This is a genomic window from Chryseobacterium sp. SORGH_AS_0447 (assembly GCF_030818695.1).
Taxonomy (GTDB): Bacteria; Bacteroidota; Bacteroidia; order Flavobacteriales; family Weeksellaceae; genus Chryseobacterium.
Window position 1 is genome coordinate 2,938,675 of record NZ_JAUTAR010000001.1, and the last position, 57,671, is coordinate 2,996,345.

General features: G+C 40.4%; 51 protein-coding genes and 1 tRNA gene (2 of these 52 only partly in view). 29 read left to right on the forward strand and 23 right to left on the reverse strand.

The features are described from left to right. Positions 1-273 carry the 5' portion of a hypothetical protein gene (locus tag QE422_RS13585; protein ID WP_307459332.1) on the reverse strand. The gene continues 213 nt to the left of window position 1, outside the view, so 273 of the gene's 486 nt are visible here — the first part of the coding sequence; its start codon is at positions 271-273; the stop codon falls past the left edge of the window. A 281-nt stretch (positions 274-554) separates the two neighbouring features. On the opposite strand from QE422_RS13585, the gene QE422_RS13590 reads away from it, so the two are divergent. The 5 genes from QE422_RS13590 (at position 555) to QE422_RS13610 (ending at position 6,509) form a co-directional block, all read left to right on the forward strand. After that, positions 555-2,495 (forward strand): sensor histidine kinase, encoded by a 1,941-nt coding sequence (locus tag QE422_RS13590; protein ID WP_307459335.1) that lies wholly within the window; start codon positions 555-557, stop codon positions 2,493-2,495. Positions 2,496-2,498: 3 nt separating this feature from the next. Next, positions 2,499-3,242 (forward strand): LytTR family DNA-binding domain-containing protein, encoded by a 744-nt coding sequence (locus tag QE422_RS13595; RefSeq protein ID WP_307459337.1) that lies wholly within the window; start codon positions 2,499-2,501, stop codon positions 3,240-3,242. 114 nt (positions 3,243-3,356) lie between these two features. After that, positions 3,357-3,689: a DUF4870 domain-containing protein gene (locus QE422_RS13600; RefSeq protein WP_307459340.1), complete on the forward strand. Its 333-nt coding sequence runs from the start codon at positions 3,357-3,359 to the stop codon at positions 3,687-3,689. A gap of 45 nt (positions 3,690-3,734) precedes the next feature. Further along, entirely contained in the window at positions 3,735-5,042 is a 1,308-nt protein-coding gene (locus tag QE422_RS13605; protein ID WP_307459343.1) for a hypothetical protein, read from the forward strand. A 15-nt stretch (positions 5,043-5,057) separates the two neighbouring features. Then, positions 5,058-6,509 carry a hypothetical protein gene (locus tag QE422_RS13610; RefSeq protein ID WP_307459345.1) on the forward strand — a complete coding sequence of 484 codons (1,452 nt, stop codon included), beginning with the start codon at positions 5,058-5,060 and terminating at the stop codon, positions 6,507-6,509. Between the two features lie 109 nt (positions 6,510-6,618). Here the strand turns inward: QE422_RS13610 and QE422_RS13615 are convergent, their stop codons facing one another. Then, complete coding sequence (locus QE422_RS13615) at positions 6,619-7,308, reverse strand: LytTR family DNA-binding domain-containing protein (RefSeq protein WP_307459347.1); 690 nt, start codon at positions 7,306-7,308, stop codon at positions 6,619-6,621. Further along, the gene (locus tag QE422_RS13620) at positions 7,301-8,365 is read right to left on the reverse strand and encodes a sensor histidine kinase (protein ID WP_307459350.1); all 1,065 of its coding nucleotides are present in this window, start codon (positions 8,363-8,365) and stop codon (positions 7,301-7,303) included. The genes QE422_RS13615 and QE422_RS13620 overlap by 8 nt, the downstream gene beginning before the upstream one ends. 183 nt (positions 8,366-8,548) lie before the next feature. Here QE422_RS13620 and QE422_RS13625 point away from each other — a divergent pair, with 183 nt between their 5' ends. Both QE422_RS13625 and QE422_RS13630 read left to right on the forward strand, forming a co-directional pair. Then, positions 8,549-9,688 (forward strand): acyltransferase, encoded by a 1,140-nt coding sequence (locus QE422_RS13625; RefSeq protein WP_307459353.1) that lies wholly within the window; start codon positions 8,549-8,551, stop codon positions 9,686-9,688. Positions 9,689-9,816: 128 nt separating this feature from the next. Beyond that, positions 9,817-10,320, forward strand: coding sequence for a nuclear transport factor 2 family protein (locus QE422_RS13630; protein WP_307459354.1), 504 nt, complete (start codon positions 9,817-9,819; stop codon positions 10,318-10,320). 16 nt (positions 10,321-10,336) lie between these two features. Here QE422_RS13630 and QE422_RS13635 read toward each other — a convergent pair whose 3' ends face one another. Genes QE422_RS13635 through QE422_RS13645 form a run of 3 tightly spaced genes read right to left on the reverse strand, consistent with a single transcriptional unit; the run spans position 10,337 to position 15,250 of the window. Next, complete coding sequence (locus QE422_RS13635) at positions 10,337-12,493, reverse strand: DEAD/DEAH box helicase (RefSeq protein ID WP_307459357.1); 2,157 nt, start codon at positions 12,491-12,493, stop codon at positions 10,337-10,339. Then, positions 12,490-13,806, reverse strand: coding sequence for an ATP-binding protein (locus QE422_RS13640; protein WP_307459360.1), 1,317 nt, complete (start codon positions 13,804-13,806; stop codon positions 12,490-12,492). The genes QE422_RS13635 and QE422_RS13640 overlap by 4 nt, the downstream gene beginning before the upstream one ends. Continuing rightward, complete coding sequence (locus QE422_RS13645) at positions 13,796-15,250, reverse strand: tellurite resistance TerB C-terminal domain-containing protein (RefSeq protein WP_307459363.1); 1,455 nt, start codon at positions 15,248-15,250, stop codon at positions 13,796-13,798. Before QE422_RS13645 ends, QE422_RS13640 begins: the two co-directional genes overlap by 11 nt. A gap of 299 nt (positions 15,251-15,549) precedes the next feature. On the opposite strand from QE422_RS13645, the gene QE422_RS13650 reads away from it, so the two are divergent. Further along, positions 15,550-16,299, forward strand: a complete 750-nt coding sequence (locus QE422_RS13650; RefSeq protein ID WP_307459366.1) for an AraC family transcriptional regulator — start codon at positions 15,550-15,552, stop codon at positions 16,297-16,299. 22 nt (positions 16,300-16,321) lie between these two features. Continuing rightward, the gene (locus tag QE422_RS13655) at positions 16,322-17,482 is read left to right on the forward strand and encodes an NAD(P)/FAD-dependent oxidoreductase (RefSeq protein WP_307459369.1); all 1,161 of its coding nucleotides are present in this window, start codon (positions 16,322-16,324) and stop codon (positions 17,480-17,482) included. A 120-nt stretch (positions 17,483-17,602) separates the two neighbouring features. Here QE422_RS13655 and QE422_RS13660 read toward each other — a convergent pair whose 3' ends face one another. Continuing rightward, entirely contained in the window at positions 17,603-18,931 is a 1,329-nt protein-coding gene (locus QE422_RS13660) for a Gfo/Idh/MocA family protein (protein ID WP_307459372.1), read from the reverse strand. A gap of 451 nt (positions 18,932-19,382) precedes the next feature. Between QE422_RS13660 and QE422_RS13665 the strand changes: the two genes are divergently transcribed. Both QE422_RS13665 and QE422_RS13670 read left to right on the forward strand, forming a co-directional pair. Further along, positions 19,383-19,970: a Crp/Fnr family transcriptional regulator gene (locus QE422_RS13665; protein WP_307459374.1), complete on the forward strand. Its 588-nt coding sequence runs from the start codon at positions 19,383-19,385 to the stop codon at positions 19,968-19,970. A 64-nt stretch (positions 19,971-20,034) separates the two neighbouring features. Further along, positions 20,035-20,706: a hypothetical protein gene (locus QE422_RS13670; RefSeq protein WP_307459377.1), complete on the forward strand. Its 672-nt coding sequence runs from the start codon at positions 20,035-20,037 to the stop codon at positions 20,704-20,706. Between the two features lie 29 nt (positions 20,707-20,735). On the opposite strand, the gene QE422_RS13675 is transcribed toward QE422_RS13670, so the two are convergent. Both QE422_RS13675 and QE422_RS13680 read right to left on the reverse strand, forming a co-directional pair. Beyond that, entirely contained in the window at positions 20,736-21,107 is a 372-nt protein-coding gene (locus QE422_RS13675; protein ID WP_307459378.1) for a VOC family protein, read from the reverse strand. A 228-nt stretch (positions 21,108-21,335) separates the two neighbouring features. Further along, entirely contained in the window at positions 21,336-22,277 is a 942-nt protein-coding gene (locus QE422_RS13680; protein ID WP_307459381.1) for an alpha/beta fold hydrolase, read from the reverse strand. 107 nt (positions 22,278-22,384) lie between these two features. Here QE422_RS13680 and QE422_RS13685 point away from each other — a divergent pair, with 107 nt between their 5' ends. The 3 genes from QE422_RS13685 to QE422_RS13695 all read left to right on the forward strand — a co-directional run bounded on the left by QE422_RS13685 (position 22,385) and on the right by QE422_RS13695 (position 25,036). Continuing rightward, a complete protein-coding gene (locus QE422_RS13685) occupies positions 22,385-22,762 on the forward strand; it encodes a helix-turn-helix domain-containing protein (protein ID WP_307459384.1) in 378 nt (125 codons plus the stop codon). A 222-nt stretch (positions 22,763-22,984) separates the two neighbouring features. Beyond that, positions 22,985-23,758: an SDR family NAD(P)-dependent oxidoreductase gene (locus QE422_RS13690; RefSeq protein ID WP_307459385.1), complete on the forward strand. Its 774-nt coding sequence runs from the start codon at positions 22,985-22,987 to the stop codon at positions 23,756-23,758. A gap of 357 nt (positions 23,759-24,115) precedes the next feature. Continuing rightward, on the forward strand, positions 24,116-25,036 hold the full coding sequence (locus tag QE422_RS13695; RefSeq protein ID WP_307459387.1) for an AraC family transcriptional regulator: 921 nt from the start codon (positions 24,116-24,118) through the stop codon (positions 25,034-25,036). A 174-nt stretch (positions 25,037-25,210) separates the two neighbouring features. On the opposite strand, the gene QE422_RS13700 is transcribed toward QE422_RS13695, so the two are convergent. Both QE422_RS13700 and QE422_RS13705 read right to left on the reverse strand, forming a co-directional pair. After that, positions 25,211-26,173 (reverse strand): hypothetical protein, encoded by a 963-nt coding sequence (locus QE422_RS13700; protein ID WP_307459389.1) that lies wholly within the window; start codon positions 26,171-26,173, stop codon positions 25,211-25,213. A 17-nt stretch (positions 26,174-26,190) separates the two neighbouring features. Continuing rightward, positions 26,191-27,144 carry a C-type lectin domain-containing protein gene (locus tag QE422_RS13705; RefSeq protein ID WP_307459393.1) on the reverse strand — a complete coding sequence of 318 codons (954 nt, stop codon included), beginning with the start codon at positions 27,142-27,144 and terminating at the stop codon, positions 26,191-26,193. Positions 27,145-27,812: 668 nt separating this feature from the next. Between QE422_RS13705 and QE422_RS13710 the strand changes: the two genes are divergently transcribed. Next, positions 27,813-28,766: a YihY/virulence factor BrkB family protein gene (locus QE422_RS13710; protein WP_307459396.1), complete on the forward strand. Its 954-nt coding sequence runs from the start codon at positions 27,813-27,815 to the stop codon at positions 28,764-28,766. A 668-nt stretch (positions 28,767-29,434) separates the two neighbouring features. Here the strand turns inward: QE422_RS13710 and QE422_RS13715 are convergent. The 4 genes from QE422_RS13715 to QE422_RS13730 form a co-directional block, all read right to left on the reverse strand. Continuing rightward, positions 29,435-29,869: a transposase gene (locus tag QE422_RS13715; protein ID WP_307459399.1), complete on the reverse strand. Its 435-nt coding sequence runs from the start codon at positions 29,867-29,869 to the stop codon at positions 29,435-29,437. Positions 29,870-29,886: 17 nt separating this feature from the next. Continuing rightward, positions 29,887-31,692, reverse strand: a complete 1,806-nt coding sequence (locus QE422_RS13720; RefSeq protein WP_307459401.1) for a hypothetical protein — start codon at positions 31,690-31,692, stop codon at positions 29,887-29,889. 572 nt (positions 31,693-32,264) lie between these two features. Then, the gene (locus QE422_RS13725; RefSeq protein WP_307459404.1) at positions 32,265-33,254 is read right to left on the reverse strand and encodes a hypothetical protein; all 990 of its coding nucleotides are present in this window, start codon (positions 33,252-33,254) and stop codon (positions 32,265-32,267) included. Between the two features lie 555 nt (positions 33,255-33,809). Then, positions 33,810-34,463 (reverse strand): nitroreductase family protein, encoded by a 654-nt coding sequence (locus QE422_RS13730; RefSeq protein WP_307459407.1) that lies wholly within the window; start codon positions 34,461-34,463, stop codon positions 33,810-33,812. A 152-nt stretch (positions 34,464-34,615) separates the two neighbouring features. Between QE422_RS13730 and QE422_RS13735 the strand changes: the two genes are divergently transcribed. The 14 genes from QE422_RS13735 to QE422_RS13800 all read left to right on the forward strand — a co-directional run bounded on the left by QE422_RS13735 (position 34,616) and on the right by QE422_RS13800 (position 48,724). After that, on the forward strand, positions 34,616-34,999 hold the full coding sequence (locus QE422_RS13735) for a helix-turn-helix domain-containing protein (protein WP_307459408.1): 384 nt from the start codon (positions 34,616-34,618) through the stop codon (positions 34,997-34,999). Positions 35,000-35,155: 156 nt separating this feature from the next. After that, the gene (locus tag QE422_RS13740; RefSeq protein WP_307459411.1) at positions 35,156-36,049 is read left to right on the forward strand and encodes a cation diffusion facilitator family transporter; all 894 of its coding nucleotides are present in this window, start codon (positions 35,156-35,158) and stop codon (positions 36,047-36,049) included. Between the two features lie 275 nt (positions 36,050-36,324). After that, a tRNA-Ser gene (locus QE422_RS13745) sits at positions 36,325-36,412 on the forward strand. 313 nt (positions 36,413-36,725) lie between these two features. After that, positions 36,726-37,268, forward strand: a complete 543-nt coding sequence (locus QE422_RS13750) for a peptidoglycan-binding protein LysM (protein ID WP_307459413.1) — start codon at positions 36,726-36,728, stop codon at positions 37,266-37,268. A gap of 197 nt (positions 37,269-37,465) precedes the next feature. Then, on the forward strand, positions 37,466-38,011 hold the full coding sequence (locus tag QE422_RS13755; RefSeq protein ID WP_307459416.1) for a peptidoglycan-binding protein LysM: 546 nt from the start codon (positions 37,466-37,468) through the stop codon (positions 38,009-38,011). A 201-nt stretch (positions 38,012-38,212) separates the two neighbouring features. Continuing rightward, positions 38,213-38,758 carry a peptidoglycan-binding protein LysM gene (locus tag QE422_RS13760; protein ID WP_307459419.1) on the forward strand — a complete coding sequence of 182 codons (546 nt, stop codon included), beginning with the start codon at positions 38,213-38,215 and terminating at the stop codon, positions 38,756-38,758. A gap of 143 nt (positions 38,759-38,901) precedes the next feature. Beyond that, positions 38,902-39,210 carry a hypothetical protein gene (locus tag QE422_RS13765; RefSeq protein ID WP_307459421.1) on the forward strand — a complete coding sequence of 103 codons (309 nt, stop codon included), beginning with the start codon at positions 38,902-38,904 and terminating at the stop codon, positions 39,208-39,210. A 368-nt stretch (positions 39,211-39,578) separates the two neighbouring features. Continuing rightward, a complete protein-coding gene (locus QE422_RS13770) occupies positions 39,579-40,124 on the forward strand; it encodes a peptidoglycan-binding protein LysM (RefSeq protein WP_307459428.1) in 546 nt (181 codons plus the stop codon). Positions 40,125-40,199: 75 nt separating this feature from the next. Further along, positions 40,200-41,000: a WxL protein peptidoglycan domain-containing protein gene (locus QE422_RS13775; protein WP_307459431.1), complete on the forward strand. Its 801-nt coding sequence runs from the start codon at positions 40,200-40,202 to the stop codon at positions 40,998-41,000. 11 nt (positions 41,001-41,011) lie between these two features. Next, on the forward strand, positions 41,012-43,816 hold the full coding sequence (locus QE422_RS13780; RefSeq protein WP_307459433.1) for a hypothetical protein: 2,805 nt from the start codon (positions 41,012-41,014) through the stop codon (positions 43,814-43,816). 10 nt (positions 43,817-43,826) lie between these two features. Beyond that, a complete protein-coding gene (locus tag QE422_RS13785) occupies positions 43,827-45,263 on the forward strand; it encodes a hypothetical protein (protein ID WP_307459436.1) in 1,437 nt (478 codons plus the stop codon). A 27-nt stretch (positions 45,264-45,290) separates the two neighbouring features. Then, on the forward strand, positions 45,291-47,273 hold the full coding sequence (locus tag QE422_RS13790) for a response regulator (protein ID WP_307459439.1): 1,983 nt from the start codon (positions 45,291-45,293) through the stop codon (positions 47,271-47,273). Between the two features lie 72 nt (positions 47,274-47,345). After that, entirely contained in the window at positions 47,346-48,080 is a 735-nt protein-coding gene (locus tag QE422_RS13795) for a sensor histidine kinase KdpD (RefSeq protein WP_307459442.1), read from the forward strand. Further along, positions 48,077-48,724 (forward strand): response regulator transcription factor, encoded by a 648-nt coding sequence (locus tag QE422_RS13800; protein WP_307459443.1) that lies wholly within the window; start codon positions 48,077-48,079, stop codon positions 48,722-48,724. Before QE422_RS13795 ends, QE422_RS13800 begins: the two co-directional genes overlap by 4 nt. A gap of 396 nt (positions 48,725-49,120) precedes the next feature. Here QE422_RS13800 and QE422_RS13805 read toward each other — a convergent pair whose 3' ends face one another. The 8 genes from QE422_RS13805 to QE422_RS13840 all read right to left on the reverse strand — a co-directional run. Beyond that, the gene (locus QE422_RS13805) at positions 49,121-50,164 is read right to left on the reverse strand and encodes a nitronate monooxygenase family protein (RefSeq protein ID WP_307459445.1); all 1,044 of its coding nucleotides are present in this window, start codon (positions 50,162-50,164) and stop codon (positions 49,121-49,123) included. Between the two features lie 131 nt (positions 50,165-50,295). Next, a complete protein-coding gene (locus tag QE422_RS13810; protein WP_307459446.1) occupies positions 50,296-50,865 on the reverse strand; it encodes a hypothetical protein in 570 nt (189 codons plus the stop codon). Positions 50,866-51,588: 723 nt separating this feature from the next. Continuing rightward, positions 51,589-52,119, reverse strand: a complete 531-nt coding sequence (locus tag QE422_RS13815) for a hypothetical protein (RefSeq protein WP_307459448.1) — start codon at positions 52,117-52,119, stop codon at positions 51,589-51,591. Positions 52,120-52,142: 23 nt separating this feature from the next. Further along, positions 52,143-54,686, reverse strand: coding sequence for a hypothetical protein (locus QE422_RS13820; RefSeq protein WP_307459450.1), 2,544 nt, complete (start codon positions 54,684-54,686; stop codon positions 52,143-52,145). A 569-nt stretch (positions 54,687-55,255) separates the two neighbouring features. Then, positions 55,256-55,801: a peptidoglycan-binding protein LysM gene (locus QE422_RS13825; RefSeq protein WP_307459452.1), complete on the reverse strand. Its 546-nt coding sequence runs from the start codon at positions 55,799-55,801 to the stop codon at positions 55,256-55,258. A 251-nt stretch (positions 55,802-56,052) separates the two neighbouring features. Then, positions 56,053-56,235 (reverse strand): helix-turn-helix domain-containing protein, encoded by a 183-nt coding sequence (locus QE422_RS13830; protein WP_307459453.1) that lies wholly within the window; start codon positions 56,233-56,235, stop codon positions 56,053-56,055. Positions 56,236-56,517: 282 nt separating this feature from the next. Further along, entirely contained in the window at positions 56,518-57,063 is a 546-nt protein-coding gene (locus QE422_RS13835; protein ID WP_307459455.1) for a peptidoglycan-binding protein LysM, read from the reverse strand. A gap of 476 nt (positions 57,064-57,539) precedes the next feature. Continuing rightward, on the reverse strand, positions 57,540-57,671 hold the 3' portion of the coding sequence (locus QE422_RS13840) for a peptidoglycan-binding protein LysM (RefSeq protein WP_307459457.1). 414 nt of this gene lie beyond the right edge of the window; only the last 132 of its 546 coding nucleotides appear in the window; its start codon lies beyond the right edge, outside the window — the gene reads right to left on this strand; it ends in the stop codon at positions 57,540-57,542.

Consider the following 57,671-nt stretch of genomic DNA (forward strand, 5'->3'; position numbering starts at 1 on the left):
CATGGTATCAAAATCGATGGCTATGAAATATTTTTTGGCTGCGGAAGGATCATCCGAAGGCGGAAAACCTGCCGACATCCCTTTTGACGGATTACTGAATGCCAATGAAACAGAACGTGGCTGATAACGGGAAATTCCTTTCGTGGTTTTTACAGACAATTCAATTTTATTCTCCGGTTTCGTTTCGGTCTGTGCATAGCAGCATACAGAAAACAGTAAGAATGAAAAGAATACAATCTGGCGAATGCTTTTGATAGATCCGTGAAAACTCATAATAGGTAATTTGGTAGAAACTTTTGACATCAATATTAGTACTATAATTTATTTTGACGTGGTCATAATTGGTATTCTGCAAAAAATGCTTTTTATTGAGTTGCTATTATTTTGAATATGGTATGATTGCTTATTTGGAATGCTATTAATTAAGAAAAACAAAATATGCGAAAGATACCTCATTTTACTACATTTGCATCTATACCCGGATGATTATGAAAAACATTCATTTTCTAAAATTTTTTTTTTCGATATCTACAATTATTTTGTTGACCTGCCCCATGCTATCCGTAAAAGCGCAGGCTTCCTTTTCCCGATCGGAAAAGATGGCGAACCTGGGCTATTTTTATCGGTTTACGGATACGGTGAAAAGCAAAAAGCTTCTGGCAGATGCCCTTTCCCTGGCAAGAGCTACGGGATCCAAACGAGATCAAGTGATCTGTCTTACTTTATCGTCCTTCACCTACCGCAAACTGCGTGATATTAAAAAATTCAGTTTATGTGCAGAACAGGCGTATGATATTTCCACTACGACTGATGATGAATATGCAAAAGCTTACGGATATATGGCGATGGGTACCTTTAAGGCTTATTTTGATGAAAAAGCAGAAGCGCTGAATTATAGACTGAAAGGGTACGCTTTATTCAAAAAACTTCGTTTATATTCACAGTGTGCTCAGATTAGTTCCGATATTTCTTACCTTTTTTCACCAGGCTCGGATGCGAAAATAAAAAAATATGCCCGTGAGGCTTTGTACTACGCAAAAAAGTCGCGGGATTTGGAAAGTATTCTCTATGCCCGCCTTGCCTATGGTTCTTATCTTATCCAAATGACCGAAAAACAAAGAAAAAATGATAAACTTTGGAAAAATGCGGTGAAGTTTCAGGAACAGACGACCACCTTTGCCTCATCAAACTATACGAAAATTTCAAGTAAAACCAATATTGCGATATCTCATATCAATTTGGCTGCTCTCTATGTGCAAAGGGTAAGACAGATGAACGAAAAACTGTTTCTAAAAGAACTCGAAACAGCTGAGAGTATCAGTAAAAAATATTACATAAAAAGTATTTATGGAAACAGTCTAGGAATGCGTGGGCAATATTTTATGCTGAATGGCGAATATGAAAAAGCAAAACGTATGTTCAACGAAGGGATTGCTTACCAGCACAGTCTTCCCTATACGGATAATGAGATGTATGCAAATTTTCATCAATCTCTGAAAGAAATAGCCGCTGCTCAAAAAGATTATCATTCTTATTACAGATATGATCAGATTTTCAGTAAATACAACCAACTGAACTACGATGAAAACCTGCAGTCCAACCTGCAGAACGCAGAAATTAAATTTGAGTCCGAAAAGAAAATGCTGAGAATACGGCAATTGGAAAATGAAGCAAGGCTGCAAAAAAAGAATAAACAGTTGGGCTATGTGATTTCCGCCATTCTTTTCCTGATCATTATTTTTATTTATATTTCATTTTATTACCGAAAAAGATACTACCGCAAACAGGCAGAAAACCTTCAACAACAGCAGATCAACAATCAGCTTAAGCTCGATCTTCTGGAAAAAGATACCCTGGAACACCTTTTGGAAAAGCTTTCAATGGAAAGGAGGTTTCTAAGGTCTCAGATGGACCCGCACTTTATATTCAATGCCCTTGGAAATATCCAAAGCGTTATTTTGCAGGGAGATAAAGCGAAAGCCGTTATGTATTTAAGTAAATTTGCAAAACTTACAAGGGATATCCTTGATCATTCGCGCCAGGAATCCGTTACTTTGGAGGAAGAAACCGAAACCCTGAAAACTTATATCGAGCTGCAGCAGCTTCGGCTCCAAAATGCTTTCGATTACGAATTTGTTTTTGGAGAAGAGGTCGGCATGCAGGAACAGATCCCTCCGCTGCTCATACAGCCGCTTGTTGAAAATGCCATAGAACACGGCCTGAAGCCATTGGAAAAGCGAAAAGGAAAACTGGCCCTGACGTTTAAAAAGCAATCTGAAAACATCCTGATCTGCGTGGTGAAAGACAATGGGATAGGTTTGGAAGCCTCCAAAAAGAATCAGAAAATCAGCAGCCACCTGCCGCTGGCAACACGGATTACCCAGGAACGGCTTTCCCTGTATTCAGGAAAAAGAAAAGATCCTGCAATTTCCTATTTTTATACTGCCAGTTCAGAAAACGGCTGTACCGTAACTATTCACATTCCTTTATTATAAAATATGTATAAAGCTGTTATTATTGAAGACGAATACCATTTGAGAGAAGCTCTTTCCCTGCTGCTGGACATGGCAGTACCCGGCAAAATCCAGATAATTGGTTACGCGGAAGGACTGCCGGATGCCGTTACCCTGATCGACAGGCTGAAACCTGACCTCGTATTTTTGGATATCAAACTGAAAAACGGGACCGGGTTTGAAGTCCTAAGTAAAATAAAATTCAAAGATTTCCATCTTATTTTTACCACAGCTTATGAAGAATATGCGGTCCGCGCCTTTAAATTTAATGCCATAGACTATCTGCTGAAACCTATCGATCCGGAAGAGCTGAAAAACACTATTGAACGCATTGAAAACAACAGACGGAAATATGTAGATTTAGATTCGTTGCCACCCATTTCTGCAGAATCCGGAAATATTCCCGAAAGAATTGTACTTCCGACCCAGGAAGCCATGCATGTGGTGAAGCTGAAAAGTATTGTGCGCTGTGAAACATCCGGCTCCTACACGACATTTTTTCTTGAGAATGAAAAAAAAATTATTGTCTCCAAGCCGCTCAAGTATTATGAAGAGATCCTGGCGCCTCCGGGTTTTATGAGGGTGCACCAGTCTCATCTCATTAATGTAGATTTTATTACCAGCTATTCGAAAGACGGAATGATTACGCTACAGGACAATAGCACAATTCCTGTATCACGGGCCAACAGAGAATGTTTTTTCAGACTGCTGAAAAATGAACCGGAATGAATATTCCCGAATACCAACCCCAACTGTACAAATACAAATCCGTCTGTTCTAAAAGTCAAGTCCTTATCACGCCCATGCCTGCACACCCCTACTTTTGTATAAAATTAACTGATTATGAGCAACAAAACATTGGCAATTCTATCCTATATTACCATCATCGGCTGGCTTATCGCTTATTTTAAAAGTAAGGACCATACGCACAAAAATGATGTTGTAACTTATCATTTAGAGCAGGGACTGGGTTTTTTTATCGTCTCTATCGTACTTAATATCCTTCTTTCCGTGATTACTTCCATTGTTCCGTCGCTTTACTTTATCAATATCATAGGCATCGTACTGCTGATCATCTGGATCATAGGTATCGTCCATGCGGCCAATGAAGAAAAAAAACCAATTCCGCTGATCGGAAAAATATTCGAAGGACAATTCGGATTTCTTCATAAGTAAGATGACTTACTTCTCCCCTCTTATACAAAACTGTTATTTATATAAATGAAAAAATTTTACACCATGGCGATAATGGCTTTGCCCATTATCGCTTTTTCTCAGGTAGGGATCAACACCACCAATCCCTTGGGAATTTTACACATCGACGGAGCGAAAGATAACCCGATTTCCGGAACCCCGAATGCCAGCCAGCAGGCCAATGATATTGTAGCTACCGCAGATGGAAGGTTGGGAATAGGAACCCTATCTCCTACTGCGAGACTGGAACTGAACACCGCAAGCGGCAGCGCCCTAAAAATTACCGACGGCACACAAGGCATCGGGAAAGTGCTTACTTCAGACGCTTCCGGACTTGCCATCTGGCAGAGTATACCCGCCTGGGGAATCTCTGGAAACAATGCAACTGACGCGACGGCTCTCAATGCTTTGGGGACAAAATTCATCGGAACCACTGATGCCCATTCGTTTGTTATTAAAACCAACAACAATTTGGCAGGCTATATCGGGACCGCGTCCTCTGATAATCTTACCCTTGGAGTAAATGCCGGGAAATCCGATACAACGGGTAATCTGAACGTTTTTTTGGGTAACGAGGCGGGTGCCGCCAATACCGTGGGAAGCTCCAATGTGTTTGTCGGACCGTACTCAGGGACTTCCAATATCGGAGGGAACTCCAATGTTTTCATGGGTTATAATTCCGGAAGCAACAGCACCGGTGATGCCAATGCTTTTGTAGGAACATGGGCGGGAAATACCAATACGAGCGGAGGATACAATGTATTTATGGGATATCAGGCGGGAAAAAGCAATACTTCAGGAAGCAATAATGTTGCTTTGGGAACCTTGGCTGGGAATACCATTACCACGGGCGGTAACAATACTTTTATAGGAACCGGTGCAGACGCAGATTCCAACAACCTTACCAACGCCACCGCGATCGGTTACGGAGCGAAAGTAAGCAGCAGCAACAGCCTGGTACTGGGAGGTACAGGAAGTGTAGCGGTAAATGTAGGCATAGGAACCTCTTCCCCGGCCTCCAGACTGGAAGTCGATGGTGCCTCTACCAACAAATTAGCTTACAACGCCGGAGCTTCTGCCACCATTGATTTCTCAAAAAGTAATCTTGCCTATACAACGGCAAGCGCTACAGCCTTTACCCTAAACAACGTTAAAGACGGCGGAACCTATACCCTGAGTGTTCGGGGAACGACAAGCGGAACCTCCTCCTTTACGGCCTCAGGCTTTACGGTAAAATACGTGCACAACACGGCAACGATCGCCAATAAGGAAACCCTGTACACCTTTATGGTGATCGGGACTACGGTATATGTTCATATGATTTCAGGATTTTAAAAGGCTCCATTTCATATGAAAAAGTATATTTTAAGATATTTTATCCTGACGTTATCGGTAGTAACCACAGGAATAAAGGCTCAGATGGTAGGAACACCACACCTATCCTTTTATCCGGTAACAGCAAGATACGGAGGAACGGATCAGGATTACCTGTATTCCATTTCAAATACATCAGACGGAGGATTTATCATGGGAGGCTACTCTGCTTCGGCATCGGCCGGATCGGGAGACCAGATCGGAAGCACAGGCAAAGGCGGAATGGATTACTGGATCGTAAAAACGGACAATACAGGAAATATTCAGTGGCAGAAACGTTATGGAGGATCGGGAAACGATCAGCTGTACAAAGTGTTTCAAACTGCTGACAGCGGCTATATCCTATTGGGAAGATCCGAGGCCGGCTCGGCATTATCAGGAGATCAGGCCGGTATTTCGGGAAAAGGAGCAACCGATTACTGGATCATTAAAACCGATGCTGCCGGAAATATCCAGTGGCAGAAAAGATATGGCGGAGCGGGTGACGATATTGTGAATAGCGCCAACTGTATCGTACAGACTGCCGACGGCGGTTATTTTATCGGAGGATATTCTGTTGAAGCATCGGCAAACACAGCAGATCAGACCGGAAACACCAATTACGGAAGTTATGATTACTGGGTGCTGAAAACCGATGGCAACGGGAATATCCAGTGGCAGAAAAGATACGGAGGTTCCAACGAAGACTACCTTTATTCCGTAAAGCAAACGCAGGACGGAGGATACATCATCGGAGGAAACTCCGATATTGCCAGTAATGGCACCCAGTCGGGTCTATCATGGAAGGGATATTTTGACTATTGGGTTATCAAAACCGATGCTGCGGGAACCGTTGAGTGGCAAAAGGCTTACGGAGCAGAATGGAATGATTATATGTATGATGTTATTCAGACTAATGAAGGAGGATATGCCATCGCCGGTTACTCGATGCCAGGATTGATGCCGGCATCAGGAGGAGATCTGAGTGGAGTTCAGGTTACGCCTGGAGCTGACGGTACGAATTTCTGGATCATAAAGACCGGCAGCACCGGAGATATCCAGTGGCAGAAATTATACGGCGGTTCCGGCGAAGACTTTTGTTATGCCATAAAACAGACATCGGATAATGGTTTCATCGTCGGAGGTTTTGCAGACGCAAATTCTGCCAATACGGGAGATCAGGCAGGAAGTACAGGCTACGGCGGAAATGATTATTGGGTACTGAAAACCGACAGTTCCGGAAGCATCCAGTGGCAGAAAAGATACGGTGGCGCTGATGATGATTTTCTATATACTATTTCCGAAACGGCAAACAGTTTTATCCTGGGTGGATTTTCGGCAGAAGGTTCATTCAATACAGGGAATCAGGCAGGAACAAATAAACAGGGCGGATTCGATTTTTGGGTAATTAAAACCGATAAAAACGGCAACATCAGTATGATGAGGTAATACGGATGGTTTGCCCTGTCATTAACGACTGCACCAATGCCCTGTCTTCGGACGGGGCATTGCTTTGATAAGTATATTTCTGAATATATACAATTGGTCTGAAATACAATTATTTCCCTAAAAACGTCCTTGCAAAAGCTTCAAAATCTTCTTTATAACTCCGGCCTACAGGAACAGAAATATTCCCGACCAGAATTTCCTGGCTGTTGAGTGAAGTAACATGTGATGAATTAACCAGAAACGACCGATGAATTCTGACAAAACCTTTGTCAACAAGGTCGGATGCCACGCCGGAAACCGTCATTTTGGAAACAGTAAGGCACCGATCCCGGAGATAAACTTTAAGGTCATTCCCAAAACTTTCGAAGTACAGAATGTCTTTCAAAAAAATTTTATGACTGAATCCTTCCGATTTAAAAATCATAAAATCAGGCTGCTGAATGGCAGGCTCTTTTTTCATCATACGCTGTATGGATCTGAAAAACCGTTCGAAGGTAATCGGTTTCAGCAGATAATCTACGGCTTCCAGCTCAAAACCGTCGATCGCATAATCGCGGTAAGCTGTTGTGAAGATCGTAGCCGGTTTTTTATCGAGAGATTTTAGAAATTCAATCCCGTTCAGATCCGGCATCTGAATATCAAGAAACATCAGATCGACCTGCGGATTCTGTAAAATCCGGTATGCCTCCATTGCATTTTTACCGGTTGCTACCACTTCCAGCTCTTCAATTTTAGAGATATGATTTTCCAGCAGCGTGATGGCTAACGGTTCATCGTCGATAATAATACATTTAATCATAAAGCAAAGGGGTTTTAATTTTTACCAAAAACCGGTCTTTGTCCTTGTCAACCTCCAGCAAATAACGGTCGGCGTAATATAATTCAAGCTGTTGCTTGACGTTCTGCAATCCTATTCCTTTCCTTTCATTTTCCGCGCTGTTGCCTAAAAAAGTGTTTTCAACAAGAAATACGGCAGAACCGGTATCGGTAACCAGGGAAATAAGAATCTCTACCTTTCCGCCGGTTTTTTCTGCGCCGTGCTTAAAAGCATTCTCTACCAGGGAAAGATAGACCAACGGCGGAACGGAGGCCGGAAATTGTATATTTTCCGATACGGTTACCTTCAGACGGTCGTCATACCGGAGTTTTTCAAGCTCAATATAATCTTTGACGATCTGCATTTCTTCGGCAACAGTCACTATTTTGTATTGTCCTTTTCCCAATACATAATCCAGGATGTCGGACAGGCGGCCGATGGATGGAGCCGTCGCTTTTGAATCGGAAAGAGCCAGGGAGTAAATATTGTTTAATGTATTGAATAAAAAATGCGGATTAAGCTGGGATTTCAGGACTTTTAGTTCGAGTTCAGCTTTTTCTTTCTGAAGCCGGAGCCGGCTGTGCTTCTCATTCTTATACCGCAGAATAAACATGATGGCGGTGAAAATGAAGGTTCCGGATACAATCGGAAGAAGATAATAGAACAGCAGATACTTGACGTCGGTAAAAATCTCAGCGAGGCTTTCCCTGGGATAATCTGCGAAAAAGGGCTCTGCCAGATAGATAATAAATATCCGGTTTACGATCCCGAGAATATACAGGCTGACTAAACAGCAGACCGTAAATAGAAAATACCTTCCGGAATCAAAGTATTTCCTGACGAGCACAAAATAGATAAAATGGGCCCCGATGATCTGGAAAATCCAGTGGCAGAAATCATAATAGAATACTTCGCTGAAATCGGGATAATCGTGCTCGCCATAATTTCTGGCAATCCCGAACATCAGTAAAGCGATCCAGAAGAGGATCTGGTATCCGGTTTCTTTTCTGAGCTTTAGTTTCAGGGCTGTATTCATCATCTTCAAAATTACGGATTAAAACCGGTTTCCGCCGGAAAAGGGGTTGAAAGCAACCTCTATTCATGTAGACGGCATATTTCCGTCCACGAAAGCAGAAAATGGATTTTCAACATCAAAATACTGCTGTCTGCGGCAGATGAAAAAATATGATCTATCACTGACGGAACTTTGCAAAAACAAAATATGCAAAACACCATCAAATTTAATGGGCTCGATCATCTCCGGGCACTTGCCATTGTATTGGTATTCATTTATCATTACAGGATGTTTCCTCATCCTGCCTGGATCGATACGGTAGGCTGGATCGGCTGGACGGGAGTCGATCTCTTTTTCGTCATCAGCGGATTTCTAATTTCCAGTCAGCTTTTCCAGGAAACCGGGAAACATGGGACGATCAGGCTGAATATCTTTTTTACCAAACGGTTTTTCCGGATTATCCCGCCGTATATTTTTACACTGGCTTTATATTTCTGCCTTCCAGTATTCAGGGAACGGGAAGCGCTTCCTGCTTTTTGGAAATTTGTTTCCTTCACGCAGAATTTCGGGCTTAATGTTATTGATAAAGGAACTTTTTCCCATGCCTGGTCTTTATGCATTGAAGAACAGTTTTACCTGATCCTTCCCTTTCTCCTCCTTTTTCTGGGGAAATTCCGATCGATCCGTTTTGTGATTCCCGGAGCTGTTTTTCTGATTATTGCCTCACTTGCTTTACGCTATTACGCCTGGCATGAATACGCCGTTCCGAACAGCAGCAGCCCGGATTTCTGGAAGGTTTGGTATATGAAAATTTATTATCCGACATATACCCGGTTCGACGGGCTTGCGGTAGGGGTACTGATCGGTTGTTTGCACCAGTATTTCCCGAGGTTAAGGTCTTTTATTCATGCAAAGGGAAATATGCTCCTGATCATCGGACTGCTTTCGGTTGCACTTTCTTTATTTTTCTGCCGGGATCAGTATTCTGAAGACGCTTCGGTTTTCGGGTTTACCCTGATCGCCATCAGCTATGGGCTCGTACTGATGGGAGCCATTTCCGGTTCATCTTTTTTAGGCAGGAAAAGTTATTTTTTAACTTCATATTTAGCCGTTCTCTCTTACTCGATTTACCTTTCCCACAAAGGAATCATTCATCTTGTACAACTTTTTACAGATCAAAGTATATTCCCGGCGTCAGGCAGTTCCATGTTTATCATCTGCTTTCTGGCCTGTTTAGGCGGCGGCCTTTTTTACCGATATGTGATTGAAAAACCTTCGGCGCTTTTTAAAAATAAAATTTTAGACAATCAACAGTATAAAATTGCCCGGAAGAAATTTAAAAGGTAAAAATTCATCCGTTTTGTAATGACGAGGCAACTCATGTTCTTAAAGATCATTGCTACAATATTTGGCATTTTAAATTTAATTAAAAATCTTCAGTTCATTTTAGAACATAATTTAAATCCTGTCTTTATATGAAAACAATTAGTTTATTGATCACCATTCTATTGTCGCATCTGGCGACGGCTCAATATTTTACAAAAGAAAAAGCGGAAATTGAAAATGTGATCCAACAATTTAAGGAAAGTATTGTTAAAAAGGATTCAGCGGCTTTTTACGGGCTGTTTCACGAAGGTCCGGTGGTAATGATCGGTATTATTAAAAACAGATCGCCACAAAAACGCCTGGAAGCAGACCCGGGAAATACCAAAAATTATTTCAGCGATACATATAAAAACTTTTTCAGATACGTTATGGAAAAAGGAAGAAAAGAAGAAAAATTCCGGAACATTACGATTACGAATGATGACGTTACCGGCAGTGTCACCTTTAAATATGTATTCCTGGAAGAAAACATCTTACAAAATTGGGGAACCGAATACTGGCAGCTCATTAAAGCCGAAGGAAAATGGAAAATCGTGAGCATTACCTATTCCTACGAGAATGCCAAATTTTTCCCTAAACCTTTTCGATATTAAAACAAAAATGAAGCAGCTATATTTCAGCTGCTTCATTGATATTCTGAACAAATTGCATTTTTTCCAGGAACTTAAAACATCCTTCAAAATCGTAGGATTTGGTCTTTAGGATTTCGACCTGAAATTTCAGAGACAGGTAGCTTCCCCACTTCGACAGGTTGATCAAAGCAGGATTTCTTTTCAGATCCTCGTGTAATTTCTCATTGATCTGGTCCTCCGTAAGATGAAGGGCTATCAGCTTTTCAAATGGTTGCGTTTCAGTATGTCCACAGATAAATACTGAGGAATTATCGTGATGCCTATAATTCACTTCGGCATAATCGAGCAGGAAGCAGATCGTTTTGTTAATTTTGCTCCCGGCAAAAGAGTAAAATTCCAAATTCCCATTACCTGAAAGCAAAGGCCTTTCGGACGCCCGGTCTTTAACGGCAAATACTGAAAATTCCTTACGCATTTCTTTAAGGATCAGCCTTCCTTCTTCATCCAGAAAATCGTATTCTGCATGGGAATACAGAATTTCAATCATTTTTTCACGTATGCGGTGGGCGGTATCTGCGGCATCACCAAGAAACAAGGGCTTTTTTCCGTCTTTGGCCGGAACCACTTCAATCTTCCGGGTTTCAAAATCGACATATTTGATCTTCCAGATTTTTGCAGAAAGATAAATATTCTCATCTTCTCTGATCTGCGGACTTAAAGGAAGCTCTCCTATTTTCACTCCCTGGCTGGAAACTTTAAGGAAAACAGGCGTATGAAACACGCTGTAAAAATCTTTACTGTTCACCACTTTTTCTCCTTCCACCCCGAGAATATATTCATGACCCAGTTTTTCAAGAAAATCAATTTCCTGAAGATGATCGATGATCTGTTTGGTCTCTTCTTCGCTTATATGGCTAAACGTAGGATTTCCTGCTATTTTACCGAGAAGCTCCTGAAGATATAATCCTGAACTTCCTTTCACCATCGACAGAATTTGATGAAGCAGCACATCGTAAGGCTTTCCGATTACCTCAATAGGCTCGATGTATTGCTCCGAATAGAGCAGCCAGCAGGCAAGCGACTGCAGAAGGCTCCACCGGTCGGTTGAATACAGGTACAGATTGCTGGCTTTTCCTTCCCTCCTGCCGCTTCTTCCTACCCGCTGGATCAGGGAAGCAATGCTGTTGGTGGCGTCAATCTGTACCACCTCATCCACATTTCCTATATCAATTCCCAGTTCGAGGGTTGAGGTGCACGAAATACAGAAATTCTGCAGGCTGGCATTCTTCGCAAAAAACTCCACATATTCTCTCACTTCTTTATCTACGGACGAATGATGGGAAAAGTAGTTCTGATGGCCGCCCACTCTTTCCGAAATCTTTTTGAGCTTTACCGCAACCTCTTCTACCCTACCTCTTGCATTGGGAAATACCAGTACTTTGGAATCCCTGGTCCGGATATAAAGATCTTTCAGCAGATTGAGCGGCAGCTCTTCCTTATCATCATGAAAATACCTGAAAATGGCATTGATCGGTTTTGGGGTATTATCACGGATAATCTTTGTATTTCCTGCGTTTCCCAAAAACTCCTTTAGTTCAGCATATAAGTTGGCATCACTTACGGTAGCCGAAAGTCCCACGATGCTGAACCGGCTGCGGTTGACTTCCTGAAGGCGGCTTAACAGTGATTTAAGCTGTACCCCGCGATCTGAACCGAGAAACGAATGAATTTCGTCGATCACCACATAATCCAGAGAAGCAAAAAGGTGGCGGACATGATAAGGCTTATTGACGAACATGGCTTCCAGAGATTCCGGCGTAATCAGGACTACGCCCTGGGGATTTTTTACCAGGTGGTCTTTTTGGGCTTTTGATGCTTCGCCATGCCATTTCGTTACTTTTACATCCAGGTGCTCACAAAGCTTTTCCACCCGCAGAAACTGGTCATTGATCAGCGCAATCAGCGGAGAAATATACAGGACCTTAACGCCTTCTTCCCGGAAATTAACTTTTGAAAGAATGGGAAGAAAGGCGGCTTCCGTTTTACCTGAAGCAGTTCGTGAGATGATAACATAGTTGAGATCCGTACCCAGAATACTTGGGATGGCGGCTTCCTGGATTTTTCTCAGGCTTTCCCACCGCTGGTCCCGGATGTATTTCCGGATGGGCTCTGACAGTAAACCGAATGCGCTCATAATTCTTCAATGCTGTCCAGTATGGCAAGATCGTTGGGCCTCTCGTCCGAAATTTCTATTTCACCGAAAAGACGTGCTTTATCGACTTCAGGATTCTGGCGGATGATGTTCAGGATATTAAGAAAATCCCTGATTACTTCCCGTGGCGTAAGAAACTCCGCAGCACCGGGCTTATTGAACATCTCTTCCATAAATGCTGAAATCTCATCATCGGTAATGCTGAGCTCGGTTTTATAATTAAAATCAAAAATTAATTTCAGCTTTTTCAGCAGGACAAAAATTTCATTGTGGTCCAGCGGATGCAGTTTAATTACCGGCTGCGCATAATCCCTGATCCCCTGGCTTTCGAATTTATTGCTTTCCAGCCTTGATTTCAGGGCCTGGTAGCTGAACAGCCCCCGCCTTTCATTTTCAAGAAACTCCCTGGTACCGGCAAAATTGATGAACAGATTTGAAACTTTCCCCTGAAAACAATCATTGTAGATCGACAGAATCTTTTCGTAGTTTTTTTCACGCGCTGCGGAAGTTGATATCTTATACAGGTTAATTGCCTCATCAAGATTAATCATAAAGCCACTGTAGCCCATATTTACAAAAAGCTTACAGAAGTTTTTAAGCATATCGTAATAGTTGCCGTCATTAATAATTTCGCGGATTCCCAGGTCCTGCCTTGCTTCAGTCTTTGTCGTGTATTCGCCCTTCAGCCATTTCAATGCGTTTCTTCTCAGGAGTTCGTCATTATTGATGTAGCCTTCGTAGTATTTCACGATGACAAAACCGAAATCGAAGCCGCCCGTTTCCGTGATTTCATTAACGGTCTTCATGATCGAATTGCGGATCAGGTCCCTGTATTGTTCTTTGCGGATATCGATTAGGGAAATATGGTTTTCGTCAGCCGTTTTGCCGATCACCTGCTCGATCCATTTTTCCAGCAATACCGGCAGGGCACCGCCTTCAGGCTTGGTCTGTATCGCGATATTATCCATAATGGCTGAATAGAGGATGACACTTTTGCCGTCATTGGCATACAAGCGGTTATCCGGTGTAAAATCTGCGTTGGCTACGACGAATTTCTGTTTCATCGCCACGGTGTTGAGCAAATGGAGCATGAACGACTTTCCGCTTCCGAAATCGCCGATCCAGAATTTGGCAATGCTAAGGCCGTTTTTCACTTCTTCCAGAGCGTTGATGGCGGCATGCACTTCTTCAGAGCGGCCCACCGCGATATGCTGTACCCCTATTTTCGGAACTACTCCGCCTGTAAGGGAATTGATGATGGAGGTTGCTTCTTTCGGTTTAATGTTATTGATCATTGTTTAATAGTTTTTTATAATATTCAGGGTTTATGGTTAAATAATCATCCTCCTCTTCAATAAGGATGTCGTCCAGTGTATCAAAAAGCTGGTCGTTGACCGACTCTATGGCTGCGTTCATAAATAGCTGCTGCGAGCGCATGTACGCTTCCAGGTCGGATTGTAAGACTGTCAGGCTGTTTTTTTCGAAATAATCGAGAAGATCCATCTGCGTATCATTCAGGTTGAGGTCCGGAAGGTATTTAGCGGTTTGATCCGGGTCTTCCGTATCAACGACTTTAAATTCGAGGTCGGTATTATTTGCGGTATTCAGTCCGGCTGACTGTGCTTGAGGCTGTTCTTCCTCATCAGCCAGCAGTTCCCCAAGGATCTTTGAAGTCTGTGAATCCAGCTGCTGCACACGGTCGATGACATTCCGGTCTATCACGATCCTTTTCCGCTTGGGAAGATAAATGCTGTCCAGTTTCTTGACTGCCTCTGGAAAATCCCTGTTGAGAACAAATTCATTGACGATTTCTTCAAACCGTGCAAACTGTTCCGAATTGGAAAACAGGTTCTTCTGAATACTTTTGGTAAGATGCTTCCGGTCGAACCTTTTTGTTTCCAGATCTTTATCCAGGTAATGCAGGTATAGCCTTAGGGAAGCATTTCTGTCGTAGGCACTGATGAATTTCGATGCTTCCAGGTAGATGGTATCCAAAGAAGGATTCTTTATATTGACTTCAGCCAACCTTGCAATCTCTCTCTCAAATGAAACGGCGTTGGTGTAATCTGACGTAATGATTTCGAATTTATCTTTCCACCGGCCGGTATTGGTTTCGTTTAAAATAAGATTCGTCCTGTAATCGGCATCCAGGATCAAATGCCTGTTCTGATCCAGAAACATCTCGATCGGCGCAACAATTTTCTTGTTGAACCTATTGATGATTTCGGGATGGGCATATTTGAAATCGGTGTTGATTTTTCTCTTAATGCCATAGCATTCCCGTACACTGTTTTCACAGAGTTTCAGGATATGGTTGAAGATCTCGGATTTAATGGAATCAATGGTATACTGATAATTGAGGCTGTCTTTCCGGTAATTGTATTCCAGCACGATGATGATTTCCGAAACTTCATCGAAAACGGTCGGATAGGTTTTATTAACAGGAATACAGTTTTTTTGCAGGTAATCGGTACTTCTGAGAAATTGTTTGATTATCTGGACCCTGCAATAATCGATTTCATTAAATACATTATTGCTGAACCACAGTTTATCGACCAGCTCCGTCTGGGCCGTATTCAATCCAAGCTTTTTTCGATACCTGTTCCCGGGACTTTGTAGAAGCGGTTCGGCGTTGCTACCTTCTACTGCATCGTAGATTATCGGTATTTCTGCCGTATCAGAAACATCAATAATAAAGTCTGACTGCTCTTCATTGAGCGGATTTGTATTTCTCTCCATGGCTTATTAGTATTCCTGCAAATCTTTGCAAAAAGTTTATCCGAAATATGAGTGTTTCAACCGTTATTTAATTATCAATATACTAAGATATAAAAATTCATCTTATGTTGAATTAAAAAATATATGCTTATTACAAGCTATAGAACAGGATTTATATAATTAAACAAGTCGTATTCTTTCGCTTATCTCATAACCTCTAATCAAGTCTTCATTCAACCTATACTTCAAATAAAAATTCAGTAATTTAGCCTGATCAACCGTCATTCATTACTGGACAGACCGGAAAATTTATTGAGATCATGCAGCCAACATTAGATTTTAAGCTCATTCAGCCTGACGATTCGCTCAGGGATTTTGTCTGTTGCTTTTCTTCGATGCACCATTTTTCTCATACGCATGAAGCAGTGGTGATTCCCAATGGACGCATAGACCTTATTTTTTCTAAAACGAAAGATAACCGCATCCAGGTTGCCTTGCTGGGGCTGGAAACACAGCCCAAATATCCGGACCAGGAATTTTCTGATTTCTGTTCGGTAAGCTTCAACCCGCTGGCCACCGAATATATTTTCGGATTTCCAATGGCGGGACTGATCAACAGCGGCATGCTGATGCCTGATGATTTCTGGGGATTCCAGGCTGAGGACCTGAATGATTTTGAAGGATTCTGCCAGAAAATGACTGAAAAAATAAAATCGCTACTGCCTGAGAACGTGGATGTACGGAAACGCCGATTATTCGAACTGATTTTCGCTTCAAACGGAGAAATTTCCATTGCTGAAATCTCTGAAAAAATTTCATGGAGCCAGCGCCAGATCAACCGCTATTTCAATCAGCAGTTTGGGCTTCCGCTGAAAAGCTATTGCAAGATCCTCCGGTTCCAGGCTTCTCTGTCTGACATTAAGAACGGCAACCTCTATCCGCAACTAAATTTTACTGACCAGTCCCACTTTATTAAAGAAATCACAAAATTTTCGGGTGTTTCCCCAAAAGAGCTGCATAAAAACGAAAACGGCCGATTTTTACAATTTTTAGTTTATGGCGAAAAGTAATTTTGTCGTCTAAATTTAAAAGATGATACTAGAAAATAAACAGGTGGCGATCATAGGCGGCGGTCCGGGCGGGCTTACGCTGGCCAGGCTTTTACAGATGAAAGGAGTTGACGTTACAGTCTATGAAAGGGATTTTAGCAGGGAAGCAAGAGTACAGGGTTCCCCACTCGATCTTCACGAAAATTCGGGGCTGGCTGCCATACGGAAAGCCGGACTGCTGGATGTATTTAAAAACAGCTACATGCCGGGAGCTGACCGCACAACGATCACAGACCGGCTGGCACAGGTGGTTTTTACTGATCATGAGACCGATAAAAATGAAGATTTCGGGCATGAATACTTCCGCCCCGAAATAGACCGCGGTACCTTACGAACGATTTTACTGGATTCCCTTCATCCCGGAACAGTAGTCTGGGACAGCCATTTCCTGTCTATGGAACCACAGGGCGAAGGCTGGCTGCTGCATTTTAAAGATCGTCCGGAAGTATATGCCGATCTTGTTATCGGTGCTGATGGAGCCCGTTCGAAAATCAGGCCTTCCATTACCGGGATTAATGCATTTTACTCAGGTGTTACAATGCTTGAAGGCAATATTTATGAAGCGGACAAGCGCGTTCCGGAAATTACCGATTTGCTGCGTGGCGGTAAATTAATGGCCTTTAATGACGAAAAAGCCATCCTGATGGGACAGAAAGCGAATGGAGAAATCGGATTTTATGCAAGCTTTAAGACCGGAGAGCACTGGATCACCGAAAGCCAAATTGATTTTTCTGACAACCGGCAGGTATTGGAATGGTTTAAAAACGAATATAAAGGATGGAGCGACACCTGGTATTCGTTATTTGAAAATACTTCTCTTCCGTTTATCCCGAGGCCGATTTACTGTATGCCGTTGGATCAGGATTGGGAAGCACTTTCCAATGCCACCATTATCGGTGATGCAGCGCACGTTATGCCGCCTTTTGCAGGAGAGGGAGTCAACATGGCCATGCTCGATGCCCTGGAACTGAGCGAGAATCTGACAAGTGACCGTTATCTTTCGATGCCAGATGCCATTTCAACTTACGAAAACATAATGCGGAAAAGAGCTTCCGATGCGGCTAAAGAATCGTTAAAAAACGGAGAAAAAATGCACAGTGAAAATGCTTTGTCGGACATGACCCGTTTTTTCAGCGGATTGTAGAAAATAAATATGGACTTTTCTATTTTGATAAATACCCAATAATAAGGGCACCGGTTAATATAAATCGGTGCCCTTTCTGAATGGCTCTTACAGCCATTATCATGTTTATTTTTTACCTCATTAAACTTCCGGCTCCGGCCCTTTCCAGTTGTTAACGGCAGCAATACCGTTGATTTTAACGGGCTTTCCTTCCTTCGCCGACTGATAAATCGCTTCCATGATGATATGGTCCTGGAGACCTTCTTCTCCAGGGGTAAACGGCTTTTTATTGTTTATGATACAGTCTGAAAAATGATCCATTTCTGCTGCAAACTGGTTGTTTTCCGCAAGGCTGATTTCTTCAGCACGCTTCATCATCCCGTCGGCTCTTGAGGTGGTAAGCTTCTGTCCTTTATAGGCATACGCCTGGTCAATGTTCATCCAGCCGGTTTTGCAGTTTACCCTGTACCGTCTGCTTTCATGTACGTCGTAATCGGTAGCACAGTTGGCGATAATGCCACTCGGAAAACGCATCTGCCAGCTTACCAGTTCTTCAATTTCTTTAAATAAGGGATTTCCGGGTGTGCTGTATTGATATGCAAAAACCTCAACCGGTTCTTCGCCAAGGATAAACCGTGTCGTATTTAGGCAATACAGCCCGATGTCCGGCAGCGCCCCTCCACCGGCCAATGATTTCTTGTGCCGCCAATGGTTCACATTGGCCGTACTCTGCGAGTTATGGGCTTCCACAAATTTGGCTATACCGAATTCTTTTTTCTGCAATATTTCCCTCACCTTGCGGTTATGCGGCTGGTAATGGATCCGGTAAGCAACCATCAGTTTTACTCCTGCCTTGCTGCACTCGGAAATCATTTCCCTGCACTCTTCCGAAGTATTGGCCAAAGGTTTCTCGCACAGGATATGTTTGCCGGCCTTTGCTCCACGAATGACATATTCTTTATGAAGCCCATTCGGTAAGACAATGTAGATGACATCGACCTCTTTGTTATTTTTGATCTGGTCATAAGTCTGATAGCTGTAACAGTTTTCAGGAGCTATTCCATACTGGGCAGCGACTTTCTTCAGTTTTTCGGGACTGCCGCTTACCAATGCAGACAGTTTCGATTTTTTACAGCCGGCCAACGCCGGTAGTATTTCTTCAAGCGCAAGATGACCAAGACCCACAACTGCATATCCTATTCTTCTGTCGGGTGGCAATGGAGTCGGCGTCGGTGCCGACTGTTGGTCTGCATCCGATTTCCATTGCTCCAAGACGATCGGCTCTTCCACATCAGCAGGAATTTTTGCCGGCGGAGAAACAGCCTGTTTGCGGTCCTGGCCATAAACGTTAGCAGAGACAACGGCTCCTAAAGCCAAAGTGCCTGCTGCTCCGGCCAAAGACCTGCCGGTGAGGTTTAAAAATTCTTTCCGGGAAAGATGGGGTTTTACAGGATGATCTGAGGATTCCATAAGATTTATTTTGTGATTGATTGGTGTGTTTTGTATTAAAAAAGAAAAGCCGTAAAAAGATGCAGTCCCTACGACCACTGTCAGAGATTCAATAAAAATGCCAATGTAATTTTCATGGAGCCATAACAGCTTCCAGGTTTTAAATCATTAATTTTCGCTAAAGAATTTCAGAGAATTTCAATTGACTTATTGTAAATTTAACTGAAGATCTACTGGAAGTCCGTCTAAATTTTATCATTAAGTAATGAAGATATTTTAGCTTTAAAAATCAATTTATTAGTACAGCTTTATGAAATTAATTCATTGAAATATATTTTTTTAAAGTAAAATTATTCCGCAGTAATTATAATTAATTCATAGTTCAGGCTATATTTCATTATTACATTTCAGATAAATAAAGAAAAACACAGAATGGTGTGCATCTATGCTCCGGTTTTCCTAACTTGTTGTCATGATCAGCAACCAGTTTTCCGGTGCAACGGATTTTATAGGTTTTGTTTCTTCTCTTTCGCCTCTTGAAAGTGAAGCCAGAGAGATGCTGGCATCAAAACTTTATGCAAAGCAATACCGGAAAGGTGAGCTGATCCTGGAAACCGGCACAGTCTGTAACCGGATTTATTTTATAGACCGTGGTTTAGTAAAAACCTTCTTTTATACGGATACCCGTGAATTTATCATGCGCTTTTTTCCTGAAGGCCATCTATTTACCGTTCTCGACAGTTTTGTGCTTCAGCAGCCTTCCTCCTACTCCGTGCAGGCCCTGGAAGACACGGTGATTACCTGCCTCAATCATGATGAACTGGAAATGCTTTGCGGAAAATACCATTCCGTAGAAACCTTTTACCGGAAACTGCTCGCCCTGGCTGCGGTGAATATGATGAACCGGATCGGCGGTACGCTGGAAGAAAAGGCCCAGATTGCGTATAATAGGTTTTTGAAAGAATACGGATCATTACTGCAACGGATCAGCCTGGCCGATCTGGCTTCTTACCTGGGCATTACCCAAGTGTCTCTAAGCAGAATCAGGGCAATGAAATAGTTTTTATCATTTGATAAATGCCGGCTGATGCAACCGATGTACCTTCGGATCAAATCTATCCGTTATGAAAAATCCATTGTCATTATCTCAGAAATTAAGCTTTCTTGCAGCCTGTCTTTTTACGATTGTTGCTCCGGTCATGGGGTATTTATCCATAGGACTTGCCCCTGTTGTTATTGTCGGAGGCTCGGCTTTGGTCGGGCTGTTCTGTTGGTCTTTCACATATTTAAGAAATCCGGTACATCCTAGAATCATTCTTCCGCTTTTTATCCTTACGGTCGCGGGCCTACAGATTCATATTGTTGAGGAATACCTGATGGGATTTGCTCCGGCTATGAGCAGGCTTTTCGGGATTCCGTGGAGTGAAAAAAGCTTTCTGATGGTATTTGCGCTTATCGGTCCGGTGATTTACACCCTCACTTCGCTCGGACTCTATTATAAGATTCCAATTGCCGGCTTTGTAGCCTGGTTCATCTTTATCGGTCCCGGCGTTGCCGAATTTACGCATTTCATCTTTCCGCTGATTGCTCCCGATCTTCTCCCTCACGATCCGCATCCGGTAACTGCATCCATCGATGGAACCCGGATTCCGGAGATGCCCAACTTTTATTTCCGGACCACCCAACAGTATTATTTTCCCGGGATGTGGACTGCAATTCTTCCGATGATTCCCGGATGCCTGACCATTTACCGTTTACTCATCAGAAAAGAGAACCGTTTAAAACATCAGCAATGAATACCTCTTACTATTCAGTGCGGCTTTAATTATTCTGTTCCCGTGCGATGCTGCAAAATATTGATCAGTTTTCCAAAAGGATCACGGACATAAAATCGTCGGACCTCCCAGGGTTCGTCAGCCGGTCCATATTCAATAGAAAAACCAGCCTCTTTCATCCGGTTATACACCGCATCAACATCGTTTACTTCTATGGAAAGATCAGGAACAGCCGTCCCGGACCCGCCTTCCACAGCAAAACTTACCTGGACGTTCATCGTTTCTTCAGTGCCGTAGGTGGCGATCCAGCCGTGATCCATCAGTACCTGAAGGTTTAGGATTTCACCGTAGAACACTGCCGCAGCAACCATGTCCGGTGTCTGTATATTGGCAACGATTCGTTTTACTTTTATTGGCTTCATCTCATTTCATTAAAAATATTGATCCATCAAATGTAATGAATCTGAATATCAAAGATTAATTTGACGGTAACAGTAAAATTTCTTTTAAGATAAGAGCTTTCGCAATTTAATCAACAAAATACCTTATACCCAGTAAAAATTTAGCTTAACGATCCAATTTTTAATTGAATTCAATATACAACAGGATCTTAAAAGACAGGGAACTTTTTCTCTGTACATCGAAATGTTCTACTTGTTTTCGACCACCGCCACACCGGAACTGCCTCTACTGAATAAAGCAGACACCGAATCCCACGCCGGATCGTCCGGATAAAAGAAACTTTTAAGATAAGCTAAGGTCACCAGCTGTACCGCTTCAACTTTTTCAGGATCCTCATCGGTCGTTTCCGTGACAAAATCTCCGGAAATACCGCCGAGCGTATGTTCACCGTTGTAAATGGTTGCCAGCGCCTGCGCTCCAGGACTCAAAAAATAGGCATCCGTAAACCATTCCGGACCCATCGTTGTGAGCGGAGAATAGTCTTTGTCTCCCGCCACCACTAAGGCCGGCGTTCGCATGCTGCTATAATCCTGGTTCAGATAAGGCAGATGTTCTTTTGCAAAAGCACTGAGGGCATCGCCTCCTCTTCCTCCTGCAGATAACAATATGCCAACCTTGATTCTAGCATCATAAAAGTCGGTCTCAAAACCATCCGTTATAAGCGTCCGGGCGCCCAGCAGCATGCTTGTCGTATGCCCGCCGAAAGAATGCCCCACTGCCGCAATCCGGTCCTTTGCCATACGGCCTTTAAGGCTTTCAAAAGTATTTTCAATATATTGCAGCTGATCCAGAATCTCTTTAACGTCATGGATCCTGAGCCGCCAGATCTCATCTTTGTAAGGAAGTTCATCAAAGTTGCCTAGCCTTTTTGAGTCGAGGTAAGTGGCCTGAATGATCACAAAACCGTGCGAAGCCCAATAATGCACCAGAGGAGCATATCCGTCCATAGAATTTCCGAAACCGTGGGAAAATATAATGACCGGCAAATCATTGCCCATTACCGGTGCGGATATTTTAACTTGTAACGGCAGCGGTCTGCCGACAGAAGAAAGGGTAATTGGACTTAGCGTTATCACCGGTGAAGTTTTGCCGGTAATAGGTTCGTAGGTGCTGTGAATCGATTGTTGCATTATTTATTTCTTTTTCTTCAACAAAGGTATTTATTAAAAACACGGTTCCGGAGATCGGTTCCCTCCAGGAAACCTTTATCTTTGTTATTCTAATTCATCAGTCCGATATGAAAAAAGACAGGTCCCATCACCAGCCGGCAGACTGTATCCCGCACTTGCGGGCAATCAGCGATACCCAATATGTGCTGTCCGGAAAATGGAAAGTGGTGATTATCGGCAGTCTCTCCTTCAGTAAAAAACGCTTTACCGAACTCCGGAACACACTGGACGGAATTGGTTCAAAGATGCTGACTAAAGAGTTACAGGAACTGGTGCAGAACGGGATCGTAAGACGGACGTTGGGTGAGGATGATGCCAAGGCAGTAGAATATGAGCTTACGGAATACGGCTATTCGGTGAAGCCGGTAATCGATGCCATGGCTGCCTGGGGAAAACAGCATCGGGAACATATCATTAAGGAAATGCAAAAAACTGATCGTAAGTAACACGTCTTTATCTTACATTTTGTTCCTGTGCAATTTATTTAATCGGACTCTGCTTAACTCCTGCTCTATTTTATGAACTGAGCATTTCTTAAAAATAAAACCATTAAAAAACTGACAAAAAAATACATCATCCTCAATTCGGCTTCAAATAGTCTCGATTGGGTTATATTGATGCGCCTTTAAATGTGCATCTTTGCTGTATCAATTAAATCACTTAAGATTATGCAGACAAATGAAAATAAAGTCGCCCTGGTATCGGGTGCAAATACCGGAGTAGGCTTTCAGATTGCTAAAGCCCTTGTAGAAAGTGGCTATACCGTCTATGCAGGTTCACGCGACCTGCAAAAAGGCCAGGCAGCGGTTGAACAGCTGGGTGCATCGGCTATCGCGGTCCAATTGGATATTACCGACAAGGAATCGATCAGAACAGCAGTTAAAACCATTGAGGATGAAACCGGATATCTGACCCTTCTGGTTAACAACGCAGCCGTTTCCCATGCCGGTGTTCCGGGCCGTACGATGGAAGAAGTATTAGGCTCACAACGCGCCAGTATTGTACCGATTGAAGAGCTGAAAACAGTTTGGGAGACCAATGTTTTCGGGACTCTTGCCCTGACCCAGGCCTGCCTGCCCTTATTGCAAAAAGCTTCAAAAGCGAGGATCGTAACGGTTTCCAGTGCCTTGGGATCACTGACGATCAATGCCAATCCGGATTACCCGTACCGTTCCAATTTCGATGCGGCATATGGCGCTTCAAAAACTGCGCTCAACGGGATCTTCCTGTCGCTGGCGATCGATCTGGCAGACACCGGCATCACAGTTCATATGGTAAGTCCGGGCTTTACGGCAACGGCACTCAACAACTTCCAGGGAACGGATTCCGTGGAAGAGGGTTCAAAGGAACCGATCCGGGTGGCATTGGCAGAGGATCTTCCGACCGGAAGTTTTACCGGCCCGGCCAATTTCAGCGGTGAAAACAACATTCTTCCCTGGTAATCATTCATCTTCTCAAGTTTTGACTGGGATTTCGAAAATAGACTGAAAGTGACTAACAAGGGCTATTACTGACGCCAAGTCTAATAGTGGTTCCATATACTTTTAAGGAATCAAAGTAAGACAGCAAAGCAGCTGATGAAGCATTACAAAAATCCTTGTGCTTCATCAGATCAGCCTGCCGATCTTTGCCTTGCTTCCTTATATTTTGCATAAAGAAATAAAAACTTTGTCTGAAAACTTCAGTGTCACAGAGAATGTCGCGGGATTTCAAAAATAATCAGAGAAGACTTCGTGTTAAGGTAAATTTAAAAGTGCCTTTATCTTAAGCCGACCGTTAAATTTTTATACATTTAAAAAATGAAAGCCAAAGAGGATAAGCTGGTCCGCTTTATATCGATATCGGAAAGTCATCAGGCGTTCGGACTGCCCGCTCCGCAGCATCCGTTGATCAGCCTTGTGCATTTTAATCAGGATAATCCGTTTAATACGGCGATGGCACCGATCTACGATGTACTGGACTTTTACAAGATCACTTTTATCACCAGGAATAAAGGCAGGCTGAAGTACGGCCGGAATTATTACGATTATGATGAAGGAAGCATGCTGTTTCTGGCGCCGAACCAGCTGGTGGGAAGCACTGAGTATAACAGCGAAACCTATTGCTATATTCTGCTGATTCATCCCGCTTTCCTGCTTGGTCATCCTATTGCCCGGAAAATAAAACAGTACGGCTACTTTTCTTATGCCTCCAATGAGGCGCTGCATCTTTCGGAGGTTGAAAGGGAAATGATCCTTTCCGTTTATAAAATCATGGAACAGGAACTCAACAGCCGTGTGGATGAATTCAGCCAGGAAGTGGTCATTGCCCAGATCGAGCTGATGCTAAGCTATGTAAACAGGTTTTATAAGCGGCAGTTTATTACCAGAAAGAATGCCAGCAATGACATTCTCCAGAAAACAGAGGCCATCCTCGACGACTATATTCGGCGTCAGGAAAACCTTCGGCTGGGACTTCCCACCGTTCAATATCTTTCGGATCAGCTCAACATCTCTCCCGGTTATTTAAGTGATATGCTGCGAGATCTGATCGGCCAGAACGCCCAGCAATACATCCGCAGCAAGATTATTGAAAAAGCAAAGGAAAAACTGACCGGCACCGATCTCACAGTTGCTGAAATCGCCTATGAATTGGGATTTGAGCATCCGCAGTCTTTCAGTAAGATGTTCAGGCTTCGGACGGGACTTTCGCCGCTGGAGTTTCGTGCTTCTTACGATTGATATTAATTATCCGTAACAAGGATTATTCGTTTGGGGAAATTTATAACGTAAATCCTGACATATTATTGGGAAAATAAACAATTGTACATTGATACTCGTATAAATCTCAGATCTGATTAGAAATAATAAAAAGGCGACCTACTTTCGGAGGTCGCCTTCTTGTTAAAGTTCTTTTTACTGTTGAAATTCTACGATAAAACCGTTGACGCTAACGTTACTAGCGGGCAAGTCATTCCAAGGATGGGTAGAGGTATAGCCGTTTTTTGTTAAAACAACATTATCGTTTTTTCCGTAGGCGTGTACAAATCCTTCACCGGAATTCGAGTTATTAGGTTCATTTGTATAAAACCAGTTTATTTTTCGGACAGCTGATAAACCGCCGGCGCTGTAATCGTGAAGAGGCTGTTCCCCTGTGATCCATTTCTCTTCCGGATCAGGCGTAAGGGCTGCTCCGGCATCCCAGGAAAATTTCACAAAGCCGATCCATGTCCTTTGGGTATCGAAAACCGTATTGTTGGTCAGAAGATTTTGTTCCACATACATCCATTCATTATCGGTAGTGAACGTAGCCAGGTAGCCTCCCATATTTTTTGCGGCAGTATAGGCATCAAACCAGCTGATTATTGCGCTTCCTGAATAAGCGGCATAGGTATGTCCATTTACCGTAAACGTTGCAGCACCCTGTTTTGTATATGTACCACTTCCGATGGTAAGACTGGCGGGAGCCGAAGATGCAGTAGCCGTCTTACTGGGAACATATCCCAGAATGTTGGAATCCACTGAGGTAGAATAACTGATAACGGTAGTATTGGTCACAGCACCCATACTTCTCCAGATGCTGCCGTCAAAATAATAACATCCTGCAGAGGTAATGTTAGCTGTTTTCGTATCCGCAGCAGTAGGAATAGACGTCGCATAAACAATAGCACCGGTTTGTGCTGCACCATATTTTGATCCTGAATTTTTAATCTGATCGCCGGTGAGACGTGGCATTCCTATACCTTCAGAAGTAGTACCGTCGGTTTTAATAGGATCTACCTGAAGTGTAGTGATGGTCGCATTGGTCGATATACCCATTTGTGCAAGAGCAGAAATGCTACAGCCTAGAAATGCCGCTAATAAAAAAGATTTTTTCATTGTAACTTCAGCCGTGTTTATTGTTGAAATTCTACGATAAATCCGGTGGTCGATCCTGTATTGGCTACCACATCATTCCATGTGTGGGTAGACGTATAGCCGCCGTATGTTTTTGTACCGCTGTTTTTCGGCAGGGTAATAACAAATCCTTCTGTCCCGCCGGAATTGTTGGGCTCCCCGGCGTTGAACCAATTGGATTTTCTTACGGCGCTTGTACCGCCCGCACTGTAATCATGTAACGGCTGTTCCCCGGTAATCCATTTTTCTTCAGGGTCCGGAGTCAATGCCACTCCTGCAAACCACGAAAACTTGGCAAAACCGATCCATGCCTGCTGGGTATCAAATGCAGCTGCACTCAGAAGATCGGTTTCCACTTTTTTCCATTCTTCATCGGTTGTAAAAGTCGCCAGGTAACCGCCCATGTTTTTGCAGGCATTGTACGCATCATACCAGGTGATCCCTGTTGCAGATGCAGAATAAGCTGCATAACTGTGCCCGTTGTAGCTGGTGATCCCGGTGCGTGTCGCTGTAACTCCATTAACGGTAAGTGTCGTAGGAGCATTACCGTTTGCCGTAGCAGTGTTGCTCGGCACATAGCCTAAAATGTTAGGGTCGATAGCAGAACTGATGCTCAACGTGGTCGTGGTACTCTGTGCACCCATTCCACGCCATATGCTTCCGTCAAAATAGTAATAACCTGGAGCAGTAACGTTTGCTGTTTTGGTTGTAGATGTTGACGGTGCTGAAGTAGCATATACAATCACCCCCGTATGGGCTGCCGTATATTTGGAATCCGCAGCCGAAAGCTGGTTTCCGGTAAGCCTCGGAGCGATTACTCCTTCAGCAGTAGTGCCATCTGTGTTTTTTGGGGCGACATCCAATGTGGCTCTCGGGGTAACTGTATTTATCCCTACTTGGGCGTAAGCGAACGAAGCAGACAGTAAAGCTGCCAGAAGTAAATTTCTTTTCATTATAAGAATTTTGTCAAATTTTTCCCCAAAAATATGTAAAAAATACAAGGTATACCTCAATCCGTAGCAAAATAATTTGCACAAGATTGAACTTTCTGTTGTTTAAAATTTTTTAAAAATTGGTAAATCATTCATTATAAATGCAAAAGAGGTTTCAAATATTATTTAATTCATAATTATGTGATTTTTAAAATATCACCAATTGATCTGCTACTCTACCCTTCAGGGTGTAAGAAGATGATGAAATTAATTAAGATACCACATAATTTTTATCCAGTGAATGGCTGATCATTACCGAGTGTCTTTTATAAATTATGAATCAGTCAATAGTTCATTTAACCGTAATATTACAGATCAGCTAAACTGATCCATAAGTTTTACATACCACATGAATACCACGTCTAAAATTTCTTTATCATTCATTTTTAACATCAGTTTTTTTAATTCAAATTATTTAGTATTATTTAATTAAACCTTTAGATCGTTTTGTACCTATAATTTGCTAAAATTTTGAATTGTAAAATTAGTGATTACTTTAAAAATGATTTCACATCGCAGGTTTACGGTCTTATTTTATCTAGGTATGAATTTTGAAGCCTTGAAAACTGTCCGGAAGCTCTTTCCGACCAAGATTTTGTTTAATACCAATTACAATAAGCATGAATTCAATGAAAAACTTTTGGGGAATATTAAAAGATACATATAAAGACTGGAGCGCCCGTGATCTGGGTACCGAAGCTGCTAGTATCGCCTATAATGCTATTTTTTCAATCCCCGGTCTGCTGATTATCGTGATCTGGCTTACAGGAATCTTCTTTGGTGAAGAGGCAGTACGTGGCGAAATCACGAAAATTATCGGCAGCATGATGGGAAAAAATGTCGGCAAAAGCCTTGAAGAAATGGTGATCGGCGGTATGGTAGATAAAAAGAATGTCGTCATGAAAATCGTGGGGATTGCGACGCTGGTCTTTGGTGCCACCTCCCTCTTCTTCCAGTTTCAGAAATCTCTCAATAAGCTTTGGGATGTTGTTGCAGCTCCTAAAAAAGCTTGGGAAAAATACCTGTTGGACCGCGCAAACTCTTTGGGGATGATTGTGGTGATTGCCTTCCTGATGCTGGTTACACTGCTGCTAAGTTCCTTCATCGGCCTGGCCAGCGACTGGGTGGTACGCCGTTTCAGTTTGGAAACGCTTATACTCGTGAACATCATCAATATTATCGTCGGTTTTCTCGTTACCCTATTTCTTTTTGCTGCTATGTTTAAAATCCTTCCGGATGTGGAGATGCAGTGGAAATCTGTCTGGGTAGGCGCTACTGTAACTGCCTTACTTTTTACGCTGGGAAAATACATTCTTACTTTCTACTTTGAAAAATTCGATCCGAGTTCTTCTTTCGGTACAGCCGGAACGGTAATTTTACTCCTGTTGTGGATCAATTATACCTGCCAGATTATTTTTTTCGGGGCAGAATTTACAAAGGTATATGCCAAGAAAATGGGCCATACGCTTAAACCATCGAAACATGCTAAATTTAATCCGCAAACCGTAAGCGAAGATGATGCCGACGAAATAGTAACCGGTGCCGACCCTTCGGAAAAAACTAAGAATGAATCAAGAGCTTAAAACGCATTAATAGAATTATACTTCGCGGTTGATTTATTATAATATTTTATTTGAAAGCGTATTAAGCATTAATTATGTTGTTACATCAAGCTAAATGCTTAATTTTCAAATTTTTTAACCTTTCGATTTTCAAAATGTTATTTAATTTAATAAATAAGGAGGCAAAAAGCCTCCTTAAAACTAAACCACGAAGATTTTTTTCCATTTCGAGACTGTATTTCTACTAAGTCTGAAATAATTTGCCACCTGGCTATTATTCATTTTGTGTTTTTTCTGGTATTCTAAAATCTGCAAAATATCAGATTTATTGTAGGATTTATGTCTTTGATTATCCCTTTTATTTTCAGCTTCATTCTGAAATATTTTCCTATTTAGATTGATAATCTCCAGAAAAGACAGATCGTTCTTTGACAGTATTGATTGAAACTCTTTTTTACGGTCAGGAAATTTTTTATCAATGATATCGGAATATATAAGTTTATAATTAGGTTTCATTATTAGTAATAAGTTATTACAAAGATTTTATTTTATCTATTTCTTGCTTCTACCCAATCCAGAGAATCATTTCAAAATATTATTTAAAATATCTACATATTAAATTTTCTGTACCGTTAAAAGCTCAACGTAAATTATTCTTTCTCAATATCCAAGCATGTGTACAACGCTATTTATTCTGAAACGTTGTACTTGCTAATCCATTTGTAAAGCGTTGTTTTAGGAATTCTGTACCGCTCCATCAATTTTTTTTTGGTCATTTCACCTGATTTTATTTGTTCCAGAATAAATTCTATAATCTCTTTGGTGTATATATTCTTACGGAATTGCAATAAAGTAGATTTTTTATTCGCTGTGGCCGGGTTATGTCTTTCACTTGCCTGTGGCGAAAACAATATCAAATGCTGCGTGTAAATCCTGAAAAAATCATATTCTAACAACTTACTCCACCGCAGAAGCGTATCCGTATTTAAAGTTTGTGCCTTATACATTTTTGGTATATCCCTTACATTGCAATTCAAGAAGGTACAGATGCGGGATGTTTCTATCCCGCGATCTTTAACAGCCTTCTTAATTAGTTCTCCGATATGAATTTCTTTAAAGTTCATTTAAAAGCTATTTTTAATTAATGTTTATTAATACCACTGTGCTCAGCTTTTTCAAGCGCCCAGGCAAAAGCATTGGCTGTGAATATTGAATTATATACATTCATCTCATAAGCAGCGGCTCCATTACCATAATTGGGCTTGAATACCGGAAAGTTATTTGCGTTTAAAAAGAATGGACAAATAGTATCCGAAGTACCGCCATTATTGGAGTTGAAACCACCATCTCCTACCCAAATAAAATTGAGCGTATTATGTCTAAATGCCGTAACACGACCTATGGTTCCCGCAGGAGTAGCTGTTGATATGTTGGTATCGCCCGAATAAACTGATATTTCGCTCGACGGTAACCCTGTAGCATATTCTGTAGCAGAAGCATCTTCTCCCCACTGTAAACCTCTGATATCACCGAAAGGACCATTCAAAACAGGATCATTTGTCAGTGGTAACTTATACAACGCTCCGGCTCCATTTACATTTCCGGTGGAAACCGAAGCGTCGAAAACAGCTCTTAAAATATTTTGTGCTCCCGTACCGCTTTCAATAAATGCTAAAACAACACCTCCTTTTGCCAGGTAGTTGGCGATTACCTGGGCTTCAGCAGCATTTGCTCCCCAGGAATACCCTATTACAATAATGTCTACGGGATTGCTACCTGTTGTCCAACTTGTAAGCTGAGCTGCTGATGGTGCATTTGTTCCGTTTATGATCTGGTCCCAGCCTTCATATTTAACGACGCTATTAGCAAGCATTCCATAATTAGCTGCCGTTGTGATAAGTTTATTTGAGGCTGCTGTACCGGAGAAATTATAGCCATATCCATTGGCATCCGTGCCTATAGTCAGTAATCTTTTTTTAGGAATAACCACAATTACATTTACATTACACGATGTGGAAACACCACCCTGGCTATCTGATGTTATCGTTAACTTTTTTATAGCTGTAGAGGTGGGTGTTCCTGTCCCGTTTAGCGTGATGTTCTGGTTACCTGTTGCTGTAAAAGTACCTGAAGTACTAAACGAAATTCCATCCACCGTGTTGGTCGTAACGGTATAGCTTCCCAACGCTGTCACATTTACCGGTAAAGTAATGGTATTGCTTGAAGTAAGTGCGGTACCTACTTTATAAACTCCATTCACAATAGCCGAACCGCAGCTCATAGTATATGTTCCCGAGTCCGGAAGTACCGGGATCTGTACAGGTGGAGAACATGGCTGAGAAACTCCATTGTTTGTAATAGCTACAGTATCGCCACCACCTGCAGTGTTAGTATTTGCCGGGATCCCAGTTCCGGGAACATGCACTGTAAAACTGCCGGTCGTCAGAAAAGTCCCCGTCTTGTAAAAGTTGTATCCATTGTAGGTTGTCCCTGCAATCTCATAAGATCCTGGTTTTGTAACCGTTACTTTGACACTAAGATAATGGGATGTAGTGAGCTCTTTTGCTTTGATGTAAATACCATGAACGGTCACATCCGCATTACAATCATAAGAAAAAGTACCTTTTCCAAGTTGTCCGCAAAGGCTTTTCCATTCATTATCTTCACTGTTCCAATAGTTGTAGCAGTTTTCAGTGGTATTAAATATCATCAGACTGTTTTGTCCGGCATTCATATTCGGAGTAAGCTGCGTATCCCGCTGTGCTTCGGTATAACGCTGAATAATAATCCCGTTATATCGGTCGGGATTTGCGCTTGCCGGATCTTTTCTTTCAGAGATATGAAGCCCAGCATATGCATTGGGCTTATCTGTATTGATGCCAACCTGTCCGGATATAGTGATGTTCATAAGAAACATCGTTACGAACAAATTATATACATTTTTCATCTTTTAATTTTTTTATTTTTAGTTGTGTTGATTTCTGTCTGCGTTTAATTAATTCACTGCCCCATTTATGAAGATAAAAGTACGGAGGAGGCCGTATGATGTTGAAATTCAATATAAAAAAATATAGTTTTGAAATGTTATTTCTTTGGATTCGAATTCTGTCTTTTAAATCAAATGAGAAATCATCTCTGTTGACTTCTAATTTTGATTTGATGTTTTTCCGCTGCCTCATGGTAACACTACCGCCTACAAAATTAATGTTCAAAGAAAATCCAGGTACGGTATCATTATTTTGGGAAACAACTGTAGCTTTCACAGTAAGTATATTTTTTCTGCTTTTACGGATCCAGGGCTTCCTGAAAAAGCATAAAAAAAACCTTCTCTCAATTTTAAAAATGTCAAATGAGGGATGCGTGTTTCCGTAATATTCAAGATCGTTCTGATGTATCAATTTCCAGCATCTCTTTATGTCGGTAGAGATTGATGCAAAAGTATTCTTATGATTAATGAAGTAGTGCCTTACTAACCTCTCGATTACTCTTGCGAGTGAAAACGAGGAGGTTGTTTATTATTTAAACAACTGAAAACAGACATTTTGCGCTTTCTTCATTTGATGTTGCCAATTTTTTTCTCAACCGGTATTTTTTACTTTCCACCGATTTTATGGATGAGTTGGTATAAACGGCAATCTGCTTTGTGGTAAAGCCCAGTTTAAGCATGCCACAGTATTTTAAATCAGATAGAGTTAATGGAGTTAAAGAAATACTATTTATCTTATGAAAAAAATCCGGGAAAAACCTATTGAATTTCTCAACGAAAAGTGCATCATTTATCTGCGCTGATTCCATAAGATACTTGAGGGTTTCCTCGGTAATGTCATCACCACTAATCAGTTCCTTTACGCGGACCAGTTCATTTTTTAAATTTTCAATTTGTTCCTTCTTATAACGATTTTTATTTAAAGTAAAATAATACTCTTCTCTTTTAATATGAAAAAAATATGAGTTTAGCGTCAGGATTACCAGCATACAGCTTATGTTTAGAAGCAATAAAGTATGTCTGAATGGTAAATATCTTTCACCGTTCTTTATAAATGGCAAGTGTACTCCTGCAGATATATAAAGACTAGAAAGAATAAATAACAGAATTAACGAAATAATTAACTTGTTTTCCTTCACAGAAAAAAAGATGAACACAGCAGATAACATGGGAAAATAAAAAAGAAATACACCACTTTCGATTCCACATAAAGAAGAATAATAGGTGGTAATGCAGCACAACAATAAGAATATTGATGAGATCACATATCTATTGTTTCTTAATGATTTGAAAAAAGCAAAAGATGTAAAAAATAAGGCCGAAATTCCCAGAAGAATATATGTATTTGCACCATAGTCCATCAACAAAAAGCTAAAAAAACTATGTGTTAAAAAAATAACGGCAAGCAGGAAGAGATATTGGTTGGTTAATATTAATGAATCCCGATCTTTTAAAGGCAATCCGGATTCTTCAATTTTCCAATAGGAAACCCGTTCATACAGGTGAAAAAAAACTTTACTCATTGGATGGTTATTTAATTTATTTTGAAGTAATGTATAAAGGCTATGTTACAGAAGCATGGCTAAAAACGATAATACAGGAGCATCTACGAATATTGAAAGTATTTAACCATTCTTTCCTGCATCGTTTAAAATTGACGGTATTCTATAACAGGCTTGAGAAAGAAACGATATTTAATGATTTTATTTTGAAAATAGAGGTACCATTGGAGTACCTTTCAACATAAAGCTTTTAAAATCAAAAATTTATACAATCATATAATTTTGATATTTAAGAAAATTGGGAATCTATTTATCATATTATAACAATATTCAATATGATAAATGATATAAAACAAAAGCGCTGTAAACATCAATATTTACAGAACTTCAGCTTGTACAGGTTGTGGTTTAAATATAGGGTGCTTAAAACCTATTCCAATTAATCCAAATAAAAGCGATAAATTTCTTGTTATAGTTTTGTCTCATTTTAGTATACCTTTTAAAGTTGAAATTGTAAATTTCATTATGGTACAGACAGCTCGCCATATATAACTGTCTATCAGCTTCTTTTTATTTTTATTTTTGTGCAAAGTCATCAAGATTCATCGATGCCGGCAAATCTATTGTATCAGACGAATCCGCTATGGTCATCTCTGTCACGAATAGTTCTTGTGGTGTGCGTACTTTTTTCATATTGACGAGCCAATCCTGCTCACTTGCCCTATACCCTAATGGTAAAATGACCGTACTTTTATACCCGGAGCCCTTTAAATTGAGTAATTCATCAAGTTTTTCGGGAAGAAACCCTTCAATAGGTGTTGCATCTACTTTCTGCTCTGCCGCCGCGGCGATGGCCATGGCAAAAGATATATAACTTTGCTTGGACGCATGATGGGCCTGCCACTCCCGGCCGGAACGCTCGTAAAGATCAAGGATCACCTGCTTGTATGAATCCATGGTTTCATGCGGCAGTCCTCTTTCATCCATCATGTAATTAAATACATTGGAGATCCTCTCATCGGAATAGCCATCCCAGGCAGCAAACACCAGCAGGTGCGAGCAGTCGGTGATTTGGCTCTGATCGTAAGCAACCAGCCGTACGTGCTCTAATAATGCTTTATCTGAAATAACAATTATTTTATACGGTTGAAGCCCTGATGACGAAGGGGCCAGACGGGCGGCTTCCAGGATGTAATCCAATTTTTCCTGCGGGATCTTTTCACCATTCATTTTTTTTGGTAGCATATCGCCATGCCAAATCTTTTAATAAACTCATAACACTAATTTTTTTCAAAGGTAGGTTTATCCGATGACAATAAGTAACTTTGTGACCTAAAGTAATGGTGACAAACGGATCACTATTGTGACAAAATGGTAACCTTATGACATCAGAAAATACAGACCCATCAATTCCACCGTTTGATGACTGCCTTAAAAAACTGCGGGCTATTGACGATACGATGGAGCTATTGGCCGGTAAATGGAAATTATCTATTTTAGCCAGACTTTGCTATAAGCCGATGCGCTATTCGGAAATATTAAATGATATTGAACGTCTGTCGGGAAAAGTCCTGAGCCGCGAATTGAAAGATCTGGAAATGAACGGTCTCATTAACCGTCAAGTGGGCGACATCAAGCCGCCATCCGTCACCTACAGCGTCTCAGAGTATGGAATGTCTTTGAGAGATCTTTCAGATAAAATTGCCGAATGGGGTTTGGAACACCGGGACCGGATCAGGAGTTCTTTTTCAAAGAAAAGTCTATGAAATAAGTGTATCATCTTTTAAATACAACTTCCTAAGAGATTATTGAAACTGTTGTATCCTATACGCTCTAAAGAAATTCAATTAATAAAAAACAATGTTGGATTATCGTTTGCATTCAGAAAGACATTCTGATTATTTCATCTTTTATCACCAACAATGGCCAATAATCGAAAATCAATTTACAGTGCACTCGCCGCCAACCTGCTGATTGCGGCTACCAAGTTTATTGCGGGAAGCTTTACCAACAGCTCTTCGATGATCTCCGAAGGGATCCACTCTACCGTTGATACCACCAACCAGCTCCTGCTGCTGTATGGAATCAAAAAGAGTAAGAAAGCTCCTGACGAATCGCATCCGTTCGGTTATGGCAAAGAACTGTACTTCTGGTCTTTCGTTGTTTCCATCCTGATATTCGGTCTCGGCGGTGCCTTATCCATTTACCAGGGAATTCTGCACATCATCGAACCGGAAGTCATGAAAGATCCGTTTTGGAACTATATCGTACTGATCCTATCACTGATCTTCGAAGGAACTTCCTTAATTATATCCGTAAAGGAATTTAATAAGACGCGAAATGGTAAAGGATTGTGGGATGCGATTATTAAAAGCAAAGATCCATCCAGCTTTTTGGTTGTTTTCGAAGACGGCGCAGCAGTAGCTGGTCTGATCGTTGTAATGATCCTGATGGGAGTAAGCCATTCTTTTGGAATTTCGGAACTGGACGGAGTAGCTTCGATTATTGTAGGACTGATCCTGATTTTCGTTTCGCTAATTTTGGCCAGGGAAAGCAGAAGCCTTTTGATGGGTGAAGGAATAGCTCCTGAAACGAGAGAGAAGATTACCAAACTGGCAGAACAGGATGCTGCAGTGGTGAAGACAAAAAATATCTTATCCACCTATCAATCACCGGAAGAGATCGTTCTGGTATTGATTATCGATTTTAAAGACCATCTTGATACGGAAGAAATCACAGAGGCCGTTCAGCGCATCCGTAGAAATGTAAAAAAAGAATTTCCGCTGGTCCGGTTTGTCATTATTCAGCCGGAATAAATGGCAATATTTTCAAATAGAGTTCATTGTAAACACTTAAAGATTTAAGATTACAAATAATTTTTGTTTTAAATTAGCCCCGGCCCCATGCAATCTCGAAGCTCTTTAACAGATCAGTTCACGAAAAGACCTTTTCAAGAAATTCTTAATTAAATTTTATCTCTTGAAACATAGGATAATAGCCGTGTTCTAAAGGTTTTTCAGGAATATTTTTTGACGATATTAAAAATAATCCTATATTTGCACCACTGAAAACGAGAAATCGTAGCAAGTAAGGAGAGTTGGCAGAGTGGTCGATTGCGGCAGTCTTGAAAACTGTTGACTGTAACAGGTCCGGGGGTTCGAATCCCTCACTCTCCGCCAGGTTCGAAACCAAAATAAGCTAAAACGCTGTAAAAATTGATGTTTACAGCGTTTTTTGTTTAGCCGCAGGTATTAAAAAAAGTCAAAATAGGTTACGATTTATATGACTTATTTTATGATTAGGCGCTATGCATACCATATATTTTTGAGGAATAACACTTCAAAGCCAGGTTCAATTGATATTTTCAGAAAAAAACTATTTTATTTATGCAAAAATAAAAATCAAGGCATACATCCGGACGCATTTTTAATTATATTTGTATGTAACTTAATTTGAATGACAGAATTTTAACACCTCTAAATCTACCAAATCATGACAAAACAAATCTTTATGGCGGCCTCGTTTCTGGGAGCAATCATGTTGGGAACACACCTGATTCTGGCGCAGAATTCCGGGCAGGCCAGCACGAATATCAACATTATTTTAGCAGATGTTATTTCAATGGATGCAGCAAGCGCTGTTTCAGGAGGTGCCATAGATTTTAATTATGTGAATACAACAGATTATAATTCTTCAAAAAATGTGACGGTGCCGAATAGTTTGGTCATCATTTCTTCCAAAAATTTCGATGTAAAGGTAAAATCTGAGGGTGCTAATTTCGTAAGCGGCTCAAATGTAATTCCAGTAGATATATTGCAGGTAAAAGCGATACCGGGCGGAAGTTTAACGGGAACGTTAAATGAAGTCAGCTTATCTACAACCAATCAGGCCCTGGTAAGTAACGCAAGCTCAGGAGCAAAACAATCTTTAAATATCGCCTATTCTATTTCGGCAGAAAAAGCTTCAAAAGTACTTCTGGGAAAACCTGAAGGAACTTATACTCAAACAGTAACTTACACCGCGACCGCTTTATAATAAAATAATAGCAATCTATATGTGCCCTCAACACTTAAATGTTGAGGGCTTTTTTATTTAAACCAAATGATCATCCTGTAGTTATTTTACTACATCAACTTCCATTTTCCACTACAAAGAAATTTTTACCGCTGCCGTAGATTTGTATTGTTCAAAAGAGGACAATTAATCAAGAATAAAAAATAAATACTACTATAATGAAAAAATCAATTTTAATCGCAGCCTTAACTTTCGGAGCATTCGTTTTAGGAACTAATAATGCCCAGGCTCAGAATACGACAGCTACCACAACGGTAAACATCACCCTGAATGATGTCATTTCAATCGATGCGGGAAGTACGGCCATCGGCAATACGGTTGACTTCAACTATGCCACTGCAGCAGACTACAACTCGGATCAGACGGTTACCAAAGCCAACTCTTTGAAAGTGACTTCAACAAAGAACTTTAATGTAAAAGTGAAAGCAGGAGGTGCTAATTTCATGAACGGAACCAACGTAATCCCTGTCAATGTTTTGACCATCAAGCCTTCTACCGCTGCCGGAACCATGGGCGGAACGAAAAGCGCCGTCGTTTTATCGGCTACGGATCAGACTTTGGTAGCGAACGCACCGCTTGGAAGTTCATTAACCCTGAATCTGGACTATACTATTCCGGCGGCAAAATCATCATCTTCCGATATCTTAGGGAAACCGGCCGGAACGTATACGCAAACAGTAACGTATACGGCAACTGCTTTATAAAAAACACATCAATTATATATATGAGCCCTCAACATTTACGTGTTGAGGGCTTTCTTTATTTAAACCATATAAATCATCCTGTAGTTATTTTACTACACGAACTTCCATTTTCCACTACAAAGAAACTTTTACCGCCGACATAGATTTGTAATATTCAAAAGAGAATAAATAATTAAGTCTAAAAAATTAAAAAATAAGATCATGACAAAACAAATCGCCATCGCAGCCTTAACTTTCGGAGCTTTCATCTTAGGAACTAATAATGTTCAGGCTCAAAATACAACCGCTACCACAACGGTAAATATTACCCTGAACGATGTCATCTCCATCGACGCTGGAAGTACAGCCATTGGTAATACGGTTGACTTCAACTATGCTACGGCAGCAGACTACAACTCGGATCAGACCGTTACCAAAGCCAACTCTTTGAAAGTGACTTCAACAAAGAACTTTAATGTAAAAGTGAAAGCAGGAGGTGCTAATTTCATGAACGGAACCAACGTAATTCCTGTCAATGTTTTGACCATCAAGCCTTCTACCGCTGCAGGAACCATGGGTGGAACAAAAAGTGCTGTCGTTTTATCGGCGACAGATCAGACTTTAGTATCAAATGCTCCGCTTGGAAGTTCATTGACCCTTAATCTGGACTACACGATTCCAGCGGCAAAATCATCATCTTCCGATATTTTAGGGAAACCGGCAGGAACGTATACACAAACAGTAACCTATACTGCGACTGCTTTATAATAAAATAGTATTTATACCGTTAAAAAATTAATTTCTAATGAATTTAGAAGTGATACAACTCTGATATCTTATAAATCAATGTAAACAACCTATTTTAATATATAGATAAAATTCAGGTAATAATTAAATAATTACAAGATAATATGGCGAATCTAATACAAAAGCTATTGTTTTTACTTGAAATTGGTAATCATCAATTTGATAGCATCCTTTGGAAAACCCGTCCGGAACAAAGAAAAACTCTTGTGAATGATATTTTCAAATTTAAAATTCCTATTGGAAAAAGCAAAAAAGAAATACTTGAACTTTTTGGATATGAGCCCCATATTTATACTTCCAGGGCATGGTCTTATCCTGTAGAATCAGATAAATTGGGGAATCCCCTTATATCATTATCCCTATACTTTGAAGATGAAATTGTAACAAGTATAAGATTAAAAACAAAGGAATAATATTTAAACATAAAAGGATTATTTAAATTAAATCTAAAATTATTTATTTTAAGATAATGAAAGTATAAAGAAGCATGCATTCCTAAAAATTTCTTTATACTATTTAAGTAGTGCTTTATAGAATTGGAAAAGTTTTTGTTTTACAAATCCTTCAAAAACTGCCATTGCATATAAGTTAACATCAATTTAAAAAGCCCTCTGCATTTAATGTTGAGGGCTTTTTTTATTTATATCGAATGATCATCCTGTAGTTATTTTACTACACGAACTTCCATTTTCAACTACAGAGAAACTTTCACCGCCGCCGTAGATTTGTATTGTTCAAAAGAGAACAATTAATTAAGTCTAAAAAATTAAAAAATAAGATCATGACAAAACAAATCGCCATCGCAGCCTTAACTTTCGGAGCTTTCATCTTAGGAACCAACAATGCCCAGGCTCAAAATACCACAGCCACCACAACAGTAAACATCACCCTAAATGATGTGATCTCCATCGATGCGGGAAGTACGGCCATCGGTAATACGGTTGACTTCAACTATGCTACGGCAGCAGACTACAACTCGGATCAGACCGTTACCAAAGCCAACTCTTTGAAAGTGACTTCAACAAAGAACTTTAATGTAAAAGTGAAAGCAGGAGGTGCTAATTTCATGAACGGAACCAACGTAATTCCTGTCAATGTTTTGACCATCAAGCCTTCTACCGCTGCAGGAACCATGGGTGGAACAAAAAGTGCTGTCGTTTTATCGGCGACAGATCAGACTTTAGTATCAAATGCTCCACTTGGAAGCTCATTAACCCTGAACTTGGATTATACGATTCCAGCGGCAAAATCATCATCTTCCGATATTTTAGGAAAACCGGCAGGAACGTATACACAAACAGTAACCTATACCGCGACCGCTTTATAATATTTTTTAAACCTTAAAGGTGATTTTAATTACACTTTTCAGTAGTTTTGCGAATATTTATTAAAAATTTACACCATGCGCAAGTTTATTTACCTTTTCATTCTCTTTATCCTCACAGGAACTTCTTCCATTCTGGCACAAAGTATCTCGATGTCGCCTACACGGTTGTTTTTTACCGGTAATCCGGGAGAAAAAGTAACACAGACCGTTACGCTTCAAAATACCTCGGACAAGAATTATGTTTTTAATGTCAACTATAAAGACTGGACCAGAGAAGAAGACGGAAATAAGGTTTATCTTGAGGCAGGCAGTTCAAAAACATCCAACGCTTCCTGGATCTCCACTTTGGAAAACACGGTAACCGTTCCTGCGAAAAGTACAAAGGAAATCGTCGTAACCATGCAGATTCCTGCTAATGCATCGAAGTCTGCCGTTACAAACAGCATGTTGTTTTTCACCCAACTGCCTCAGCAGGCAGATCAGGCACGTATTCAGAACGGTATTGGTATTATCACCTTATTCGAAGTGGGGCTTCATATTTTTTACACTCCTCCGGGAAACCATGTAAAAAGTTTGGATATTACCAATATTGCGGAGGTGAATAGTGAAAATACAGCGAACAGAAAAGTCGCAGTAAGCATCCATAATGACGGAAACACGATCAATGATGCTACGGTTGAGTTTGAACTCACCGATACAGACAGCGGTAAGGAAATAAAATTACCTGCTATTTCTATCTCCATGCTTCCAGATACCAATCAGACCGTGCAATTTTCTTTGCCACAGAACATTTCAGGGAACTTCCTTGGCGTGGCTATTATCAAAATGGCAGAATCCAATGATTTACGCGTAGGCGAAAAAAACTTTAAATTCTAAAAAATTAAGTCTTGAAACCACAGAATGGAATATCGTTATCAGTCCTAAGAAGAACCATCTTATCTTTCGTATTTGTTCTTCTGCACTTTTCGCTGGCCTTTGCTCAGGAAAAGAAGGATATTCAAATCCATTTTGAAAATGACAGCGTAGCTGTTGAAAAAGGTTCTACTTTTACCAATTTTCTGGTTATTGAGAATAAAAGTTCTGAAGAGATCACCGTTCAGAATATCTTACCTAAGGAAATGTATCCGGGACTGCTTTTCTATCCTAAAAATAACTTTACCTTGGGTGCGGGACAGTCTAAAAATCTTCCGGTGAAACTGATTGCCAACGTGGATTTTATGAAACTGAGATCCAATGAGATTCAATTCCAGGTTTCCTACACCACCCCAACGGTTACCAAAAATGAAAGCGCCTCGTTTTTCGTTAACAAAGGCGAGAACAAAAACATCGCAATTTATACGGCTACATTCGAAAATTTCATTAATCCTGCTGTACCCGAATCCTCAATCCTGCTCACTGTAGAAAACCAGGGTTATAGTAAACGAACCGTAAAGATAGATTTGCAATCTATTCCTGATGGGTTGGAAATGATGCCCAGACAACAAACCGTATCTCTGGAAGGTTTGGAAAAGCAAACCGTGGAGATCAAAATTGCGGTCAGAAAACAGAATACGCTTTATCCGGAATTTAATATTAATGCAATTGCTACAGATTTGCTTGATAATAAAATTGTGGGAAGCAATACACTTTATTTGGTTGTTTTATCACACAACAGACAAATCGCCCGTGGAAATGAAGCGGTGAACGGAAGTAATTTTGCAGAATTCAGCTATAATGAAAACAGTTCAGGTTTCAATTTTCTTCAACTGAGGGGAAACACTTCGTTTCGGGTAACCGACAATTTGAAATCGCGTTTCAACCTCGGTGCAGATTACTATGTTGAAGACGGCCGTTATAACCTGTATGACACCTGGCTGGAAGTACAGCGAAAAAATACGGCATTACGGGTAGGAAATATTAACAGTATCGATTACGATTACCCTGTTTTCGGGCGAGGAGGAAAAGTTTCTACCCAATTCGGTAAAAACAATCAGATCGAAATTCTTGCGCTGGAAAATAATTATAACCTGTACGGAACCTATTTCCAACAAACAAAGGGATCTACCATAGCGGGTGCAAAATATGGTTTTGGGAATGGTAAATCTTTCACCGGGAAGGTGTCTTATCTATTCGACCATGATCCGCGCTTTAACGTAGATACGCAGGTGGCAAATGCGACAACCTCTTATTTAATCAATGATAAACACAGCATCCGCACGGAGGTAGGCCTGAGCCATGAAAAAGGCCTTTCGAACAGAGATGAAAACGAAGGCGCTTTAATGGGAGCCAATTACGAGGGAAAAATAGGAAAATGGGATATCCAATCGGTTAATTCCTTTGCTACCAAAAGTTATGCAGGGATCAAAAGGGGATCTTTTCTCTCCACTCAGCGGATCGGCCGCCAATTTTCTGATTCTCAGCGTGCTTTCATCCAATATCAGAATTCGCAGGTAGACCCTGAGTTCCTGAGCTTTCAGAGTGCGCCGATCCAGCCTGGAAATACCTCTAATCTGCGTTATTATTTCAACAGCACGGAAGCTTTTGGATCCGGTTACCAGTTTTCTTTAAAGAAGTGGAACTTTCTACTGGCTCCAAGGGTTGAAAAGCAGCAAACAGCCAATTTTTATACTTCGCATGAACTTTTTTCTTACCGGCTGGAGGCCAACATCAGCACCACATTGGGTGCTCACGGACTGAACCTGACGGCGGAATATTCTTATTCAAAAGAGAACAGTAATCCGGACTGGTTTAACAGTTTGAAAGCAACATTTTCTTACAGATATAAATCATTCTCCCTGAACGGAACAGCCCAATGGAACGCGACAAATGTCTTTGATTTAACTTCGTATTACAATGCAGACCGTAATTTCGCCAACTACAATGTCTACGCGTCGTATAATTTCCAGATGCTGAATAATAATCTGACCGGATCTTTTTCAGCAGGAACTTCTTATTCGGAGCTTTACAAAAACTTAAACAGCAATGTGAGCGGTAATCTGGAATATAAAATTTCCCCTTCCTGGTCCACCACCGGTTATTTCAATTTTTCCGGTTATAAATCGATGGCTGCTTATGCAAATACTGGAAGTTATTACCAGTTTAGAGTAGGAATTAAAAAATATTTTACCACCGCTACGGCGATTGGAAATCATAAAGTAACGTTCCAGCTATTTGAAGATAAAAATTTCAATGGACTTCTGGAGACCGGCGAACCGGTACTTGCCAATGAGATAGTGAAACTGGACAATTTTGTTGCATTGACGGATAAGAACGGAAAAGTGGTATTTCAGAATGTACCTGAAGGTGTTTACACCCTGAAGGTGAATGAAAGTGCCGGAGCCCAATTGATGATGGATCCTGTAATTATGGTCAATAACAATATCAACCGCAAAGTGGGCTTGGTAAAAAACATCAGGGTAAGTGGGAAATTAACGGAAATCAAACAAGCGTACGACACTGTGGAAACGGATGTAACCGGAATTGTAGTGTATGCAAAAAGTGAAGATGGGATGATTTATACCGCTGTGGTTAACCAGAAAAATGAGTTCGAGTTTTTCCTGAAAGATGGAAAATACGATCTCTATATTGAAAATGATAAATACAGCTATACAAAACCTACCCAAACTATTAACGTGACAAAAGAAGGGTATTCAGGAACCGTGGTTTTTGAATATAAGAAGAAAGACACCGTGATTAAGGTGAAAAAGTTTTAAATTTAAAAGTATGAAAACGATGAGGGCTTTTTTAACAGGAATTTCTATTGTATTCTGCGGGTCTACAGCCATGAAAGCTCAGGATGTGTACCTGTCGATTCCTGAAAATAATATTTTTAACAGAAGTGAATTTACCTCAGTACCAACAAGGGTAATGGTAAACGCCAACAGAACAAGCTGGGATTATACCTTCTTTGGACTGGCGCCTGTAGCTCCTACCTTTACCTCTGTATCTGGACTGAATTTTACCCAGCCCTCTTCCTCATTTACTTTACCCAGCTCTACCCTTCTTTGGCAGCTGGAAAGTATGGGCGGGCAAATGCCAGCTACCGGCTCTTCGGGTTCATTACCGGGTTTTCAGTCGTTCAGTACAAGCGCGGTTAAATGGTTTGAACCTTCCGGTTCTATTTTTTTCGCAGGAGGATTCAACCGGGGAAATATCAATTTTACCTTTAAAATACCAGCGGCTCAGTTTGCTTCCAATGCGTACCGGGCCGGGAACTACTCCATGGACATCACTCAAAATTACAATGATTTTACGCCGCGTAATTTTAAAACAATTTTAGTGATTCCTTCATCCATCAGATGGAACACGTCATCATTAACAAAATACATCGAAATATCTTCTCTGAACGACTATCGGATCACCGGCACGCGGGTCCTGAATTCGGAAAATGCGGAAATCGCAAATACGGTTGATTTTAATTTGTGGGCGAAAGCTGCTTCCACAACTATTCAGTTCACTTCTTCAAAAGGTGTTCCGGGAACCCGAAATATATCCAGCATCAAATTGGGCAGTAACGGATCTACCCTTACGACCAAACCCTTATCTGCCGATTTTCAGAATTTTTCCGCTGCTAATTTCAGTGTTGTGGCGGGGAACAGAAGCACCTTCAGCCCGGAGCTTTATGTGTCTGCGGAAGATTTTAAAAACCTGTTTTTTGAAGCCGGAACTTATACATTTGAATTGAACTTCAATGCCAAAAGTACAGATAACGCCATCAACAGCCTGCAAAATTCATCTGTTCAGTTAAAGGTACTTCCTCTGTCGGAGATCACCATCCCCAGTTCCGGGCGAAATGTAAATTTCAATTTTAATACAGCTGCTCAGTACAACAATGGTCAGTCACAAGTGATCCCGAACCAGATTATTTTATCCAATAATGAAAGTTTTGAAGTTTATGTAAAATCGGACGAAAATTATTTTAAGAAAGGCGGACTGCAGACCGACATCAATTCCAACATACTGCAAATCGGCGTGGATGGAAGTTCTGTAAATGTTCCCTTATCCAAAACGCCTCAAAAAATACTCCTTAACGGGACACCCGTTCTGGACCGCGGATTGAATGTAAGATACACAATACCGGCTGCAGGTGCCCAAAGTTTGGTAGGAAAGGAAAATACCACCTACTCTATCAACGTTTATTATAGCTTTACGGCAATTTAACAATACTTTCTAAAAAAACGCTCTTGTATGGACTTCTTTATCAGCAATAATCAATCGCCGGATCAACACCCTACCGATCAATTAAATGCATTCCAAAAAAAATATGCCGATCTTTTAGATTTCTTTGTGTTCGCGGCTGCTAAGATGGCCAACACAGCGCTTTGTACGATGAGTATTACCTGGAAAGGGCAAGAATATCTTCTGGCTTCCAGTGATGCATCTTCCAGTCAGATATATCCTCAGAATCCTCAGTTTCTTTTGAATGATCCGACCTCGGTTCATGAGTTTGAGAATCCGGAATTTAAATTTCATCAAAGTTATCTGATCCCGGGTATTGAGGATCATCTTACCGTTCATTTAAATTTATTTGACAGGGAAAAGAAAAGTTTAGATACAGTAGAAGAAGCGTCCGTCAATAAGATCGTAAACCAAGTATCAAAATGGTACCTGGGTACAAAAAAAGAGCTGGCAGAAACAGCCTACGCTTTAAAATCGGAGTTTATGGCGAATATAAGCCATGAAATCAGAACCCCGCTCAATGGCATCATCGGTTTTACGGAGCTCCTTTTAGATACCAGCCTTGACCAGACCCAGAAACAGTATTTAGAAATTATCAATCAATCCGGAGCTGCTTTGTACGGCATCATCAACGATATTCTGGACTTCTCAAAATTGGAAAAGCAAAAACTCAGTCTGAAACTTGACAAAGTAGAGGTTGAAGAGCTGGTTTCAGAAGCCTTCAATATAGTCTCGTATAGTAATACTAAAAAGCACCTGGAAATGCTTATCGATATTGACGATACCATACCCCGGTATATATGGACTGACCAGATGCGCTTAAAGCAGGTTTTCGTCAATCTTCTGAACAACGCTTTAAAATTTACCGAAGAAGGCGAGATTGTTTTATATGCTAAAGTTTTAACTGATCTGGGAGAAGGAAAAAAAAGAATGCGGTTTGGTATTCGCGATACAGGTATCGGAATTAACAGCGAAAAACAGGCGGAAATTTTCAATGCGTTTTCACAGGAAGATGGCAGTGTTAATAAAAAATATGGAGGTACAGGTCTCGGACTTACCATTTCAAACCAAATACTCGCGCTTGCCGGCAGTGTTTTACAGGTGGAAAGCGATCAGGGAAAGGGCAGCCATTTTTTCTTTGATATTGAGTTTGATACGGAGGAAGACGAATATGATTTAAGCTTGACTGGTATTAAGAAAGTGCTGATCGTTGACGATAATGAAAATAATCGGAGAATCCTGAAAAGAATGCTGGAACGAAAAAATATTGAAGTCGTAGAATGTGAAAGCGGATTGAAGGCTTTGCTTTTGATCATGGACAAGTCGGAATTCGATGTGATTATTATGGATTATCATATGCCCATTATGGATGGTATTGAAACCATTAGAAAAATGAAAAACATTATTGCTGACACCACTCGTATAGCGCCGTATATTGTTTTATACAGCTCGTCCGACAACAATGATTTGCAGAATGCGTGTGACGAACTGGAAATAGAAAACAGGCTGGTAAAGCCGATTCGTATGAATCAGATGTACCAGGTTTTGTCTACCTTGAAGAGTTCTGAAAAGAGAAAACCGGAGCCGATAAAAAATGTTGCACGCGAAGTAAGTAAGCGCGAAATAAAAATTTTAATTGCTGAAGATAATGCTGTTAATCTACTTCTTACCAAAACGCATTTGAAGGATATTATTCCTCAAACCTTGATCATAGAGGCAAAAGACGGTAATGAAGCAGTTGAACAATACCAGAAAGAGCGTCCCGATCTCATTTTTATGGATATTCAGATGCCTTATCTCAATGGCATTGAAGCAACCCAAAAGATAAGAGCCTTGGAAAAAGACATTGAAATCCCTATTATTGCACTAACGGCGGGAAGTCTTCCCGGTGAAAAGGAAAAGTGTATGCAGGCTGGGATGTCAGACTTTTTGACGAAACCTTTATTGAAACAAACCCTTATTGATATGATTCAAAAATGGTTTGGTATATAGATTAAAAAAAGTAAATAATAAACTATAATTTTTAAAAAATATAGCATATTTTTAACTTTTGATATTGAATTTATGAATGATTTTATCAACGAACTCCAATTAAAAGTCGAAAGGCTTGAAAACGAAATCAATTTCAAGAACGGACTGATCTCCATATTATCTCACGACTCAAAAGAACTGTTCGGAAATTTTCTTTGGCTTATAGAAGCGCTGGAAGAAAAAACCATAAGTGAGGAAGATTTTTTTAAGATGCTGCCGCAGGTAAAAAGCGATGCCCGGAAGAATCTGCAAACCGTTCAGGACAGCACGGCATGGCTGAAAACTCAATACGGGGAATTTAAAATCAAACCTGTTAAAATCATGGTGAAGGATCTTTTTCACCATTTAGAAGAAAAATACGCTGCTAAATTAAAAGAAAAAAATATTACATTTCATTTTAAAGGAGGTCAGGATGCATCCCTTACAAATGATCGCGTGTTGCTCGAATATGCTTTGGACAAAATTTTTAATAATGCGGTAAAATACTCACTGCCAGGACAGGACATTTATCTGGAGAGCGTTACCAAAGGTGGTCAGGTCGTACTTTCCATTACTGATTCCGGAACGGGAATGAATGAAAAGTATTTATTGACTATCTATACTTATGATAATCCTGTATTCCTGGGAACTGCGGGTGAGAAAGGCGTTGGATTAAGCCTAAAAATTGTAAAACATTTTATCTCCCTGATGGGTGGAGATATCGACATCATTTCGTCTGAAAATAATGGGACGACTGTTTCCCTTTTTTTACCTAATTTTAGTGAATGAAGAATTTAAAATCAAATGTCCGTATTGTGGTAGCAGATGACCATGGTATTGTCCGAATGGGCCTGATACAGACGATTAAACGACTCATGCCCGACGCCGTAATTTTAGAAGTAGAGGATTATAAATCCCTGTACAAACTCGTTCTGAACGAACAACTGGATCTGGCCATTATGGACGTTAATATGCCAAACGGTACTGTTCAGGAAGCAATAGATTACCTAAAGATTCGCCAGCCTGAATTAAAAATCCTGTTATTTTCTTCGCAGGATGAAGAGCTGTATGGGATGCGTTACCTAAAAATGGGTGCCGGAGGCTATCTCAGCAAGCAAAGTTCCACAGAAGCCATTGAGGCTGCTTTAACGGCAATGCTTAGCAAAGGCCGGTATGTGAGCGATAATGTGAAAGAAGCGATTTTTTTAGAATCATTACATGGTGCGGCAAAAAGTTCTCCTTTTGAAGCATTGTCGGACCGCGAACTGCAAATTGCCAATAAGCTGGCAGAAGGTCTTCCGCTTAAAGAGATTTCCAATCAGCTCAACCTCCATTCATCGACGATCAGCACGTACAAAAACAGGCTGTTTGAGAAGCTGAAAATAAAATCCGTGCCCGAACTGGTGGAGATTTTAAGGATATATAACCCATAAATATGCTGTTATTTCCTGCTTTGTCATCTTTAGAAATCTTTTAAAGACCATAAAACTGACGTATCGTTCCGAAAAAGTAAAGATCTTATATAGATATGGTTGCCTTACCTTAGCAAACCTGTCTGAAAGAGTTTAAAAACAATATGCCGTTGATTGGTCAAACAAGAACAGTACTTGCCTATTGATGACAGATCAAAGGATGAATACCAATTTGAAATTCGTCAATTAGATTGTTGTTTAAAAGCTGAATAATAAAGCTTTAACTTCTACTAAGAATGTTCTTTCCTATTGATATTTGAATTCTTTGGTTTCTTGATTAAGAGTTTTTATAAATTTTATGCTAATTTATCATTTTGTGAGAATATTTGTTTCTTTAGATTCGCTTCTTCAAGACTTTCAACCCTCATTGTTTAACCTGTAGTTCTCTGTTTCTTCAATCAAATTCATAATAATATCTCCTGTTGAGGCTCCACTATAAGATGTTTTGGACTGCCCTACCCAAATACTTAGAAATTCGGGATTTTGCTGGAGTTTTGCCACCATGCGAAGTGGTGCGGTAATTTTATTCTGGTAAGGATACGGCAATATATAGCCGCTATCGTCCAATGTATCCGTAAAAATGTTTTTCAGGCCTCTCCCATAGCGTCCTGAAAAGCTTTTCGTCAGCACGATATCTTTTTCGAAGGCATTTTTCAATCTGTCTTTTTCAAATTCCTGCAAAGCACTCTCTGCTGAACCCAGTAAGAGACTTCCGATCTGAAATCCTTGTGCCCCTAATAGCTTTGCTGCTAAAAGAGTTTTGGCATCGTATATTCCTCCGGCATAAATTAATGGGACATTCGCGTGGTCATGTATTTGAGACAGAAGTGAAATGCCGCCGATCTCCGGGATTTTGCCATCCATGAAACTTCCCCGATGACCGCCTGCTTCGTAACCCTGTACACAGACAATGTCAATTCCGGCCTTCTCCAGAATAATGGCTTCCTCAACGGAAGTCGCCGTTCCGATCATTACCGTTCCATTTTTCTTAAAAAGGTCAATACTTCCCGCATCCGGAATACCAAAAGTAAAACTGACAATTTTGCAATTTTCAGCGAGTATTGCCTGAATCTGGTCATGATAATCAGTGAGTTTAATATCTTCATAGTTAGGATAGTCGACATCTAGCTGATTTTTAGCAGAGAACGTTTTAAGAAATTCTTTGGCCTGGCTATACTTTAATTTCAGCTCTTCAGTTTGTTCCGGTAAAGGATTCAAGAAAATATTTACGGCAAATGGTTTATCGGTTAATGTTTTCGTGGCACGAATAAGCTCCACACATTTTTCGGCAGGCAGATCACCAAGCGATAAAGAGCCTAATGCGCCGGATTCTGCTGCAGATGCCACCATTTCAGGAGTGGTGACCCCAAACATAGGCGCCTGAACAATGGGATATTCCACCTCTAATATTCAGGTCAAATCATTTTTCCACATTTCAGGCTGATTATTCATAAGCTTAATATTTCTAAATTATTGTTTTTTAAGATGAATTGAAAACCTCAGCAAACCCTTGTTGGCAGCTGATGGTGATGTTAGTCGTTATAATACTTTTTCAACCAATTTTGAAATTCGTCTTCATAGATTTCCTGAGCACTTTTTACGATCTCGTCCGGATTTTCTGTGGTTTCAATACCATGTTTTTCAAAAACCCACTTTTTATACTCTTCTGTTTTTTCGGTAGGCTCATAATCATCTTCATCTTTATAAAAATAGATTTTGTCCCAGCCAATAGCGGGTTCAACATCAAAGGTCAAAATTTTCAGCAACTCTTTTACATTTTTTGCCACAATATGAATTCCTCCTTCACTTCCAAATGCTAAAATCGGGGCTTCATGTATATTTTCATTTTTGTCTCTTACCCAAAATGCATAAGTTGAACCACTCCCGTCTGCCATTGCAAATTCTATAATTGAATTTGTAAATTCATCATCATCCGAATAACCCGTGATTCCACTTTTATCCGAATAATCTCTCCCGATATAAAACTGATCTGAAAAATTTTCATCATCTCCGATTGAGTTCTGGAAATTCACAAGTTCTTTTAATTCTTCCGGGATTTCAAAATTTTTGAAGTTTGCTTCAAATTCGCTTAGAGTAACCATTCTTTTCAATTTTACTATTTAGGTTTGGTATTTTCCGGCATTCCTGCCAGGTTTTAGCTTTACGCATTTATTTCTTAAAGCTATTTTGATGCGAATTTAAAAATTAATTTTGAACGTTTTTTAAATTTATACAAATCGTTAAAGCTTAAAGACGTATAGGAAAAATAGGCTGAAGAATAAATCTCCAGCCTATTAAATCCTATTCCACTATTGATATTACTTTATAAAAAGTAAAATTTATTTATTGAAATATTCAGAAGTCATGCATTTTATCGTTAAAATAAAATCAGTTAACATGAAAATTTTATTTTCACTTTCCATTTAACTGGATATTTTAAAACGATATTATTGTCTTACTTTATATTTATATCGTATGACTGCAAGCTGCTCATTTTCAAAATAAAAAACCAAAAAACATTTTCTATCCTGAGACATCTTTATGGGCAGTGTCCATTTATTAGTATAAGTGTCGCACAGCTTTTCCTCTCCAAATAAGTTCATGACTTCAATCTTTGTTTTTCCATAAATTGTACGGTCATTAAGAACATTTGTTACAGGTACTTTTTTGTTACGTACCCATACATTTTGAAGATGATTATCAGGATATTTAAAAAACTTCTGTAAAATATTGCTAATTGTAAACATAAGATAAAAATTATAGATCTGTTTCAGCCTAATAAATCCTATTAAATAAGGAAAAATTAAGATTAACCTGTTATTAACTTATTTCCAAAATGTCCAGACTTTCCCGTTGAAGACAGCCAGCTGTTTATTAACTGTGTCATACACCATCATTCCCGGCGAAGGATTAATGATGTTAAGATGCGGGCTTGCTACTTTGGGTAATACCATTGCCTTATCCGAAGCTTCCAAGACTAAAATTCCAGGCGTTGAAGTAAGCGGTCCGATAGCCATTTTAGCATTTGTATTTTCGATAACCGTATTCTGAATTAAAGTACCATCGATGCTGGTTAACGGATCAATTGTAGTTCCGGCGGCATCTACAGAAAGATCTTTCCATAAAGAAGCAAATTTGATTTTTACTTTTTTATCCGTGAGATCGTAGATCATCGTTCCGTTTACCGCTCCAGTTACTGAAGCCGCAGAAGTTACCCAAGGTAAGATGATCCCCCTGTTTGCTGTTCCGAATTCTAAGGAGACCGACGGCGATGAAAGCGTTGTTTTACCAATAGCAACCTGTGCGGAAATCATTCCAAAAAAAATAGTGAATGCTATGATGAATATATTTTTCATTTTATTAAACATTAAATTGTGTATTAGTTCGTAGGGCAACTTTGTGTATTAAGACATGACCATCCGGCTGGAGTTCCTGTCGTATTAACTTGTAGGCAGTCTAAGGTCGTATTGTAGACCATCATCCCTTCAACCAGGTTCGCTGCAGGAATTGCTGAGATTTGTGCAGTGGTAAGTCGATTGATTACAAATCCCTTGGTTTTGGATTCCAGCGCTGTCCAGGCCCCATTTCGTACCATCGGCCAATTCGAATTATTTATACCTGCTCTTCCGAGTGAGGTAATACCCTGTGACGTGCTTAGAACCGGTCCTCCGGTAGTAACAACCGGCTTGTAACAGTAGCATCCTGATACGGAAGCATTTTGAGAATCACCGATTCCCTGCCCTTGGGTTCCTAACGTATCTGCAAGACCTCCGGCATTTACCTGAGCTGGAATACCATTCGCATTTACGCAATTCGCGCCATTACATAAATTCTGATTAGCTGCCGAAGAACCCGTTCCTACGCTTAGTCTTGGATGCGCATTAACAAGCATGCTGTAAGCAACGTTCTCATCACCTTCCATTGCATCAAGACATCCGTCATTATCTGAGTCCAGATCCAGACGGTTTACAATTCCGTCGCTGTCTGCATCTGCTGTACAGTTGGCATTGTAAACTCCGAAAATAATTCCATGAGGATCATTGTTCCCGGTCAGGGTCATGGTTAATGAAGCTACATCAACAGGTACAAGGAAAAAGGTATATCCCTGTGGCGTACTGAAAGGCGTATTGGTTGTAAAGGTCGTTCCGCTTACGCCCGGCGTAGTAGAGACAACACCGTCCAACAATGAATATAATCCTGTATTGAAGACATTTGCATTAGCCGCGACTGTCAGAGGAACAGAAAACGTATTGGTAACGGAAGTATTTTCCCCTCCTAATCCGGCAATACCAATAATATACTGATACCTATTATTATTTGAACTTAATGAATTAGCGGATACGCCAAAATTAATATTTAAGGTTCTCGGAACCGTACCTACAATATCTAGGTAAGTAGTGGAGAAAGAAGAAGTCTGTGCGTCGTTTACCGTAATCGTAGTAGAGGCCACCGGTGGCGTATAGATTCCCCAGCCATTTCCTGTTCCTGAAGTTTTCGTCACAGTAACTCCACCCCCGGGCAAAGTAGCTCCTCCAGGCGGAGTAAGGGGAACGACAGCCGAATTCGTATTCGATAAGCTGGTAGCGGTAGCCGATGATACTGACGCCATCGTTACAGTAGCTGCGCAGCCTTCTGCACTATCAAGGATTCCATCATTGTCGTCATCAAGATCAGCACTGTCCAGCAAACCGTCTCCATCGGAATCCGCATCGATAAAAGCTTTATAGGTACAAGTCGTCGTACTTCCGTTTAGATCTACGGTTAACGTCCGGTATCCTCCCTGCCCCGTTCCGTTATACGTAAGGGGTACGTCAATAAATGTGGTACTGGAAGTAATGTTTGCCGCATAGGCTGGATTGGTAAAATCTGTACCGTTAACATTTATAGTATAAGTACCCGGAGTATAGATATTGGAAATTGGAATGCGCAATGTTCTCTGGGAAGAAGTTCCTGCCACATAAGGAGTGTTGCCCTGCAATGCCATAGCTCCGCAGCTAAAAACAAAAGGCTGAAAATAATCCACCGATGCCAGATCGATGTTGGATGAACTTAAATTTGCAACATTATACTGGGTAAGATATTCTGATACCCCTGTATTAATATTGATCCTGTAAATCACGATATCATCATTGCCGTTTCCGGAACTTAAAAAGACATATCCATTCAGATAAGCCGTTCCCCGTACGTTTCCTACATCGTTGGCCGTACTGGTATTCGCATCTGCATTTCGGACACCTACTGGTCCGGAAATAGTTGCGATCTGAGTAGCTGTTGCTGTGGTGGCACTGGTAATTGCGATACGGTATAAATATCTGGTATAGGTAGTTCCCGAAAGATTTTGCAAAATAGTATACACATTATTCTGGTAGTCGTAGAACGTATCACTGGCAAAGATCGTGGAAGATGAAGCATTCCATACGGTATCACCGGTAATCGTCATTGGAGTTGATGAAACGGTAGGATAAAGCCTATACAGGTTTTTACCGTTAAATCCGAATGACTGCCCGAAATACTGCCCGATCACATTGTTGGTGCCAATTCCTCCGATTCCGACGGGCAACGTCAGTCCGGTCGCAGTACCATTCTTTAGTAGCGGGCTGTTGGCCGCAGTATTAGAGTTTAAGAAAACCAGCGGACGGTTGGCCTGTGTATCATCATACCCAACAGCCAGATTGCTTACTGAAGCACCGTTGTTGCTTCCGTAATAGGCAGGGCTTGTTATACCCGCAGGCAAAGCAGTTGCAACCGTCGAAGGCGTTGAACCGGTAATATCATACACAAAACCTGTTCCGGCAGAGGACAGATAAAGCTTACCTGAGCTTTGGGAAAAGATTGAATTATTTGCTGCAAATACCAGCAAAAATGACGCTAAAGCATAGAAGCTGCTTTCTTTCTTTCGAGACCTTCGAAAAACAATGCTCACTGAATTTATTATCCAGCCTGAGCTTTTCGTAATCATTAGATTTTTAATCATAAGGGGGAATATTATTTAAATAAATTTCTCACAGAGTTCTCATACTTAATTTAAAATGCCGGCTTATTCGCAAAACAATTCTCTACTAAAAATGCAATGAGATATTTTATAATCAATAGCTTGTCCGTTAAGAAAATTAACCTGTAATTTCTTTTGATACAATCCAAATAAATACTTAGACAGGACATAAATGGCTTTCTTTTGCTCCTTACAGTCCGGAATCGTAACCTTGTAGAATTCCTCAATTTCACACTTTATAAGATGCAAAAAATGGTGTTTGCAATGATCCATAATGATTATATTAATGAGTTATACTTTGTTTATTTATTTCTGATCTATTTGAACATTTCAGCTACATAATCAGCAGCCAAATGGCTAATGAAATTTTCTACCGAATGAAACTTTTAGTTCATGAGTAATCTAACATTCAGCGTTACTGTGTGCTGAGCATTCAATAAATAAATGCTGCAAGAGCCAAAGCGGCAAAAATTATTTTTATGATGTAAATACTATTTCTATTATAAAGCTGTTGCAGTGTAGGTAACTGTTTGGGTATACGTTCCGGCAGGTTTTCCTAAAATATCAGAAGATGATGATTTTGCGGCTGGAATGGTATAATCCAGATTCAGGGTTAATGAACTTCCAAGCGGAGCATTTGATACCAACGTCTGATCCGTCGCCGATAAAACGACTGCGCTTTTTGTTCCGCCCATGGTTCCTGCAGCAGTAGAAGGTTTTATTGTTAAAACATTGACAGGGATTAAGTTGGTTCCGTTCATGAAATTAGCACCTCCTGCTTTCACTTTTACATTAAAGTTCTTTGTTGAAGTCACTTTCAAAGAGTTGGCTTTGGTTACGGTTTGATCCGAGTTGTAGTCTGCTGCAGTGGCATAGTTAAAGTCAACCGTATTACCGATGGCTGTACTTCCAGCATCGATGGAGATCACATCGTTCAGGGTGATATTCACCGTTGTGGTGGCTGTCGTATTCTGAGCCTGAACATTGTTACTTCCTAAGATTAAAGCTCCGATAGTTAAGGCTGCGATGGCGATTTGTTTTTTCATTATAGTAATATTTATTTTTTTATTCTTGATTACTTGTTCTCTTTTGAACAATACAAATCTACAGCAGCGATAAAAGTTTCTTTGTAGTGGAAAATAGAAGTTGGTGTAGTAAAATAACTACACCTATTAGTTAACAGAAAAGCCCTCAACACTTTTAGGTGTTGAGGGCTTATATAAATTGCAGTCTGCTTTTGTTACAAAGCGGTCGCGGTATAAGTTACTGTTTATACAATACCTATGTTGAGAAGATTTTATCCTGACTTTCCGGTAAGCGCTGCCTCTAAAACGGTCCTGTTGTTTTCGCCCCACTCCTCTAAGCTCATAATCAATGGCAACAGACTCTTTCCCAGAGGTGTTAACTGATATTCAACTTTAGGAATTTTCGTTTCGTATGAACATTTTGTTATGAATCCATCCTGCAACAGCTCACCCATAACTACATGATGATCACTTAGTTTAAATAAAAAAGCCCTCAACATTTAAGTATTGAGGGCATCATATAAATTACCGTTTGCCTATAATTTCCCTTTACGTGTTCACAAAAAATATTTGTAGGTTGGTAAATTGGTCATCGTTGTTTTTTTGATACTTTCGTATTAGCATTTAAAAACACACTTACTGCACATAATTTATTTTATCTGAAATAAAATCAAAGGCTTCCCGTAGGAAGCCTTCGAAAAACCAAATCACTAAATATTAATATGAAAAATTTTTATTTATAAAGCTGTTGCTGTATATGTTACTGTTTGCGTATACGTTCCTGCCGGTTTCCCTAAGATATCTGAAGACGATGATTTTGCAGCTGGAATCGTGTAGTCCAGATTAAGGGTCAATGAACTTCCAAGAGGAGCATTTGAAACTAAAGTCTGATCCGTTGCCGATAAAACGACAGCGCTTTTCGTTCCACCCATGGTTCCTGCAGCGGTAGAAGGTTTTATTGTTAAAACATTTACAGGGATCACGTTGGTGCCGTTCATGAAGTTGGCACCTCCTGCTTTTACTTTTACATTAAAGTTCTTTGTTGAAGTTACTTTTAAAGAGTTGGCTTTGGTAACGGTCTGATCCGAGTTGTAGTCTGCTGCCGTAGCATAGTTGAAATCAACTGTATTGCCGATGGCTGTACTTCCCGCATCAATAGAGATGACATCGTTCAGGGTAATGTTTACCGTTGTGGTGGCTGTCGTATTCTGAGCCTGAATAGTATTAGTTCCTAAAACGAATGCTCCGAAAGTTAAGGCTGCGATTAAAATTTGTTTTTTCATTATAGTAGTATTTATTTTTTATTATTGATTAATTGTCCTCTTTTGAACAATACAAATCTACGGCAGCGGTAAAAGTTTTTTTGTAGTGGAAAATGGAAGTTCATGTAGTAAAATAACTACATGATGATCACTTAGTTTAAATAAAAAAGCCCTCAACATTTAAGTATTGAAGGCATATGTAAATTACCGTTTGCGTATAATTTTATTTAGGTTTTTATAAAAAATAATTATAGGTTGGTAAATTGGTTACCATCGGGTTTTGGGACTTTCCCTATTAGCATTAAAAAAACGGACTTACACATAATTTAATATAAATTTTTGTTCTGCAAATCGATCTATTATGTAAGTAGATATGCGAACATAATAATTTGTACCAGTGGTTAAGTACACCAATTTTTCTTATACAAAATCAAAGGCTTCCCGTAGGAAGCCTTCGAAACACCAAATCACAAAATATTAATATGAAAAATTTTTATTTATAAAGCTGTTGCAGTATAGGTTACTGTTTGCGTATACGTTCCGGCCGGTTTCCCTAAAATATCGGAAGATGATGATTTTGCGGCTGGAATCGTGTAGTCCAGATTAAGGGTCAATGAACTTCCAAGCGG

Excerpts from the sequence above, each read along its gene's own strand:
- QE422_RS13590 (WP_307459335.1), top strand. The coding sequence starts at position 555 with ATGCTATCCGTAAAAGCGCAGGCTTCCTTTTCCCGATCGGAAAAGATG.
- QE422_RS13595 (WP_307459337.1), top strand. The coding sequence starts at position 2,499 with ATGTATAAAGCTGTTATTATTGAAGACGAATACCATTTGAGAGAAGCT.
- QE422_RS13600 (WP_307459340.1), top strand. The coding sequence starts at position 3,357 with ATGAGCAACAAAACATTGGCAATTCTATCCTATATTACCATCATCGGC.
- QE422_RS13605 (WP_307459343.1), top strand. The coding sequence starts at position 3,735 with ATGAAAAAATTTTACACCATGGCGATAATGGCTTTGCCCATTATCGCT.
- QE422_RS13610 (WP_307459345.1), top strand. The coding sequence starts at position 5,058 with ATGAAAAAGTATATTTTAAGATATTTTATCCTGACGTTATCGGTAGTA.
- QE422_RS13615 (WP_307459347.1), bottom strand. The coding sequence starts at position 7,308 with ATGATTAAATGTATTATTATCGACGATGAACCGTTAGCCATCACGCTG.
- QE422_RS13620 (WP_307459350.1), bottom strand. The coding sequence starts at position 8,365 with ATGATGAATACAGCCCTGAAACTAAAGCTCAGAAAAGAAACCGGATAC.
- QE422_RS13625 (WP_307459353.1), top strand. The coding sequence starts at position 8,549 with ATGCAAAACACCATCAAATTTAATGGGCTCGATCATCTCCGGGCACTT.
- QE422_RS13630 (WP_307459354.1), top strand. The coding sequence starts at position 9,817 with ATGAAAACAATTAGTTTATTGATCACCATTCTATTGTCGCATCTGGCG.
- QE422_RS13635 (WP_307459357.1), bottom strand. The coding sequence starts at position 12,493 with ATGAGCGCATTCGGTTTACTGTCAGAGCCCATCCGGAAATACATCCGG.
- QE422_RS13640 (WP_307459360.1), bottom strand. The coding sequence starts at position 13,806 with ATGATCAATAACATTAAACCGAAAGAAGCAACCTCCATCATCAATTCC.
- QE422_RS13645 (WP_307459363.1), bottom strand. The coding sequence starts at position 15,250 with ATGGAGAGAAATACAAATCCGCTCAATGAAGAGCAGTCAGACTTTATT.
- QE422_RS13650 (WP_307459366.1), top strand. The coding sequence starts at position 15,550 with ATGCAGCCAACATTAGATTTTAAGCTCATTCAGCCTGACGATTCGCTC.
- QE422_RS13655 (WP_307459369.1), top strand. The coding sequence starts at position 16,322 with ATGATACTAGAAAATAAACAGGTGGCGATCATAGGCGGCGGTCCGGGC.
- QE422_RS13660 (WP_307459372.1), bottom strand. The coding sequence starts at position 18,931 with ATGGAATCCTCAGATCATCCTGTAAAACCCCATCTTTCCCGGAAAGAA.
- QE422_RS13665 (WP_307459374.1), top strand. The coding sequence starts at position 19,383 with ATGATCAGCAACCAGTTTTCCGGTGCAACGGATTTTATAGGTTTTGTT.
- QE422_RS13670 (WP_307459377.1), top strand. The coding sequence starts at position 20,035 with ATGAAAAATCCATTGTCATTATCTCAGAAATTAAGCTTTCTTGCAGCC.
- QE422_RS13675 (WP_307459378.1), bottom strand. The coding sequence starts at position 21,107 with ATGAAGCCAATAAAAGTAAAACGAATCGTTGCCAATATACAGACACCG.
- QE422_RS13680 (WP_307459381.1), bottom strand. The coding sequence starts at position 22,277 with ATGCAACAATCGATTCACAGCACCTACGAACCTATTACCGGCAAAACT.
- QE422_RS13685 (WP_307459384.1), top strand. The coding sequence starts at position 22,385 with ATGAAAAAAGACAGGTCCCATCACCAGCCGGCAGACTGTATCCCGCAC.
- QE422_RS13690 (WP_307459385.1), top strand. The coding sequence starts at position 22,985 with ATGCAGACAAATGAAAATAAAGTCGCCCTGGTATCGGGTGCAAATACC.
- QE422_RS13695 (WP_307459387.1), top strand. The coding sequence starts at position 24,116 with ATGAAAGCCAAAGAGGATAAGCTGGTCCGCTTTATATCGATATCGGAA.
- QE422_RS13700 (WP_307459389.1), bottom strand. The coding sequence starts at position 26,173 with ATGAAAAAATCTTTTTTATTAGCGGCATTTCTAGGCTGTAGCATTTCT.
- QE422_RS13705 (WP_307459393.1), bottom strand. The coding sequence starts at position 27,144 with ATGAAAAGAAATTTACTTCTGGCAGCTTTACTGTCTGCTTCGTTCGCT.
- QE422_RS13710 (WP_307459396.1), top strand. The coding sequence starts at position 27,813 with ATGAAAAACTTTTGGGGAATATTAAAAGATACATATAAAGACTGGAGC.
- QE422_RS13715 (WP_307459399.1), bottom strand. The coding sequence starts at position 29,869 with ATGAACTTTAAAGAAATTCATATCGGAGAACTAATTAAGAAGGCTGTT.
- QE422_RS13720 (WP_307459401.1), bottom strand. The coding sequence starts at position 31,692 with ATGAAAAATGTATATAATTTGTTCGTAACGATGTTTCTTATGAACATC.
- QE422_RS13725 (WP_307459404.1), bottom strand. The coding sequence starts at position 33,254 with ATGAGTAAAGTTTTTTTTCACCTGTATGAACGGGTTTCCTATTGGAAA.
- QE422_RS13730 (WP_307459407.1), bottom strand. The coding sequence starts at position 34,463 with ATGAATGGTGAAAAGATCCCGCAGGAAAAATTGGATTACATCCTGGAA.
- QE422_RS13735 (WP_307459408.1), top strand. The coding sequence starts at position 34,616 with ATGACATCAGAAAATACAGACCCATCAATTCCACCGTTTGATGACTGC.
- QE422_RS13740 (WP_307459411.1), top strand. The coding sequence starts at position 35,156 with ATGGCCAATAATCGAAAATCAATTTACAGTGCACTCGCCGCCAACCTG.
- QE422_RS13750 (WP_307459413.1), top strand. The coding sequence starts at position 36,726 with ATGACAAAACAAATCTTTATGGCGGCCTCGTTTCTGGGAGCAATCATG.
- QE422_RS13755 (WP_307459416.1), top strand. The coding sequence starts at position 37,466 with ATGAAAAAATCAATTTTAATCGCAGCCTTAACTTTCGGAGCATTCGTT.
- QE422_RS13760 (WP_307459419.1), top strand. The coding sequence starts at position 38,213 with ATGACAAAACAAATCGCCATCGCAGCCTTAACTTTCGGAGCTTTCATC.
- QE422_RS13765 (WP_307459421.1), top strand. The coding sequence starts at position 38,902 with ATGGCGAATCTAATACAAAAGCTATTGTTTTTACTTGAAATTGGTAAT.
- QE422_RS13770 (WP_307459428.1), top strand. The coding sequence starts at position 39,579 with ATGACAAAACAAATCGCCATCGCAGCCTTAACTTTCGGAGCTTTCATC.
- QE422_RS13775 (WP_307459431.1), top strand. The coding sequence starts at position 40,200 with ATGCGCAAGTTTATTTACCTTTTCATTCTCTTTATCCTCACAGGAACT.
- QE422_RS13785 (WP_307459436.1), top strand. The coding sequence starts at position 43,827 with ATGAAAACGATGAGGGCTTTTTTAACAGGAATTTCTATTGTATTCTGC.
- QE422_RS13790 (WP_307459439.1), top strand. The coding sequence starts at position 45,291 with ATGGACTTCTTTATCAGCAATAATCAATCGCCGGATCAACACCCTACC.
- QE422_RS13795 (WP_307459442.1), top strand. The coding sequence starts at position 47,346 with ATGAATGATTTTATCAACGAACTCCAATTAAAAGTCGAAAGGCTTGAA.
- QE422_RS13800 (WP_307459443.1), top strand. The coding sequence starts at position 48,077 with ATGAAGAATTTAAAATCAAATGTCCGTATTGTGGTAGCAGATGACCAT.
- QE422_RS13810 (WP_307459446.1), bottom strand. The coding sequence starts at position 50,865 with ATGGTTACTCTAAGCGAATTTGAAGCAAACTTCAAAAATTTTGAAATC.
- QE422_RS13815 (WP_307459448.1), bottom strand. The coding sequence starts at position 52,119 with ATGAAAAATATATTCATCATAGCATTCACTATTTTTTTTGGAATGATT.
- QE422_RS13825 (WP_307459452.1), bottom strand. The coding sequence starts at position 55,801 with ATGAAAAAACAAATCGCCATCGCAGCCTTAACTATCGGAGCTTTAATC.
- QE422_RS13830 (WP_307459453.1), bottom strand. The coding sequence starts at position 56,235 with ATGGGTGAGCTGTTGCAGGATGGATTCATAACAAAATGTTCATACGAA.
- QE422_RS13835 (WP_307459455.1), bottom strand. The coding sequence starts at position 57,063 with ATGAAAAAACAAATTTTAATCGCAGCCTTAACTTTCGGAGCATTCGTT.